We start from the raw sequence: 55260 nt of genomic DNA on the forward strand, positions 1-55260 counted from the left end.
GCGGGACCTGCCGGAGCGGTTCGGGCCGTGGGAGACCGTCTATAAACGGCATCGCCGCTGGTCAGCTGATGGAACGTGGGCGATGTTGCTGTCGAAGGTTCAGGCCGCTGAGGACCACGCGGGTCGGATCGACTGGGACGTGTCGGTGGACTCAACAGCGGTGCGGGCCCACCAGCACGCCGCCGGCGCCAGGAAAGCGCCGCGGCCGTGGTGACGGACGTCCGCGCCGGGATCGTCGGAGACGTGAGGGAGCACCGAGCACGCGCGGGAGCTGTACGACTTCCTCGTTGGCCTGTACGGCGCGAACAACGTGCTCCCCACACTCGCGGCCCCCTGAATCGCCACCAGCGCTTGGCGAACACGCAGCGCGCACACGCCCGAGGATCAAGGTGTTCGAGCGGTCCGGCCGGGAGCACGGCGCGCACCCATCGGCGGTGAAGCTCGGTCTGGCCGACACCTTCTGGCTGTACCTGGAGACCACAGCCACCTGGGTGCGGCGCAAGGGCAGGGCGCCAGGATCGGGGAACCATACAGCGAGGCGTCCCGGGCGACAGCGGTAAAGCTGATCCTCCTCCCGTCGAGTTCGAGAGCGGTGAGGGACGGTCAGGGTGCGTTGCCGTTCGTCGAGTCTGCTCCTGCGTCGTTCCCAATCGGTGCGCGCCGATTCGGTGGCAGACTCCTTAAGGAGAGAAGGAGTTGCCATGGGCTTTGGCTTCAGGGTCGGTGTGCCGGGAATGAGTGTGCGGGTCTCAACACGAGGTGTGCGTACGTCGGTCGGTCCCCGCGCGGCACGCATCAGCGTCGGCAGCGGCGGAGCCCGTATCTCGTCCGGCCTCGGCCCCTTCTACGCCTCGAGCTCGCTGCGCGGCGGAGGCAGCCGCCGCGGCACGAGTACCCGCCGCACAGCCTCGCGCCCCAGATCCGTGGCACCCTCGGCGGCCCAGCTCGACCGGGCACGTCGACAGGCGGAGCGCGCACAGCAAGATGCCCAGCGGGATGCAGCTATTGCCCAGTTGACAGAGCTTCGCCGACAGATGACCAGCGTGCATCTGCAGTCCTTCCCAATGGCACACCAGCCCGTCGTGCCTGGGCCTCCCCCGCTGGGCCTGCCCTGGGCCCAAGCCGAGGCTCAGGCATTCCATCTGCAAGGAGTGAGCCACTTCGCCCGCGCCGAACGCAGCGCGGCCAAGTCCCGTGCGGCCTTCGAGGCGCCCTCCTTCCTGTCCGCCGAGCAGGCACGCCTGCATGCCGCGCACGCATCACTGTGCGCCGAGGCGCAACACTGGTGGCAGGCGCTAACGGCGAACGACGAGGAGACCGTCTGCGAGGCGGTAAACACCGCATTCTCCGACAATCCGGCCGCTGGGTGCGCGGTCGGGGTCGACGGCTCGGTGCTGTCGGTCGTCATGCGCCAGCAGGATCTCGACGCGATGCCCACCCAGACCCCGGGCCTCACGCCCAGCGGGCGCCCCACCCTCAAGAACCTCACCAAACGAGACCGGACCCTGTGGTGGCTCACCTCCATGGGCTCCAACATCATCGCCACCCTCAAAGAAGGATTCGCCACCGCACCCGGCATCACTGCCATCGATCTCGCTGTTCTCACCCGCCTCCCTGACACCCAGCTCCTCGGCTTCGTGGCCTACGGGCGCTGGACCCGCCAAGCCATCGCGTCAACACCCTGGCACGAACCCGAGGACGCCCTGCGGTTCTTGGACATCGGGCAGGACGTGACGTGTTCGGTCACCACGACGGCCTCCGGGACGTTCTCCAGCACGATCAAGCCACTCGATATCAGCCGCACCGCCGGACTCCAGGACCTCCTCGATCACGCCCAAGAAGACCCAGACACACCGGAACCTTCCCTGGCCGACCTGGACATCAGCCTCGGCGCCAACAGCACGCCGAGTGGCCATATGCCGACCACTGGATCTGATCCGTATCGGATCCGCACCTTTGCCGAATGGCAAAGCGACACGGGGACTTCACCCACCTCACCCCGTCCACTGAGCCCGGCCCCGCAACCACACCGCGAGCCGCCCACGTCTCTCATCCCCGGCCAGACCCTGGTGCTGCCGGAAGAGGCCTGGCAAGGAATGCTCATCGCGTTCACCTTTGCCGGAGCGGACGCCGACCTGACCCTCTTCCTTACCGGCGCGGACGGCCGCGTGTCCGAAGACCAGGACTTCGTCTTCTACAACCAGCCCTCTACCGCCAACGGCGCGTCCCGCCTCCTGGGCAAGCAGCCTGAAGGCCCTCACATCACCGAGAAGGCTGCCGTACACCTCACCGCACTGCCCGAGCACATCCAACGCGTAGTCATCTCCATCAACATGGACGTGGATACCGGCCTGACCTGTGCCGCCCTCACCCACGCGGAGCTCTACATGGACTGTGCCACCGGCGCCGCCTGGACCTTCCAGCCCCCAGCAGATCCCAACATCCGCGCCATGGTCATCGCCGAGCTCTACCGCCACCACACAAACGGCCAACCCATCTGGAAACTACGGGCTATCGGGCAAGGCTGGGCCGACGGCCTCGACGGCCTCGCCCGCGCACACGGAGTCGACATCGAGTAACCAGCCCCGCGCAACCGTCGAGACGCCCGAAGCCGTCCTCCCCGAAGCCCAAGCGAAAGATCGACGACACCCGGTAGGTCCCAACCGCGCCAGCACTGCTGCAACACCAGACGCCCTCTCGCGAACCAGGCCGTAGGGCTTCCCCGTACCAGCCGTGCGGTTCACGGCCCGAGCCCTCACCCACGGTCGCCAAGACCAGCACCGTCAAGACGCCCGGCCCTCACCGTCCCCCAGGCCGCCGAGGCCAGCAACAGCCCTGGCAGCAGTGGCAGGCGCTCCATCCCCTCCCACCCGGGCAATGGCTACCAGGCGAGACAGTTCTGCCGGAACAGCCATCATGGAACCCTGACGACCACCATCAGCGATGCGCGGATCAAGTGCACCTGCAGCGCGAACGCGTGGCGCTGGACGTACTCCTGAAGGGGCACGGGCGAACGGACGGGGCTTCGGTGCGGACTGAATACCCCTGGCCTGCGATCACTTCCAGGTGCAGCCGACGTTTTGGTGATCGGTGTGATGCCGCATCCAGACCACGACATCGCAAACCCGCAGCACACTCACCGCCTCGGGTAGTCCGGCGGCCTGCCTCAGGGTCAGCAGCTCACGTTGGAGGGCGTAGTCGTCGGCGCGTAGGGCGCTGTGCATGGCGTGCCAGAAGGAGCGTGGCTGGCCAACGGCGCAGCGTACGACTCGGTCGTAGACGGGCAGTAGCCGGGGTCGCTTGCGAGCGAGGAGTTTACCGGCGGTGACCCATCCGATGCCTGGCTGGCCACGGAGTAGGCGCCATGATTTGTGCGCCGGTGAGTCGCGATCCAGGTCGGCATCCGTGGCGTCGGCCATGTCCAAGCCCCGGGGAATGGCACGAAGCAGGGTGGAAAGCTGTGTCCCGGCGTGGCCTTCCAAAAGTTCCAGTGCGGCAGCCGCCGGAACGGTGACTGACAGGGTCTGCACTGCGATGAGGTCCTCAGCAGTGACCGTGTCGGCGACTTCTGGGTGGTCACCCCCACCGCCCAGGGCCTCGAATCGGGCTCCTGTGAACGCAGCGGCCCCTGGAGATCGGTCCATGCCGAAGTAGCGGCGCAGGTCCGCGACGGAACCCGCGGCGGTGACAAGGGCATGGAGCCGTTCGGTAAAAGGATGGGGAGGATCAGGCAAGGACACCATGGGCTCCAGATCAGGCGGGTCGGCAGGCAGTACTCGGAGCCACTTCATCTCGTTTGCAACGCTCGCATTGGGTAAACGTCGCTTTTGGTCAGCGGCGAGGCGTCACCATGAGGGGATGACCGCGACGAACGGCACGCAGCGAGCACCAGCCATCAGCCTGTCCAAGGTGCAAGAACGTGCGCCCGACCTGGTCAGCCTGTACACGGCCGCGGGCGACAGCATCCGCGGGCATGAACTGGAGGGTGTGCGGGCCGCGGTGTACCTCGTGCTGGACCGGTCCGGGTCGATGCGGCCCTACTACCGGGACGGGACCATGCAGCATCTGGCCGAGCAGGTCCTGTCGCTGTCGGCTCATCTCGACGACGACGGGATCGTGCCGGTGGTGTTCTTCTCCACGGATGTCGACGGGTCCACTGACCTGACGCTAGGCGGGCACCGCGGCCGCATCAACAAGCTGCACGAGAACCTCGGTCATATGGGGCGCACCAACTACCACTGGGCCATGGACGAGGTCATCGACCACTACACGAAGTCCGGCAGCAGCTCCCCCGCCCTGGTCATCTTCCAGACTGACGGCGGGCCCACCAGTAAACTCGCCGCCGAACGCTACCTATGCAAGGCAGCACGCCTCCCTCTGTTCTGGCAGTTCGTTGGCTTCGGTGACCCTGACAGCAACGAGTTCACGTTCCTACGGAAGCTCGATACGCTTGCCGTGCCGGCCTGCCGCGTCGTCGACAACGCCAGCTTTTTCCACGCAGGCCGCGCCCCGAAGGCTACTGCCAACCACCGGCTCTTCGACCAGCTGCTCCACGAGTTTCCCGTCTGGCTGGCCGCCGCCCGCACCGCCCGCATCGTGCAGTGAAATCTCAGTACGGCGCCAGGCCCTACCGACTGGCCTCTGTTCACTGGCATACCGAAGAACCCGTTAACGTGATCGCCCGTTCGGCAAGAAACAGTTCGCCCCGTCGACGGTGCGCCACGCAAAAGCGGCTTACGGAAGCGGCTCGTGCTCCGAGAGCCCGAGGTCCGGGACCGTGCGGCGTTTATCGAGTTGCACGCCTCGCCGGAGGTGCACACATACCTCGGCGGCCCCCGGCCGCGTGACGAGCTTGAGCGCGAGATGCCCGAGGTGCCCGGGCGGCGGCCGTGGAGTTTCGTTGTTGATCTTAACGGGGCGATGATCGGCCAGATCCTGCTCAGGAGGGCAACGGAGCATCATCACCCGGCTACCGAGGGGAAGGTCGATCTCGGCTACCTGTTCCTACCGAGAGCGTGAGGATTCGGATACGCCGCCGAAGCGTGCGCAGCGGCACTCGGTTGGCTCGCCAGCGTCCTTCCCGGCGAGCCGGTGGTGCTCACCACCCAGACCGCCAACGTCGGCTCGATGCGTCTCGCAACGAAGCTGGGATTCACCGAGGTAGAGCGGTTCCAGGCCTGGGACGCCGAGCAGAGGCTCGGCACGTGGTCCCCGCCCACTCCATCCAGATGAGCTCGTACTCAACAGTGCAAATCCGCAACTCGATCGGCTCCCTCATCGTTGTGCCGCTCGGGTTTTCATTGTTGACCAAGCAATGAACCGACGGCCGCTGGACACCGGCCCCGCCATGTTCTTTTGTTGGTGGGGCTTCCCCGTGTCACGAATCAGACACTTAGCCTTCACGGCTCCCTCACAACGCCGCATCATGCACAGTCAGTGCAAAGCCACAGGGGGACCCATGAGTTACTCCACAATCCAGGCGGGCGACGCCGAATTCGAAGCCTGGTACGCCGCTCGGCAACGCAGGATCCGGTATGCCGCAACGTGCGGTGTCCTCGTTGCCGTGGCCACCGCTTCCTTCTTCATCGGCCGCTCGTCCGTAGACACCGCCACGCCGGCTCCCGGCATGACGCCTTGCGGGGTCACGGGGGCAATGTGCCCGGCGGAGCACGACGAGGAAACAGCACCCACCGCTGACCCGATGGGCGCAGGTCGACGAGCGGCGGAGCAGCGGCAACAGGCGATCGCCGCGTGCAAGGCAGAGGCCGCGGCGAACAACGGGGGGCAGCCACTGTCCGAGTCGCAGATCATGGCGTGCACAACGGCCCAGTGAGCATCATCTTCGAAGGTCTGAGCCTCAACACCGCGGGGGAACCACCATGCCGAATTACAACGAAGTACAGCAGGCCGTGCGAGTGGAGAAGTTCAAAATCTGGTTTGGCTGGATCGCAGGCAATGTGATCATGCTGGTCATCGCCGGGGCCACGCAGGACATAGGCGTCGTCAGCGTGATCACTCAAGTGCTCCTCGCCGTCGTGTTCCTAGGGCTGACGGTCGCCCTGTTCCGGATGACGGGCGCGCTGAACAGGCAGGCTGACGCCGCGCGGCGCGAGGTGCTCGGCGACGAGTAGCTGGCGGCCCCGTCGGGTGATCCGGCGGGGCCTTCGTCATGCGGTGGGCTCCCCGTCTGCGTCATCGGGGTAGCCACACAATCCCTCGTGTGCCGGATGGCGACGACGGTGCGGTCCGTGCGACAGACGATGACGCGGACATCCTGGTTCTTCGGGGTGGCGAGGCAGTGGGGTGTCGATTTGTCCCCTGGGTGGCTGGCGCGTGCGCTCGCCTCCTCGCCGCTCTGCCATGCCGCAGCGGGCCGTAAGCCGTCGTGGGACGGGAGGGCTGTGCCCGCTACGCCGATCACCTTGTCTTGTTCGCGGGGCAGGGCGGAGCCGGGGGTTAGGGCCGGTGGAAGACTGCGAGTTGGCCGTACTCGGTGGACGCGGCTTCGGCGAGTTCGGGGTGGGCGGGCAGGCGGGTGCGCAGGATGGCCAGAGTGTCGGGCCAGGCTGTCACGGGGTCTGCGGGGCCGAGCAGTACGCGGTCCCAGTCCTGCCGACTGGTTGTGCCGGTGCGGTCGATGACGAAAGCGAGGCAGTTCTCCGGGTCCTGGTCGAGGGTGCGGACCAGGGCGGCGACGGCCTCCTCGCGGTCGGGTTCGGGAATTTCTGTGAGCTGGAAGGTGAGCTTCTGGGTGGCGTCGTCGAGGCGTTCCACTGTTGTGGCGAGGTGTTGGTCGTAGCCCATCCAGCATGCGAACTCGACGGCGCGATACTGCTCGTCGGTAAGGACGGAGAGCAGGTTTTCTGCTCCCCCGATGAGTGGTTCCCGTTTCCCTTCGCGTGTCTCACAAAAGCCGAAGAGATCGTCCGAGAGCGGATGAACGGCCGAGAGTCCGCTGGCCTCCAGGCTGTTGAGCAGTGCCTGGCTTGTAGCAGTGGTCAGCGGTGGCTGGTACCAGGTGAAGAAGCCATCGGTCGTGGAGTTGTCTTGCGCGGTGGCTGCTGCGGAGGCGTTCTTGCCGAAGCGCTCATCGAAGATCGCCCGTGCCCGCTCGTGGGACACGTCGGGGCTGATGTAGTTCTGGTTCCGAACATAGGCGACGAACTCGTCAGGCAACGCGACATGGTGGCGACGTACGTAGTGGACGAGTTCGACGGGCCACATCCAGGTGCCGTCCGTGATCAGGGAGCCGGCTCCGGTGATCCACACGTCGTCCGCGATGACGTCGCGCTCCGCGCCCATGGCCGAGAAGATCTCGGTACTCGACTCCATGTAGCCGAGGATGCGGTCCTCGTCCCACTCACCGGTACTGCGGGCCGCGTCGCGTAGGGAGGGGGCGGGGTTCGTGCCCTCACCGTGGCCGTCGAGTTCCCGGTAGAAGCCAGCTTGCTTGATCATCATCACTCCAGTTGAACCCGACACCTAGTTGACCACGGGCAGGAAGACACGCCAGTAGCCGTTCCTGTCGATCGTAGGAGTCTGGTTGAGTCCCAGCGTGGATCCGGTACCCACCCTGTCCGTGGGCGCGTACACAGGCACGCCGAGTTCATTTGCCACGGTCTGGCCGAGCGGCATTTCCGGCGGTACGGCGTCGGCGCCGGAGTGGCACGACACGAGACGTACTGGCTCGCCGGGATGGTAGTTGGGGTTGTTGCGAATCGCGTCCACGACATGGTTGGGGTGGACTTCAAAGTCCGTCAGATCCTTGCCGTAGGTATTGACGCGGCCCGCAGCGAAGACACCCTTGTTCGTGCCGTGGACCACCACGTCGTGCACCCCGGGGAGCCGGCGGACGCGCTGGAGATTGTTCAGGGTGGACTTGTCGTACCCGACCGTCGTGGTGTTCTTGCTGTAGTAGACCGGGTCGCCTGAGGCGAGTTCGAAGTCGCCAGGCTTGGCCGGAGGAGCAGGAGTCTTCGAACCCTCGCTCCGTAGCAGGTTCCAGGTGCGGCTCTTGCCCATCTGATCGAGGGCTGCACCGTTCAAGCGCAGCGAACCGCCGAAGACCTCTTGGAAGCCGCCGGCCTCGGCGGTGACCCGTGCCGCACTGCCCGCCCCGCCGAACATGCCACCGAACAGCATTCCGTCCTTAGCCGCCTGGCTGGCCTCATCGAGGCTAAGGCCCTGGCTCTCGCCGGTCGCGATCGCGATGGGCTGGGCAACGGCGAGGTCCACAGTGACCGACTCGATGCCGCCGAGTGCGGCGGTGGCCAGGGTGGTGCCGGCGATGGTGGCGACCTCGGTGGAGACGGTGACGCCGATGGTCCCGGCGAGTTCCACCATGCTGGCGGTGGCCGCTGCCGCAGCGGCTTCGGAAATGCCGGCCGTGAAGATGGCGAGTGCCGTGCCCGCAATGATGGTGGCGCCGACGATCTCCAGCTCATGCTCAAGGTGCTTCGTCGCGGCGTGGACGGCGTCAGCGAACTTGTCGAGCGCCTTGGCCATGTCGCGGGAGCCGTCGATCATGTCCTGGAGCCAGCCGTGCTTCTGGTAGTAGTAGCGGCGCCAGAATGGGTCATCGAAGGCGGATATCGCCTCGCCCTTGTTGTGCTCGATGATCGTGCGGGCCGACTTGTTCGCGGCGGCGGTGACGTCCTCGAGGTCGTCGGCAAAGTCCCGCCACGCCTTGGCCGCATCCCGCAGGCCGTCCTCGTCGGCGTCCGGCCACCACATGCCAGTGACGTCCTGGACGATCTTCTTGGCCTTATCGGCGACGCTCACTTGCCATCGCCCGCGCTCTTGCCGTCCTTGACAGTAATCCTGCTGAACATGGCGCGGACCAGATCGTCATTGTCGATATGGCCATCCGCCATGTCCGTCATCGCGTCACGGATGCTGGCCAGCCCGTCGGCGAGGATCTGCGCGGACTGCTCCATCTGCTTGACGTGCGGCCCGTATGCCTTATGGAAGGCGGTGCCCTGATCATCACCACCCCAGGGTGAACCAGCCGCGGACAGTGCCGTCTTGAGCTTGGTCAGGGCCTTGGACAGATCCGTGCTGTGGGTGTGGAAATGCGGAGCCGTCGCCTTCAGATCGGCGAGCTTGATGTCGAGTATCTCGCCCTGGTCACCTGTACCGCTGCTCATGAACGCGCGCTCTCCCCCGTGGTCGGCTCGTCAGCCGTACGACCCTAACCAAGTTGCGTCATTAGCAACTGTTAGGACAGCAAAGGGAAAGTAAAGATCCATTGGATGCGTGGAGATTTGCTGCCTGATCGTCCCGCCCACCCCACCAGCAAGTTCCGCCGATGACGGCATTGGACCAGTTCCAGATGGCGCCGGACGATCACGATCCAACGGTGGTTGTGAACGAGAATGGAGAGAGTGGTTGGCGGCATCCTTCGCCCCGGCGGGGCGCAGAGTCCGTGCCGGTACCGGGCGAGTCGTGAGAGTCGTTTCGGCGGGTGGTGCCGGAGGCGCCATCGCTACCTCAGGATGGTGGACGACATCCCCGCGGGTGCGGGGAGCAGCCCTCAGACCCACTGTCACCCTGCCATCCCCCTCGGTGCGGGGAGCACTTGGTCTGCTTGTTGACGTAGGCCACGAGCCGGAGACCATCCTCACGAGTGCATGCGGGGAGCACCGACGCTGATAGCTCGACTCTCTGCCCAGGGGGGACCATCCCCGCGGGTGCAGGGAGCACAACGTGACACCCGCGGACGTGTTCGGCGTCGCGGGACCATCCCCGCGCGTGCGGGGAGCACCTCTTGGGTGCGTCGGTGTCGTCGCGGTTGAGGGGACCATCCCCGCTGGTGCGGGGAGCACTCTTCGCGACCTGCGGCCTTGCTGCGACGGCAGGCCGTTCTGAGACGGCTTCAACGAGTCCGACATAGCGCGCAAAAACCCTACCTGGCGAACTATCCCTTGCCGAAGCGGCGTCGTTTGGACGCGTTACCCCAGCATTCTTCGGCGCTGGCGTGCTCTGCTCCACTGGCCGTCCCCCGCTTCAGGGCACCAACCACGAAATCCTCTGTCGGATATCGCACCTTGCATAGCCTACCCACCGCATCTGACCTGCGGTGGGTAGGCAAGCTCTCGGCGATTGGTTCCAGGTTGGGCTGACCTGGTAGTTCAGCTAATGGTTGATCAGCAAGCAGGGTGCGGGCGAGCACCAGTTGTCTGCTCGGCCTAGGGCGAGTGGCCGCAGGGCAGAGCGGTCGGAGACCAGTCCTGCGATCGCGACGTGATGTGGTGCGGGGATGGTCCCCCGGAACAGGTACTCCGCGACTACGCCGGCTGGCGCTCCCCGCACCCGGGGGGATGGTCCCATCGGCCCGACGAACGCGCTCGTCCGGTGCTCCCCGCACTCGTAGGGGTGGCCCCGCGTACGTGAACGAATGCGTGGAACAGAAGGCTGCGACTCCGCACGTGAGTCGGCAGCTGCCTGGTGCCCCGCCATCTCCACGCCAACCATGGCTCCCCGACTCTTCCCGGAATCGGCCGATGGCCTGCTGCACGGCGAGCGGCGTGGCCATTGTCAGCCGCCCAGCCGTCGGCGACACCAAGCTTGGATCTCCATCCAGGCAGCGCGTGGTGCACCCGGCCTCCGTTCCTCTTCCCGCGGCGGCCCGTCTCATCGGGCCGCGAACGCGGAGGCCCCCGGCCGAAGCGCAACAAGACAGATCGCGGCTCCGACCCCGAACACGCGCCCGCCTCGTCCTGCCGTCTGCTCTTTCTCTCCTTCTTCCTCCTTCCCCATCTGTTGCCAGGCTGGAGTGTGCGTGAGAGGGGTTGTCGGCACGACCGGTACGCCCGTACCGGTGGGTCTGACCTGCCGTTTTCCTCTCTCAAGCGGTGGAGGGTGCACTAGGGGCTTTGAGGCCCCCTTTGTGGGTGACTTTGCTAGAGGCTTTGAGGGTTAGTTTGTCGGCGATGCCAGTGCTGGCGGCCGTGGTGAACAGACATTTGGCCTCCCTCGCACAAGCTCCGCGGCTCCATGGTGACCGGCTAGATCATGACCTACACCGGTTACTGATCGGTTGCCTGATCGCTCGACTTCCGGCCCACTGCACGGCCAAATCCCGGGCGGTGGGGTGGTTCATCTGGTGCAGGCCGTCACATGGCCAGCGATGAGGGAAGGTCCAGTGCCTGGTTCAGGGGCTGGGGACTGCCGCCGCGGGCTGCGTTCCACCACGTCTGACCCCATGGTCCACGCTCGTGCAGGCGCGTCAGGGTAGTGCCGATCACCGGGAACGGAGGCTTGAGGTTGTCGACCAGGTTCATCACGACCGCGGCCCGGTTGAGGACGGTGGATTCGCTGCGTCCACTCAGCACGAGGGCGACCGCCGGCTGCTGGCCCTCGGGCAGGTGCCAGCGAGAGCGCCACCACAGGCGCCCACGCTTGTCGCGGCGCTCGAAGTACTGCTGGTAGCGGCGGATCTTGGCCACGACGCGTTCGGGCGCCATCGTGGAGCGGTCGACTTCCACGAACATCAGGGGCCGCTGATGATGCGCATCGGCGGAAACGACCAAGTCGGCCTGCACCGAGCCGTATCCAGGCTCTGCGTCGGTGCCGGTGACCGGCAGGCCGACCTCGGTGCTCATCGCCTCCAGACTGCCGAGACCGTGCGGGCGGTTGTCCACCACGGCCTGATCGGCAGGACTGAGGCGGTCGTAGGCACTTTGCGTGGGGCGGGGCTGCAGCAGTCCCAGAGCGGCGGCGTTGACGTCCAGAGCATGCGAGGCGCCATGGGAGGCAGCGCCCCGCGCGATTGAACCCATCTCCGCCAGCGGCCGCTCCAGCGCGCGGGCGGCCGCCTCCAGTCCGCTGGGAGTCAGCCCGTACAGCTTGGTGCCGGCTCGGCTGCGGCCCTCGGAGACCACAAGGCCGTGATGCGCCAGGTCCAGGGCGGCATTGCGGTGCGCGGCCGTGCGACTGCCCCGATTACTTGAGGCCGGGTGCCGGTAGGTCAGGTGAGGGCGCGTGAGCTCCTGGATCTGCTCCGCCGTGGCCACCTTCAACACCCCCAGCACTTTGAGGATGTCCTCACGCAGCGGAGCCGTCGACCCATACGGCCACAACGCACTCTTCGCTGACATCAACACCACCTCCGGCAGTCCTATTTGATTGGTGGTCAGTGTGTCAGGGGTTACGAGCTCAGGTCGATCAGGCGGGCGGCTCCCCCTTCTCGCCTCAGCCCCTGTTCGGGGCCGCCACCCCTACAAAGCTGCGGCCGTGGACGAACTCCGCACCCGTGCCGTGCGTCTCGCCACGACCGATCCCGCCACAGTCGCGGCGAGTCCGTGGCTACCCGGCAGGAGCCGCGCCGGTGACCGCACCGATGTCGTCGATAGGCATCGGGCCGCGCTGGATCAATCTTCCGAATTGCCCTGCGCTTCGCTCACTGCTCACTCCGTCCGGGATCCTCATCCCGACTGGGGCTGTGGATCTTTGGTCCATGGGGCAGTTGACCCGGCAGGGCGCACCGAAGACGTACCAGACGAGAGCTCCGCGATCACAGCCCGTCACAGCCAGCCGGTAGGTACACCAGTACGCGTCTCGCTGCACCGCACCGCGGGACACTCTGCGCAGCGGTTGCGCAGTCGCCCATCGCCGCCTGCGCAACAGCTCGCGGATGATTGCGCAGCACGGCCCCGACCGTCCACTGCGCAGTACCGGCTGGGGACCTGCGCAGCAGTGGCCCCAGAGTGCGCAGTCAGGGCGCACAGCGACTGCGCAGCCGAGTTGCGCAGCACCGTGGGTGCTCTTTCGCGGCAACTGCGCACTCCCAGCACCGGTACGCGTTTGGTTTTCCAACGCGCACCGGCAGCCTCGGCCGATTCCTCGTCAGCCGGCTTCGAGGCGCCGCAGCGACTGACCGCGCGCGCTGCCGTCCGGCGACCGGTACGCGTTTTGCCGGGGCGGGAAAGCGCGTACCGAAACGCGTACCGGTCTGTAGAACTCCCAGGTCACAGCCCCATTAAGCGCACCTACGATCAGGAGCACGCAACGGTCGCTCAGGGGCTGGTACGCGTTTCGCCGTGCCGCTATCGGCTTCCGGTACGCGTTTTGGCGGGCGCCGCAAAGGACGTTCGGACCGCTCACAGTCGACCGGTACGCGCTGCGCAGTACCCGGTGCGCAACGCGCCCCAATCCGCAGTGCGCAGCGGGTCTCGGGGCCGGGCGGGCGTGCTGCGCAACTCCCGAGACTGTGCTGCGCAGTGAGCCCGAACACTTGCGCACTACACCCCGAGTGCGGGTTCCATAGCGCGCTGCGCAGCCGTGGGCCGTACTCCGGCACGGGTCACTGCGCACCGGGTCCTGAGGAGGCTGCGCACCACACTGCGCAGCTTTTCAAGACGAGGGTGCGTAGTCGGTCGTCGGACGCTGCGCAGTCCCGGAGTTGGACACGTTGGGTGATGGCTCGCCGGGCCTGTCGAGGACGGGTTCGCGTTGGGGCGGGCGTCACAAGAAGGGCGTACCGAAACGCGTACCGGTTTGCGTACCGGTCCAACGTGACCAACTCGCAACCGCCAGCCCCAGAAACCGGTACGCCAACCGGTACACCCTGCAGGGTTGGCTCATGGCATCAACCACTCCTCCTACTCCGGGAGTTCGCCGATGCCAGCACCCACCGTTGAGGCGCCGTCGACCGCGGCCGGTCTCGACCTCCACCGCACCCGCCGCACCGTCCGTCTCGGGCGAGCCGGTGTGTGGGCCTGCCTTATGACCGGCCCGGCAGCCTTCGCCCTGGCTCTCGTCCAGCCGGCCACCACCGTGGTCGCCCAGGACGCCCCCGCACCAGCTCGCACCAGCTCTGCCGCGGCAGCACCGGCCGACCCGTCCGGCTATGTCGCCGAGTTCGTCGACGCCTGGCTGCGCTCGGATAGCAACACACCTGACAGCGCCCCTGCGCTGCGCGCCGCGTCGTTCGCCCCCGACGTCGCGCTGCCCGAACCGGCCGCAGGGGTGAAGGCCCCGCAGAAGGTGACAGCGGTACGCAGCGTGCACCGCAACGGCAGCCAGTGGTCGGTGACCGTGGCTGCCCAGTACTCCGACACGGTCCGCTACTTCGCCGTGCCGGTCACCGCAACCACGTCCGGCGGCGCCATCGCTGTCACCGGCACCCCTGCTCTCGTGGCCGCTCCGGCCGTGGCCAAGGGTGCGCTCTCGACCTACCGGGTCGAGGTACCTGATGGGCCGCTGACCGACACCATCGGAGACTTCCTGAACGCCTACCTTGCGGGCAGCAGCAACGTCGACCGCTACCTCGCCCCGCAGACTTCCCTGGCTGCGGTCACTCCGGCAGGCGCCGATCAGGTCGACGTCGAGACGGTCACCGCACGGGAGGAGGCGGCGGCCGCCGAAGAGGTCGCCTCCGACAGCACCCGCGTGCACGTGACGGCAAGCGTGGTCGCACACACGAAGTCCGGGACATGGCCGCTGGGCTATGAGCTCACCCTGGCGGCGCGTGGCGGGCGCTGGGAGATCGCCGAGCTCACCTCGGGCGGGGGTGCGGCGAAGTGAGCACGCTGCACCCGATGGTGCTCGCCGGGCAGCTCAGTGACCTGGGCGACAGCTGGATCGGCATGTTCAAGGACTGGGCCACCAATGGCCTGGCCGTCATGCTGCTCATCATCGTCCTCTACGTACTGATCACCAGATTCAGTCTCAAGGCCGGGGTCGGCGCGCTGCTGTTGATGGTGCTCGCCCTGGGCATCTACCAGGCCCGGCAGGACCTGGCGGACAAGGTGGAGGACGAGGTCAAGAACCCGGCCAAGGGCGCAGCCCAGCTCCACGTGCCCTACCTGCCGGGGTCCGTGACCCCGCACGGGCCGAGTCGGGGGGCGTCGTGAGCACGGCCGAGCCTGCGCGTACGGCCCGGTTCTATACGAGTGCGCGGCGTCTGCCGTGGGTGATCGGGAAGTTCGCCGACTGGAAGATCCCCTTCGGACCGTTCAACGCGGTGCAGATCGGCGTGATGTCGATCGGCGGCCTGGTACTGGTGCGGACTGCCCCGTACTGGTGGTCGTTACTGGGCCCTGTGCCGGTCGTCCTGTGGGTGGCTGCGCTCTTCGTGTGCCGCCGTCACAAGGTCGCCGGCCGAACCCCTGTGGGTGCAGCCGTTGGCATGGGGGCCCGCCTGCTGCAGCCGACCGGCGGCCGGATCGGTGGCCGCGCCGCCCGCGACCGCCGTGCTCAGACACTCACCGGCACCTTCACCCTGCAGACCCTCACGCGGGACCAGGCCGTCACCGGAGAAGCTCGCGCCGTCGCTCCCAAGCGGCGTGGCGCTCGCCAAGCGACACGACCGCAGCCCGCAGCGCCTGCCGTCGTGCGCCGTCCCCTCTCCCCGGTCCAGGCCGCCCTCCTCACAGCGAAGGGACAGAACTGATGCGCGTTCCCATCCGTCACATTGCCGGGCATCTGCTGTGGTCGGCCGAGGGCCACACATGGGCGATGTACCGCCTGCACCCCAGCGCGGACGAACCCGGCCACTGCAGCGAGGCCGTCACCGGCGCCTACCTACCGGCTGTCGTCCGCGAGGAGCAGCTGCAGCGCATCACGCAGCTGGTGCGCTCCCTGTCAGGTGAGCCGCGGCTATTCGGGGTGTGCGCGCAGGTCGACCCGTCCGAAGTCGCGTGGCGCATGCTCGAAGGCCTCCACGACGACGAGACGGGTGAGTTGGTGCCGGAAGCGGGGCCGTGGGTCGAGCATGTCGAAGCCGCGCTCGACCTTCTGGACGGGCAGGAGATGCACCGCCGCACGCTGTGGCTGGCGGTGCCCCTCTCCACTGGAGCCAGGAACGGGCGGGGAATGCTCCCACGTGGCCTGGGAGTCGGTGCGTTCGGCGCACTGTCCGACTCTCTCGGTCTGAAGCCGACACCGGTCAGTGACACCGATCTCGCGCGGGCGCGTGAGAAGGCCGCGCAGATCGAGGCGCAGATGGCCGGAGCAGTCCCCTTCCGTCCGGCTCGTCCGGCCGAGATCGTTTGGCTCGTCCAGCACACGCTCCACCGCGGCATCAGTGAACCCCTCCTGTCCGAGGCCGCCTCCAGCGCGCTGTATGCGGGACGGGTGCGGCACGGCCTGCTCGTGTCCCCCAGTTACGCGGACCTCGGCCAGGTCCGCCTCGAGGAAGGCGGCTCACCGCGCGCCGCAGACGCGGACGGGGAAGATGGCGGCCGGCCCGCGCTGTTCGGGGGGTTCCTCAAGCGGGGCGGCACGTCGAGGGTGACGGGCCGACAGTGGTGGAAGGAGGCGACGTCGCCGATCCAGCGCCGGTGGCTGCAAGTCGAGACGCCGGAGGGAACCGGTTATCAGGCGCATCTGGTGCTGGCCGAATGCCCGCCCGCGTTGTCTGCGCAGGCTGCCGATCTTTTCGCGCAGCTCGACGTCCTGGACTTCCCGGTCGACTTCACCGTCGCTCTCACTTTGGTGGAGGCCGCCGAGGCGCGGCGCAAGATCCAGCGCAAGCGCACCGAGCTGGTCGACCAGGTCGACCAGTACGACGCTCGCCCCACCGGTCTGCCCTCCGACATTCCGGAGGCTGCCCGGGACCTTGGTGAGATGGACGCGCGCCTGGCGCGGACGTCGGCCGAGGTAGAGGTGCAGTCGGTCACGGTGTTGACGGTGTGGGCGCCGACTTCGACCCTGTGTGATGCCCGGGCGCGTGCGCTGGAGAAGCTGCTGGCCGGTGTCGACTACCGGGTCCTGCGGCCGGTCGGTCTGCAGAAGGAGCTGTTCACGCTCGGGCTGCCGGGCAGTGTCCGCCCCTTCGCCGTGCGGGAGTTCACCCAGCATCAGCTCGCGGAGGACTGGGCGATGTCCGGCGCTTTCGCCCGCAGTGAGGTCGGGGATCCGAACGGGATCCTGCTCGGCTTCGATCTGGACTGCGGCACCGCCCGCCCCGTGATGGTCAACGTGGCGGATGCGCCCAAGCAGGACGCGAGTGCCTCGCTCGCCGTCATCGGGGATCTCGGCGGCGGCAAGAGCGTGCTGCAGAAGAACGTGCAGGGCGCGGTCGTCGACCGTGGGGCTCGCGCCATCTGCATCGACCGGACCCCGTTGCGCGAGTGGGCCACGTTCGCCAAGGGCGCCGCCCCGGGCCGGTGCCAGGTCATCGACGCCGCGCAAGCCGAATTGTCCATCGACCCGCTGCGCCTGTTCCCCGGACCCGGGGGCCGCCAGTACGCGCTCAACTACCTCCTGCTCCAGCTCGGTATCGGCGCCATGACGGTGCAGGGTGAACTCCTGCACCACGCGGTCGAGCAAGCGGCAGGCCAGCCCGACGCCTCGATGGCCAAGGTCATCTCTGTTCTGGCCGAGACGGCCGCGGCCGGCACGGGCAAGCGCAGGGACGCGGCCACGTCGGTGGCGGGGATGCTGAACCTGGTTACGAGCAACCCGCTCGCTGCCATGATCTTTGACCCGACCCTGCCGATTGCCCGCCTGGACGGTTCGAGCATCGCCGATCTGATCGTGATCACGACGGCAGGGCTGACGCTGCCTCCGAAGCAGGCGTTCGAGAACCCGGAGATCCTCCACCAGCAGCCCCTTGAGGCCCTGATCGGCCGCGCGGCGCTGTATCTGATCGCGGCAATGGCACGCCAGGCCGCGTTCGCTGACCCGTCCCGGTTCTGCGCCGTGGTCACCGACGAGCTGTACTGGCTGACCAGCTCCGCCGAAGGCACCGCGCTCGTGCACGAGATCCTGCACGACGGCCGCAAGCACAACGCCGGACTGGTCGCCGGGTCGCACGACGACAAGGAACTCGGTCCCGACCGCGGGCTGTTCGCCTACAAGGTCCTGGCCCGTACGACGGACCGTGAGCGTGCCCGCCGCGGCCTGAACTTCATCGGGCTCGATGGCCGCAACGAGGAGCTGCTGCGGCTGGTGACCACCAACCTCTCCCCCGTCGGTGTCGCTGAACGCGCCGGCGAGATCCTCCTGACGGGGCCGCGGCAGAACACCGGCCGGATCAAGGTCCACATCCCCGACGTGGAGCGCATCGCCCGCCACATCACCACCACCCCCGGCAAGAGCCGCGCCACGGCCGCCGCCCCACGAGTGAGCAGGGAGGTGTCGGCGTGAGTAGCCGTCTGTGGGGACGTCGCCGCGCGCTCGCCGCCTGGACCTCGACCGGCACCGTGATCGTCGTACTCATTGCCGCGATCGCCTTCGTGATTGCCGCGCCCGATGTCCCTTCGGCCTGGTGGCCTCAGACCGGGGACGCGTTCGCTTCCTCGCCCAGCGCTCCGTCCGACGCGGCGACCACGCCGGTTCAAGGCGCTGCACACGGGCAGGGACCTTCCGCCACACCGTCGAATGAGTCCGAGGTGTGTGACGCGGTCGTGGGGCCGGCGCACAGCTACTGTCTGGGTGCCCCGGCCCCGCGGGCCTTCGGCGGCAGGCTCAAGCTGGCTGATTTGTGGCCGCTGGGCGCCCTGGGCGTTGGCGTCGCCGCCCTCCTGATTGTCAGCCGCCGTCGTCGGGGGTTGTGATGTGGCGCCTGGATCGCGGCACGCTGCGAGCGGCTGGCTTCGTCGCGCTGTTGGTGACGGTGTTCCTCACGGTGAACACGTCGGTCGCCTACGCCGCCACCAGCGCGAGTGCGCAGGGCGGGCTGCTTTCCCCGCTGGAGCTGGACACCTCCGAAGGTGTCTCTATCAAGGGCTACGAACTCGGGGCGCAGGGCGGCAGCGTGTTCTCTCTGACGTCCAACTGGCAGGCGATGATCCTCAGCGGTTTATTCACTGTGGTCCGGGTTTTGGTGGGGCTGGCATGCTGGGCCATCGAGGTCGCCTACCGCTTCCCATTGCTGAAGTTGCTGACGATGCCGGCGCAGCGTCTGTCGGAGATCTACACCGAGACGGTTGTCGATGATCTCGGCCTCAAGAGCATGCTGCTCACGTGGGCGTTCGTTTTCGGGCTCGTCCTGGTGGTGCTCGGCAAGCATGCCAAGGGGTTCGGTGAGATCGCCCTCACGCTGGTGATCGGCGCTCTGGCCGCCTCAGTGTTCATCACACCGACCTTCCTGCTCGGCAAAGAAGGTCCGATCCAGCAGGCCCAGTCGGCCGCAGCCGAGGTAGCTCAGAAGACTGTCAACGCGCACGCCTGGGGCGGCAAGATCTCCTCGGATGACCCGTGCGCGACCGTGTCCGGTCCTGCGTATCAGACGTGTTACGACACCCAGGATGCCAAGACGCCTGAGGCGCAGAAGATCGCGAAGCCGATTCAGGACGCGGTGACCAACTCTCTCGTGGTCAAGCCCTTCATGTTGCTGCAATACGGGCGGATTCTCGACCCGGCCCATCCGTCCGATCGCAAGGCGTACCAGGTGCACCTGAAGTGGGTGTCCGGCGGCTACGACACCAACGGCAGCCCAAAGAAGGAGGACAAGGACGATCCCTGCCGTCTGATCAAGGGCCCGGCCGGGCAGTACTGCGAGCGCGAGCCTGGCGACAAGGGTCCGGACACACTGCCGGAGCTGACACCGGGCGGAAAGCTCCTCGATGAGGTCGCTCCGGTCCTGTCCAAGGACGACCAGGAATTCGCCGCCTTCCTCAAAGACCTCAAGGCCGCCGGGCCCGTGGGCAAGGACTGCGCCGAGTACGCCGCCGAGCCCACCTGGTGGCGCGTCGCCGGCGTCGTCATGGTGTTTATCGCAGCCCTGCTGATCTGTGCGCTGCTCCTGTCGGCCGCCATGGTCCTCGTGGGAATCACGGCGGTATGCGCAGGTGCCGCCGCGAGTGGCGGGGTGTGCTTCGTGTGGGGCATGCTGCCGGGCCCGAGCAGGTCAGCAGTGTGGAAATGGCTGGCTCTGTTCGGGATTTCGATGGCCATGATCCTCGCCATCGCCACGTTCATCCCGGCCGTCGGGATCACCATCGACGTCATCCTGACCGACGGCCCGGACCTGCTGGCCGAGCGCCTCCTCCTCATTGATGTCGTGGCGCTCGTCGGCCTCGCCTTCCACCGCCGCCTCCTGATGGTGATCACCTCGTTCAGCCAGCGCCTCACGCTGCGCATGCGGTACGCGAAGATCGGCGGCAGCCACATGACCGGCGACTCCCAGCTGGGGGCCGCGCTCGCCATGAGTGGCGTAGGGGGCAGCTACTTCACTTCAGGGTCGCTGCGTGGTCACGGCAGGACAGGGCTCAGCACCGCTGGCCTCCTGCAGGGCGTGCTCGGTGGCGCAACCGACGGGGCCGGAATGCCCGGCGATCCGGCACGGCTGCTCGCCGACGCGAACGCGGAGGCCTCACGCGGCCTCGCCCCGATGGGTGCGGCAGTCCTGGGGGCCCGCCTTGCCGCGGGCGGTGCTTGGGCAGTCCTGGTGGGCAAAAATCCGGGCGCCGCCAAGCTCAACTCCCTTCGCAAGCCGACGGCCGACGCGGACAGCCAGGGCAGCGCCAACGGGCAGCCCTCCACGCCTTCCGGGCAGAGCTCCGCATCTTCGGGACGGCTCACAAGGGCAGCGGGCGGGCCGCGGGACCGCTACCGCGACGAGGACGGACAGATCATTGACCCGGACACCGGCGAGATCCTGCACGATCAGAAGACCGACCGCACTCTCTTGTCGACGCGCGCCCACAACCGCCTGGTGCGCCTGAGGGGTTACCGCATCGCCCACCACGGCGGTCGCCTGCTCTACGGGGCGACGATGGGCCTGCCCGTCACCGCCCGCACCGTCCAGGCCGGTGTCTCCCGTGCCACGGGCGACACCCGACAGCAGCTTCGAGTGTGGAGCAACACGCTGCGTCAGGACGGCCGCTCCTGGGGCAGCATGCTCCAGCAGCCCTCGGGGCAACCCTTGCCCAGCAGCGGCCGCATCACCGGCACCTCCAGCAGCACCACCGCACGCCCCGTACGGGCGACGGCCGCCGCGGCCGCACCCTCCGGGCGCACCGGGACATCCGGCTCGAGCGTCCCCAGCCCTGCCGCTGCCACCCCGTGGAGCACGCTGACTGCACCGTCCGGACCCGGAGCCGCCTCTGCGAGGCTGAACCCCGCTTCGGGGGGTGCCGGAACCGCAGCTACCAGCCCTGGGGCCGTCAGTCCCAGACCTCGCCCGAACACAACGCCCCCGGCGCAGCCCCAGCCTGGGCCACAGCCGCCTCCGGCGGGCAGTACAGGTCGCGTGTCTGGCTCGCCGCGGCGGCCCAGCGGTGGGCTCGGCTCCTCCGATGCCGCACGGCAAGCAGCGCAGGACATGTTCCGCCGCATCCAGGAGACCAACGCCCGCAGCCCGCGTCCCGCTGACGACACGGACCAAGACGGCGGTGACGACGAGTGAACAATCGCCGGCCGCAACGCCGCTCACACCGTCTCCTCAAGTGGGGCCTGGTCTTCGGCCTCCTTCTCGCCCTGACCGTAAGTTGCATGGCTCCCTTGTCCGACGCGGCCGACAGACTGGCCTTGCTGTCCCAGCAGGACAACGCCGACGTGGGCCTCGCCGAGGCCGGCAGCAGCGCGGACATCCCGCCACGGATGCTCGAGGCCTACAAGAACGCCGTGCAGATGATCGGTTCGAGGGTGCCGCATTGCCGGGGGATGCGCTGGCCGGTCCTGGCCGGGATCGCGAAGGTTGAGTCCAATCACGCCGCAGGACGCGCCATCGCTTCCGACGGCGACATCCGGCCCAAGATTCACGGGGTGCTCCTCAACGGCTCCGGCGCGGGCGGCAACACCAGCGTGTTCACCGACACCGATGGCGGCAAGTGGGACGGCACCGCGACGGGTGAGCGAGCTGTTGGACCCTTCCAGTTCATGCCCGCCACCTGGGAGTCAATCGGGCAGGACGGCAACAAGGACGGGGACCGGGACCCGCACAACGCGGATGACGCCGCGCTCGGCGCAGTCGTGTATCTGTGCGGGCGCGGCCGCGATCTGGGCAAGGCGGGCCAGCTACGGGCAGCGATCTTTCAGTACAACCACAGCAACGCCTACGTCGCCAACGTCATGAAGTGGATCGACCAGTACACGGCTGCCGCCCGTTCCGGCGGCAGTGCCGGCCTTATGGGAGTGAAGGGGAAGGCCCGCACGGTCCTCCAAGCCGCGCTCGCTCAGCGGGGGGTGCCGTACTCCTGGGGTGGCGGCACCGCGTCGGGACCTTCGACGGGGACGTGCTGCTCACCGAGCGGAAAGTCAGGCGCTTCGATCACCGGTTTCGACTGCTCGGGACTCACCACCTACGCGTTCGCCCGGGCCGGGATCAGCCTGCCGCGGACTGCCGCTGCCCAGGCCGGTCGTGGCCGGCGCATCCCCGCTTCCGCCGGTCAAGGTGCGCTCCAGCCGGGTGACTTGGTGTTCTTCGGGTACGCCCCGGGCCGGGATTCCACGATCTATCACGTCGGTATTTACGTCGGTGGCGGCCGGATGGTCAACGCTGCCCGGCCAGGCACTGCTGTGCGTTTCGACCCTGTGGATGCGATGCCCGGCTACGCGGGAGGTGCCAGGCTCCTGTGACCGCTCACGACGCTCCGAGTTCGCGCGGCCCCTGCCTGCTTCTTGCTTTGTCTGTGGCGCTGGGGGTGGCGGGCTGGCTGTTGCTGTCTTCTCCAGCTGCCACCCTCTCTGCTGTCCCGCCCCACGCCAGGGACGTGCCCAGTGCGGCCTCCCCGGCTCCGAGGAGCCCCGGTGCAGTGACCCGACCCTCCGCCGTCCAGCCTGGCGGCCGGCCCTCGGGCTCGGCTTCCGCGTCGGTTGCAGCGCCCAGCCCGGCGGCTGAGCTGCCGCCACGGGGCGAGGGGTTGGACGGTGACCGGGCTATCCAGCGCCTGCTGGAGCGCTCCTGGCCTGCCGACCTCCCTGGTGAGCAGGCTGCGACTCTTCTCGCCTTGGGAAGGAAGGTCCTGCTCGTCGACGCGACTGGCCTGGGCCGCGGCCAGTTCCCGACCGCCTTCCCCGAGGCCGCCGCCGGTGCGGGCCCCGTGGCTCCAGCGTTCACCCGGATCCGCATTCAGGCCGCCGTCGCCCGCCAAGACACTCGCTCGGGCCGGGCGGTGGTGCATTTGGTGTGGGCCGGGGCCGACCGCGGCGGCACCTACACGGACGGTCGCCTCACCGACATCCCCTTCCACCACGCTCGAGGAGACGGCACATGGACTCCCCTGCCGCCCACCACCCCGTCATGACACGCCTCGCTCTGCCCGACGCCGTCGACGTCGCCTTCATGCTCGGCCACGGCCTGCGGTGGGGGCTCGTGCACTGGTACGCGCCCCTCGCCCTGGTCCTGGCGGGGTGCGCCGTGCGGGAGGTGATCACGTACAAGGTGGCGGCGAAGGCCTCGCGCCAGCGGTGCGTGCTGCAGGTGGCACCCGCCCCGTATTTCGATCCGGATGAGGAACGCGTGCTGCGGCAGGGGTTGGCGGTGTTGAAGGTCGCGAACGCGCTGCCCTGGTGGGCACCCAAGCGCAGCCGCACGGTACGCATCCGGCTGCGCTCGGACGAACACCATCCCCTCTCCTACCAGTTGGAAGGGCCCGCGGGTGCGCAGAAGTTCCTGCGCACGAGTTCCTTCGGTGACGCGGTGACGATCACTGCCCTGGATCCGGTGGCCGACATCCCGGATGACAGGCGGAAGTTCGAGGTGCGCTCGGAGATGGTGCTGCGTGGCGATCCGGCCGCCTACCTGCGCAAGGTGCCCCTGGACCCTGACCCGCTGCAGCCCATCGTGGACGCCGTGTCCGCGCTGAAGACGGAGCTCGGAGATCTGGTGGAGATCTGTGTCGACCTGCAGCCCGCTCCACGGTGGGCGTTGCGCCTGCAGCGGCGGCAGTTGGTCCAGCGGGCTCGCGGCGAGGAGCAGAGGGAGGCCAGCGCCGTCTCACGGTGGTCGCGCCGAGAGGCCGCCGCGGCCGCCGATTCCCTGCGCGCTCTCGCCAGCGGCGACACCAAGACGGCCTCCATGGTGATGCCGCAGGTCCGGCGCATCGACCGGGACAAAGCTCTCGGCAAGCTCGCCAGCGACGCTCCCCTAGCCCGGGTGCAGATCCTGATCCGCTGCGCCTCCGACCACGAGAGCCGCGCCAGGGCTCTGGCGACCCAAGTCGGAGCAGGCTTCCAGGTGTTCACAAGTGAGGCGCGACTAGCGTCGCGCGGGATCCGCCTGCTGGGCTGGCACTGGGGCCCCGACCGGTGGCCGTTCAAAACGGGCTGGCAGCGCCGGTGGGACAGCGGACAGAACCGCCCGCCACGCGCAAACCTGGCCCGGCTGCCGGAACTCGCCGGGCTACTCAAGCCACCCACCGTGCATTGCCGTCTGCCACTGCTGCCCGCCCAACTGCCCACATTCGAGAGCGACAAGATGAGCGAACTGCTACTGCAAGGCGCGGTCGTAGAGGCCGACGGCACCCGCCGCCTGATCGCCACCTACGAACAGGAGACGCTGTTCGAAACCGGACTGGGCAAGGCCGGCGGCGGCAAGACAGAACGCGCGCTCGCACAGGCCATCATGGTCGCCCACGCGGGCGGTGGACTGCTGTATGTGGACCCGCACCGCGACTCCTGGGACCGCGCCGCCCCCTACCTCGCCCACCCCGACATCATGGACCGCATCCAGCTCATCGACCTCAACCCCGGCGGCGGCGACAATCCCGTGGGCAGCTGGAACCTGCTCGACATGAGTCACACCCGGCCTCGACACGACGTCGTCGCCTCCGTCGTCGACGGCCTCGCCGCCGGCATGAACTGGGACGACACCCAAACCCCTCGCGGCATCACCATCCTCACCTCCTGCGTCCAAGTCCTGACCGCCCTCAACAGCCGCGCCTGCCGCAACGCAAAACCGCAAGCTCAAGCCACCGTGTTCCACATCCGGGCCCTGCTCACCGACAAAGACTTCCGCACCCAGGCCCTTCGCACAGTGCTCGGCGACCTCGGCGAGGACACAGCCAGCTGGTGGACCACCGTGTTCCCCACCCTGTCCTTCGACGCATTCGGCATCATCCTCAACCCCCTCACCCGCCTGGCAGCAAACCCCGTCTACCACGCCTTCCTCGGTCAGCCCACCAGCCACTTCGACCTGCGCACCGCCATGGACCACAGGCGGATCGTGTGGATCTGCACAGCCGGCAACAGCCCCACCGACCGCCTCCTGTCCTCCCTGATCGCACACGAACTGCTACGCGCAGGCCGTTCCCGACGGGACACCCCGACCGGTGACCGCGTCCCGTTCCGCGCCTACCTCGACGAACTGATCACCATCGCCGGAAGCGCACCCGAGTCACTGGCCGCCATGTTCGAAGACCTCCGCAAATTCAAGGTCCGCATCCACGGCATGACCCAGGCCCTGGGACGCCTGCCGCAGGCCGTACGCGACGCGCTCCTGCAGAACTCCTCATCCCTGGCGACGACCACCGGCTCCCGCAAGGTCATCGCCTCAATCACCGCCGAGTGGGGCGACAAGCCCAGCCCCGAGCAGGTGATCGCGCTGCCCCGCTACCAGCACTACGCCTCGTTCACTGTCGACGGCCAGCGCATCGGGCCCCTGCGCCTGCATGGCATCCACCTCGATGACGACTTCAAAATGCTCGCCCGCCCCAAAGCCGTCCATGCCCTGGTCAACGCCGCTCAGAAAGGCGCCGGCAGCCGCCCACTGACCGAACGGACCGCTCGCGCCGCAGCCCAGACCGACCGAGTCCGCGCTCACCTCGGCGAGACCACGTCCTCATCCGGCACCGGGGCGACGCCGACCACAAGCGTCGTTGCCCTCACCAAATCGTTCAACTGAAGAACCAGACAGCCACACAAGCAGCTCCAGGGGTGGAACTGCGCGCAGTGCGGAGCCCGCCTGTACCGAGACTGTCAACTCGGTTCATTTTGCACCAAAGGCGCTCCGCTGCTCGCGGCCACGGAGCTCTGGGCTTGCGCACCGCTCTACCTGTGACCGTCACCGCCAGCGGTGGTAATTGAAAGTGGTACAGCAATTCCACGAAGGCGCTAAATCGCAGGGCAACTTGTCGACACGCCTTCGTCTTGTGACCGGGTAAGTCCCGAGTTGTGAACGGTAACTTCCTCATTTTGCTTGGGTTGTTGGATGGCATATGCGTAACCTTCTGACCACGCAAGCGCATCTGTGCAGCTCGTCCAGGGTGCCCGGGTGCGAACGAAGATGGCGCACGAGCCGTGCGCCTACTGCGTGCTCAAACGGGGAGGCAATATGAAACGCCAAGCAAACCAGAATGCGCATTCCGCTTTTCGCTTCCGGAACCAGGCCGTCTTGAGTTTCGCGCTGAGCGCCGTCCTCATGCTCTCCGGATGCGACTCATCTGCTGGCGGCGACAATCCATCTACTAAGTCCCCGGCGAGGCCTCCCACGCCCTCGGAGTCCTCGACCAAGGCCGATGCGGAGGCCGCGGAGAAGGCCTCCGTTCTCGACTCCTACCGGCGCATGTGGGCAGAGCAGATGAAGGCGTACCGCAAGGCGGATGCCAAGGGAACAGACCTCACGAAGTACGCCTCGCTCGACGCCTTGGGAAAGTTCCGGCTGGATCTTGCCCACATGAGGAAGTACAACACCGCCATCAGGGGCGAACTCGGCCACGAGGACACGAAGGTGTCCGCGCTCGACATGAACGCCAAGACCCCCAAGGCGACGGTGACCGACTGCGTGGATCTGTCCGACTGGCAGACCTACGACGTCAAGGCCAAGAAGGTCATCCCGCTCCCTAGCAACCAGCCAATGCGGTACATGGCCACGGCCAAGGCGGAGCGCTGGCACGGCCACTGGATGGTGACTGAATACACGCCGGACGGGGAGCGGAAGTGCTAAGTCGAGCAGCCGTGGCCGCGGCCATCCTGGTCGGCACACTCGCGTCGGGGGCGGACGCCGACGACGGTGGTCCAACCGTAGGAAACGACCAGGGCTGCCACGGTTCGATGGTTTCGGTCACCGTGTGCGCGCAAGCCGGTGGCCAGGCGCCCGGCCACAGCGGATCCCACGAGGCCAAGGGCGCGTCCAGCACTTCGGGCAGCGGGAAGTCAGCGGCCCCCAAGTGCACCTATACGAAGCTTGACCCACAGCCGCCGGCGAGCAACCTAGCGATGCAGGATGGCAAGCGCCAGGGCGGCAAGGGTGCGGTCTACCAGGTCCTGTGCATGGAAACGGGGCGTGTCGGGACGGTGTGGATTCCCGCCGGCCAACCTGCAGCGCCACAGATCGACCCCGAGGTTCTGGCCCACCGCGCGGTGGACTCCATGAAGCTGCTGGGCCCGGAGATCGCAAATCCCCGGGCGGCGGGGAAGTACGTGGTGGGCATGCCCACGTGGATGTGGGTCGACGAGTCACCGACCACCTTTGGACCGAACACGGCTACCGCCACTGCTGGCGGCGTCACCGTTACGGCGACGGCGAAGGTGTCGTCGATCCGCTGGAATATGGGTGACGGCACCGAGCCTGAGACCTGCGACGGACCGGGAACCAAGTACCAGGCGTCGATGGGCAAAGCGAAGTCCCCGGACTGCGGCCACGTCTACGAACAGGCGTCGTCGACCAGTAAGGGCGGCAAGTTCCACGGCACCGCGACAGCTACCTGGACCATCAACTGGCAGGTGATCGGCGCTCCCGCCAACGCCGGGCAGTTCACCGAAGTGCGAGCGACCCCGTTCTCGGTCGCTGTGCACGAGGTGCAAGTAGTCAACTGACATCGCGCGACGCTCATCACTACCCCCTGGAAAGGCACTTGACCGTCATGGAAACTCCTGCTGCGCCGACGGTTCCGCGCCCGCAGGCCCCCGCCCGCGCCGAGATCCCTATCACCACGAATCCGCCGGTCAGGAAGCAGCGCCGATGGTCAGCAGCTGCGCTGTGCATCGTCCTGGCCGTCGTGGCAGCGCTGGGGGCAGCAGCGGCCGTCAATTCGGCAAGCGACCGCACGCGAGTCCTGGCCGTCGCACGGGACGTGCCAGCCGGACGCGCCCTGGCGGAGGGCGACCTGGTGATCGCCGAAGTCTCCGCCGACTCGTCACTCACCCCTGTTCCGGCGGCCGAGAAGAGCACGATCCTGGGCAAGAGGGCGGCCGTCGACCTGCGTAAGGGAGGTCTCCTGCTGACCTCTCAACTGTCCGCCGGTTCCGGCCTTGGCGACGACCAGGAGCAGGTCGGTGTGCAGGTCAAGCGCGGCATGGCCCCGTCGGGGACGCTCGCCCCCGGTGACAAGGTCCACGCGGTGACCACCCCTGCCCAAGGCGGTGAGCCTTCGAAGAAGGGCACGCCGCCCGAGACCCTCGAGGCCACCGTCGTCTCCGTATCCAGCCCGGACGCCACCGGCACCGTCGTGGTCAACCTCGCCGTGAGTCCCGACGATGGCCCCGTGCTGGCCAGCCGAGCTGCCTTGGGCCGCATCGCGCTGGTCCGCGAACCCCGAGGTGAGTGACCATGCCCGTCATCTGCCTCGCCTCCGCCAAGTCCTGCGGAGTCACTACCACCGCGCTGGCGCTGACCTTTGCGTCCGCCCGCCCCTCCCTGCTTGCCGAATGCGACCCGGCAGGCGGCACGATCCGCGCCGGGCTCTTGCAGAGCCAGGTCAGCGCCGGATATGGGCTCTACCACTTGGCGGCGGCCGAGCGTGTGGGGCAGGTCGAACTGGCCAACGCGTTCACCTCACACCTGTGGCCCCTGGACGGCCCAAACGGCCACCGTAAGGTCCTTCCTGGGCTGACCGATCCCGCACAGGCCGCGGCACTGAGCCGGACCTGGCCCGCACTCTCCGACGTCCTGCACGTCATGTCCGAATCCGTCGGTCATGACGTCTTCGTCGATGTGGGGCGCTTGGCCCTGGAATCCGGGCACCTGCACCCCACTCTCACGCCCGCCCCGCTGCTACACAAGGCAGACCTTGTCCTGGTCGCGGTCCGCGGCACCGAGCAGGGTCTGACTCTTGCCCGCCACCTCATCCGGTCGCTGCGCACCGAACTTGAGGAACACGGTTCGGGGGCCGACGCCGTCGGGCTGCTCCTCATCGAGGAAGGCACCTTCCGCTCCCACCAGGTCGCCGAGGCTCTGGAGGCGCCCGTGCTGGCTGCGCTCCCCTGGGACCCGGACACCGCTGCCTATCTCAACGTCGGCGGGAAGGCGCCTCGCGGTTTCGATCGCACTCCGCTGTTGCGCTCGGCTCGTACCGCAGCAGAACAATTCGAGGCGATTGCGTCTCGCCGCCGTATCCAGCAGCAGTACCCCAGCCCGGCCGGAGCGCACCCGCAGCTCTCCGGCGTCCTGGACCAACTGGCAGCGCCCGGAGGTCCTCGTGGCTGACACCCACCAGCGTCCTGGAGTCAACGGACAGATCCCCGCCCCGCTCGCCAGAGTGGAGCTCGCCCACCTCATCAGCGGAAAGCTCGGGGAGCGGCGCAGCACCCCCGCGGCACCCGTGCCCACGGCCCCACCCGCTGTACCGGGCGGCACCAGCAGCCCGGCGGCCGTGCCGCGCCTGGCCGACCTGCCAGTGGAACTTCTACCGGTCAGTTGGGAGGTCATCGAGGCTCTTCAGGCCGACGTGTCCGCTGAGCTGAGCAAGCGGGACCCTGAACGCACCATGGCCGAGCCTGACCGGCGGGCCCTGGCACGCTCGCTCACCAACACCGCCGTCGCCGACTGGGCCACCAAGTACGCCCAGGGCAACACCCCTTTGACTCGCGATGAAGAAGGCCGCATCGCCACAGCGGTCTACGACGCCATGTTCCGCGGCGGACGGCTGCAGTCCCTCCTCGACGGGGAGGGTGTCGAGGACGTCATGGTCGACGGACTGACCGCGCACGTGGAGTATTACGACCGGCCGCGGCGCACCATCGACAAGGTCGCCGACTCCCACGACGAACTGATCACGTGGGTCAACAAGATGGCCCGCCAATCCGGCCAAGGTGAACGTGCCCTGACCCAGGCAACCCCTATGGTCGGCTTCCGCATGCCGGACGGCTCCCGCGTCACCGCCAGCCTCCTCACCAGCCGGCCTTCGGTGGTCATCCGCAAACACCGGATCCGCCAGCACGGCATCGCCGAGCTCGTGAAGTGGCAGTCGATCAACCCGCTCCTGGAAGCCTTCCTCGTCGCCTGTGTCCAGGCACGGAGGAACATCCTCGTCGTCGGTGACATGGGTGCAGGCAAAACCAGCCTGCTGCGCGCCCTGGGTCGCGAAATCCCGCCCGCTGAAAGGCTGGTGACCCTCGAATCCGACCGCGAGCTGTACCTGGACGAACCCGGTCCCAAGCCCGGACCGGTCACCTTCGCCTTCGAGGCCCGCCAGTCCAACGGCGAGCGCAGCGCCGGCGACCGTCTCGCCGGCGAGGTCACCATCGCCGACATGTTCGTCACCGCGCTGCGCTACAACGCCTCTCGCGTCGTCGTCGGGGAGGTTCGCTCCACCGAAATCGTGCCCATGCTGCAGGCCATGTCTGCCGGAGGATCGGGCTCGATGTGCACCATGCACGTTCGGCGCCCGCACGCGATCGTCTCGCGCCTGGTCCAGCTGTGCACGGAGGCCGGCATGGCCACCGAGGCCGCGCACCACCTCATCGCGTCCGCCATCGACGTGGTCGTCTACCTCACATACCTCGACGAGACAGGAATCGGCGGGCGCAAGCACCGCTTCGTCTCCCACGTCTACGAAATCCACGACGTCGTCGGGGAGGCCGGACGGCCAACCACCACTGAACTGTTCGCCCCCGCCGGCACGGATCCGCGCGGCGTCTTCCAGAACATGCCGTCTTTCATCAACGACCTCGAACTGACGGGCAGCTTCTACCGGCAGTGGCTCACCGACAACCCGCACGGAGCCTGGGGACCTCCGCTGCAGGCGGTAGGCCGACGATGATCCGTCTCGCGATGCCTTGCCATCACGCCCTCGAGACCGCCGCGGCAAACAGGCTCTGGAGGGACCAGTGACCACCTCTCAACTTTCCCTGGTTGCGGCCTGCTGCGCTGTCCTGACCGTCCTCGCCGCAATCGCCGCCGTACGCGAAATCCGAGGCCGCGTCCCCGACCCGGTCAAGCCGCCCTCTCGACTGGCGGCACGCATGCGCCGCGCCAAGGCCGAACTGCCCGAAACCTGGCAGCGCCGCTGGCGCCCCCTGGTCATCACGGCAGCCGTCGTGTCACTCCTGGTGTGGGCGTACACGGGCTGGCCCGTGCACGGACTGCTCGCCGGCGCCGCCATCCTGGGCCTGCCGTTTGTGCTGCACCCCGGCGGCGCCGCGCAGGCCCGCATCGAACGGCTGGAGGCGCTCGCCCAGTGGCTCAACCACTTGGCCGGGGTACACACGGCAGGCATCTCGCTGACCCAGACGGTCCGCGCCTCCGCCAAGAACGCCCCGGCACCGATCGCCCCCAACGTACAGCGCCTCGCCAACCGGCTACGTACCGGCATGGATGCCCGCCTCGCCTTCGCCATGTTCGCTGACGAGCTGGCCGACGGTGTCTCCGACCACGTTGTACTCCTCTTCCAGTCGCACGCCGTCTATAAGGGACCGGGCCTGGCAGACGCCCTCGAGGCACTGGCGGTCACCATTCACCAGCAGGCGGCGGACGCTCGAGATGTCGAAGCCGACCGGGCATCGGTCCGTAAGTCTTCCCGGCAGGTCTCTTTGGTCATCAGCGTGGTGGTCATCGGCTGCATGCTCAATCGGGCCTGGTCGGGCTGGTACGCCAGCCCCGTCGGACAGATCGCGCTCATTGTTCTGGGCGGTCTGTTCGCATGGACCCTGTCCTGGCTGCGCCGCATCGCCCGCACAAAGCCCGACCCGCGACTGCTCGACCCGCTGCCTGCCCACCTGACCGCCCTGGAAGGCGCCACGCGATGATCCCCATGGACGCGGTCCTGCCCGCAGCCGCGGCCGGTGTACTCATCAGCCTCGCGGTGCGCGCCGCCCTGCCGGCTAAGCCTGATCTGGCCAGTACCCTCGATCGGCTGGACGCCCGCCACTTCACCAGCCCCATGCCCGTCGCTGCCCCGCCCAGCGCGCGCGGCCTTCCAGAACGCGTCGGTGCGCGCCTGCTGGAGGAATTCGGCGTCGCTATCCGGCTGCCTGTCAGCGACCTGAACCTGCTGCGGATCACCCCGGCCGAGCACCTCGGCAAACGCGTGCTGTTCGCCCTGTACGGCCTGGTGCTGCCGCAGCTGGTACAGGCACTGTTGGCGCTCGCCGGCGTCTCCTTCCCTTATGCCATCCCGGCTGGCCTGTCACTCATGCTGGGAGCCCTGTTCTGGTTCGGGCCCGGACGCGATGTGAAGGCCGAGGCCGCCGCCGCGCGCCTGATCGTGCGGCATGCCGCAGCCAGCTACTTGGAACGCGTCGCCCTGGCCAGGGTCGCGAACTCGGGGGCCGGGCAGGCCTTGACCCAGACTGCCGAAGTCGGCGACGGCTGGATCTTCCAACGCATGCGGACCGTGTTCGACCACGCCGAGCTGGCCGGCATCGCTCCCTGGGACGCGCTCAAGCAGCTTGGTGAAGAACTCGACATCCCCGAACTCACCCGACCCGCCGACACTCTGGCACTCGCCGGCGATGGCGCTGCCGTTTACACGACCCTGCAGGCTCAAGCCCGCCAGCTACGCATCGCGCTCCTAGCCGACTCCAAAGCCCAGGCCAACGAGGCCAGCGCCGCCATGGTCCTGCCCGTCACTCTCGGCGTGATCCTCATGCTCGCCTTCGTGATGATCCCCATCGTCAACACGATCCTCGCCAGCTGACTGGCGACCTGACCAAGGAGATTGACCACCTCATGGACATCCAGACCGTCACGGCATGGATACGGGCTCGGGCCGAGCTGCTGCGCACCGCCCGAGACACGGGAGCCACCAGCACCGAACTCGCCGTCCTGGCTGGCGCCCTTCTCGTAGGAGCGGGCCTCCTTGTCGTCGCGATACGCGCCAAGCTCATGGAGAAGATCGGCATCATCAACGGCGGCTAGCACACCGGATCTGACAACCAACAGACACCGACCACGATCGGATGGGACACCGGTGGGAAGCCGAACTAGCCGCATGGGAATAGCCCAGGGCCGTAGCCGCTGGCGAGCCGATGACGGCGTGGGCAGCATGGAACTGGCTACCCTCGCTCTGGTCGTACTCATGCTCGCCTTTGCCACCATCCAGGTCGGCCTCTACTACCACGCCCGCAAGGTCGCCCAGTCCGCTGCCCGCCAAGGCGTGGACGCGGGACGGCAGTTCGGTGCCGGTCCAGGTGACGGCGCTGCACAGGCGCAGCAGTTCCTCACTCGTTATGGCAACTCCGTTCGCGGCGCGCGCATCTCCACCTCCGGCAGCAGTGCCCAGCAGATCCGGATCACTGTCACTGGGGACGTCGCCACTTTGGTCCCTGGTCTTGAGCTGCATGTCACGCAGCATGCGGATGGCCCCGTCGAGCGCTGGACCAATCCGTGATTCGCCGCCGGGAGTTGTTGCGCCGTCTGCTCGGTAGCGATGGGGGCAGCTATGCGCTGGAGACTGCCGTGCTGGCCCCGGTCCTCATCGTGATTCTCGGCCTGATGATCGCGTTCGGGCGGGTGACCGATGCTGAGGGTGACGTCGACTCCGCCGCACACGCTGCCGCCCGCGCTGCCTCTCTGGAACGCGACGCTGCGAGCGCCCAAAGTAGGGCGCAGGATGCGGTCATCCGGAGCTTGGACGGTGAGGGAATCACGTGCCGCACGTCCAGCGTGACGATCAGCACGGGCGGTTACGCCGTGGGTGTCGGGGAGGCAGCTACGGTCACCGCGACGATTTCCTGTACGGCGAACCTGTCGGATATTGCTGTGCCGGGTTTGCCCGGGTCCAAGACGTTGACTGCGTCCTGGACCAGCCCCATCGACACCTACCGGGGCAGAGCTCTTGGGTTCGCGGATTCTGAAGTGCCATGGAGTGCGAACCAGAGTGTGGGTGCTGAGGAGTGAGCGCGCGAGAGTGCTTGGGTTCACGCTCCGTTGATCGAGCGATTGCGAGCGCCTGCTCGGTAGGCTGCCCGTGCTGTGAGCCAGACGGTCTCGAACTCGTCGAGGGTGAGGTCGTGCGGCTTGTGTCCGTCCCACTCCTGGACGGGAGCCTCAGCCGTGGCGCCGAACATCGCCTCGTAGTGCGCAAGCGTTCCGGCTTGCTGAGCGGCTTGCCATTCGGCCAGGGAAGCCGCGGCGAGCGGCTTGTCGAGGGGACCTTGGAGTTCCACCTGGCGGGCGACCCAGCCGTCGGCGTCGACCTCGAAGTAGAACCAGGTGTCTTCCTCGGCCCAGTAGCTGCGGAACCAGTGCCTCATGGGCTCATTGTCCGCGACTCTGCCACCGGCGTCGTCTGTTCACAGGTCCTGCGTCCATACGCCGAGGGGGTGTTCGTCGGGGTGCAGGTCCAGTCGAGGTTGGTGGGTCAGGAGGTCTTGGCCACCGGGCTGCCAGGGGAAGGTTCCGTCGCTGTTGGGCCAGACGACCTGGAGGACTGGGAACGGCGGTTTGCGGTAGTAGCTGATCGCGGTTCCGAAGAAGGCCTTGTACCAGCGGTAGTCGACGGGTCTGAGGACAACGGGGACGCTTGCGACGTCGTGCCGTTCCTGGTCTGCCTCCAGAGGTTGTCCTTCAACGGCGTGCTGGCTGAGGTCGTTGAGGATGGTCTGCATCAGGCGGATGTCCAGGCCGAACATGGCGAGCTCGGGTATCCGGTGGCGGTGCCACAGGCCGACGGTGTAGGCCCAGCCGGGTCCCTGGTCGTCGGCGGGGATCATCGTGACCTGCCAGCCATGCTCATGGATGACGTCGACGGTCGATTGGGTACGGGGGTCCAGTTCGTTGATGTCCTGGCAGACGACGCAGTGGCAGGGGGCGTGACCGGTGGGCATAGCCGTGAGGCTACGGGAGCCGTTCGGCCTCAAGTTCGGCTGGATCGGTCAGGCAGACGGATTGGTGTCGGTGGAGCCGGGTTGGTCGACGACGTCGGTGTAGCAAAGGCTGCCGAGCCTACGGCTCTTTCCGGCCCGCCCATGAATCTCCGCTCCTGGCTCAAGCAGCTTCGCAGTGCGCTGGCCGAGGGGCGCAGACGTGATCGCGGTTCTATGTCGCTGTTCTTCGCCGTGACCACGGTGGCGCTCCTCATGGTGATGGGGCTCCTCGTGGATGGTGGCGGCGCCCTGAACGCTTCCAACCGGGCCACCGCGCTGGCGCAGGAAGCCGCCCGCACTGCAGGCCAGCAGCTCGACCCCGCCCAAGCCATCGAGGGCACCGCTATCACCATAGACCCCGACGCTGCTCAGGTCGCCGCCCAGGACTACCTTGCCGCGGCTGGCGTCCAGGGCGACGTGACGATTGACGGCACCGGACGGACCCTGACCGTCACGGTTCACGACAGCTATCACACGTACTTCGCGCAGCTGGTCGGCAAGGGAACCATCACCGTCACTGGCACGGCGACCGCGCATCTGCAGACCCAGGCTGGAGGCTGAGCCCGCATCATGGCCCACCGCACCCCCGCTCCCCTGCGCTCCCTCGGCATCCTCGCTCGCGCGCTGCTCGGCCTGATCGCGCTGGTGGGCCTGATGGCCGGTGTTCCCTACCTCCTCATCCGGGTGGGACAGCTGCCCACCAGTTTGTCGGGGGGTCTTGGTGCGCTGACGCAGCCCGACGACGGCACGCTCTTCTTTGCCGTGCTCACTGGCATCGGGTGGCTCGCGTGGGCGGCGTTCACCTTCTCTGTCCTTGTCGAGGTCGTCGCCCTCGCGCGGCGGCGTTCCGCTCCCCGCATCCGCGGCCTGGGCGGCCTGCAGTCCCTCGCCTCCCTCCTCGTCGGCGGGATCGTCCTGCTGGTCCCCACGGCCGCCTCGGCGGCCACCAGTGGACCCGCTGTCGCCGCCACCGTCGTGCACACCGGGGGAGAAGAGAGTGCCAGCGCCACGTCGAGCGCAAAGACGCTGGCACCGTCTGCTGGAACCAGTGGCCGGCAGCACACGGTGGCGACCTCCACCGAGCTGCCGTGGGATTTGGCCGAGGAGTATCTCGGTGACGGCAAGCGCTGGAGGGATATCGCCGCTCTCAACGACATCCCCCAGCTGACGGCCGGCGACCAGTACCTGCCTCGGGGCGTCACCATCGCCCTGCCCCCTGACCCACGTCCGCCGGGATCGCGTATGGGCGCCGAGGCACGCCAGGGTCCGGCGGCCCCACCGCAGCAGCCAGCCGGTGTGCAGCTCAACGAAGAGGAGGAATCGGAGGGGGATCTGCATGCGCAGAGCGCAGGCGCCGAGGGCACCACCCAGGTGCACGTCGTGGCCGCGGGCGATTCCCTGTCCGGGATCGCACAGCAGGAGACCGGCGACGGCGCCAACTGGCCTCAGCTGTATGAAGCCAGCCGCGGAGCGCAGCCGCATGGGCTGCCCCTCATCACTGACCCGGACCTGATCCGCCCGGGCCAGCGCGTCACTATCCCTGCCGTCACCACGCCGCCCGACGACCAGGATTCCGACTCGGGTCACCACGGCAAGGAGCGAAGCCAGGACTCTGACGCTGACAGGAAGCAGCCGGCGCATAGCGGAGGTGGATCAGAGCACGACGGGCGTGACTCTGCCGATGGGTCGGATCGCGGCGATGCCGGCGCGTCCGGCGTGACCAAGCCGCCGACGTCCCGGCCGTCTGCACAGCGCAGTGAGCCCCCGGCGTCTGCCTCGGCTCAGCCGAAGGAATCTGCCCGACCCTCGGTGCCTGTTACCTCGTCGCCGTCTGCGTCGGCATCCGATCAGGAACGTGCCCCCGCTGCACCGCAGGGTGCCAACGGCGCCCAGTCCTCTTCGGTCGTCTCGGCGCGGACGGCCGTGGGCGCCTGCGCGTTGCTGGCCTCCGCCCTGATCGGCACGCTCGCCTTCAGGCGGCTGCGGCAGCGGCGCTCTCGCAAGCCCGGACAGACTCTGCCCGAGATCGTACCGGCAGGCGCTGAGGCCGAGTTGGAACAGGCGGCCCACGACGGGGCCGACGGCGTCGAGCGTCTGCATGCCGCGCTGGCCGCGCTCGCCGTCCACTCTGAGGGTGCTCCCCCGCTGCTGCGGGCCGCACGCATCACTGCAGATGGCGTCCAGGTTCTGCCGGACGACGTTTCCTGCGCCCCGCATTCGCCGTTCACCGCCGTGCACGCCGGGTGGTGGCACCTGCCGGGCGACGTCGACCTTGCGGTGCCCGATGACGGCGCTGAACCGCCATATCCGGCGATGGTCACGCTCGGCGCCGACACCGCAAACAGCCTGGTGCTGGCGAACCTGCCCGCCTGGGAAGTCGTCCTCGTCGACGGCGACCCCGTTGCCCGCGCCGAGACGATCGCCTGCATGGCCGCGGAGCTCGCGCTTGGGGGCCATGCGGATCACGTCGAGGTCGTAGCATCCGGACTAGGTGCCATGGGCGCCGACCTTCAGGCGTTCGGCGTCCAGTACCTGCCTGACGTGCCGCAGGCCGCGGGGGCTTTCGCCTCGCGGATCCTGGAAGCCCATCAGGACCCCGACGATCGTGGGATCCCGTACGTCATGCTGTGCGGCGGTGACCTGGACGCAGATACCGCCTGGCAGATCGCTGAAACTCTCGACCGGTCCCGCGACTTGACCCCGTGCGTGCTCGTGCTGCCTGCCAGCGCCGCGTCCGTGTTCCCCGACGCGGAGATCCTTAACGCCTCGGCCGACACACCGCAGCACGTAAGCGCCCTCGGCACCGATGTCCTCCTGCAGCGCCTGGACGCAGCGTCCATCACTCAACTCGCCGCCGCCTACCGTCAAACCAGCCGCCCGGCAAAAGGCCCTGAGGGCGTGTGGGAGCACGTGCCACCGGAACCCATCGAGGTACCCGAATCGGCCCCCTTTGTCCATACGGTCCCTGGCCCGCGGCAAGACAGCGGTGACGGTCTCGAGCCGGTCTCCTCTGGCGACGCAGGAGACCAGCACCACCACGTCGCACCCCTTCTCGAAACCACCGACGCCGCACAGGCGCAGCCGGTCGCGTTCCAGGCCCTGCTGGATGCTGCGGGCGACCCGGGCCAGGCCTCATTCACAGTGGTCTCGCCCGCACCCGCTGTGGAGAACGAGGAGGCGGTCGAGCGGATCGGGCCACGGTTCCTCATCCCGCCCGTCCACTCTCTCCTCGCTGTCGACCGCACCCCGCCGATCCCCGAGACCAACGCCGACAAGGCCCTCATCGAGGCCGGGCCGGACGACACCACCCCTCGGCTACGAGTCCTGGGCACACTGGAAATGCACAATGCTGGAGAGCTGGAACCTCGCCTCATCGAGCTCGCCGCGCACCTGCTGCTCAAACCACACAGCAGTGCCGGAAGGCTGTGTGAGGATCTGGGCGACGGAGACCCCTGGTCGCCTAAAACGCTCGGCTCACGACTGCGTGACCTGCGTACCAGACTCGGCGCAGACGCCGACGGCGACCTGTATGTGCCGCAGCGCAAAGGCAAGTCATCCCCCTACGCGCTCTCGGACAAGGTCCGCTGCGACTGGAGCGAGTTCCAGCGGCTCGCACAACTGGGGGTCAGCCGTGGCGAGGACGGCCTGCACTACCTTGAGCGGGCCCTGGCAATGGTCGACGGTGTCCCGCTGGGCGAGCATGCAGCATCGTGGATGAGTGGACTGCGCACCGCTATGCAGGCGCGCATCGTCGACACCGCACACCACGTGGCCAGCTACCGCACACAGGACGGCCGGCATCAGGACTTCCCCAGCGCCCGGCAGGCCTGCACCATCGGCCTGAACGCCGACGGCCACTCCGAAACCCTCTACCGAGCCCTGATGCGCGCCGAGGCCGCAGCAGGCAACCGCACCGGCCTGCGCTCCGCCATCGCACGGTGGCAGGACGCGAACCGGCACCTGGCCCGAGACCAGATCGACGAGAAGACCCAGGCGCTCGTCGACAAGCTTCTCCCCGCCTCCTAGCCGCAGTTGAGAGGGGGTCAGGGAGGCAGCGAGGTAACCACTGCGAAGCTACGGGGCGGCTGAACGTTCTACGTGGTACCAAGCTTGGGCTTCAGACGGTCATCCGGACTGCGTTCAGGAAGTCTGACCATGAGGCAATCGCCGGCCGGGCAGGGCGTTACTCAGGCTGAGTTGCAAGGTGCGGCGGAGAGGGTGGGGAGACTGCATGATGGCCTTGTTTCGGGCGGCCAGCCGGGCGAGTTCGAGTGGGCTGGGCAGCCGGTCACTTTTCGTTCCGTTGTAGTTGGCGTGCGCCGGGGCGAGGTTCCACAGGGCATCCAGATCCGGTCCGTGCCAGGAGCCAACGCTCTCGAAGCGACGCATCAGGGAGAACGGGAAGACGTGGTCGACGGCGATGTCATCGCTCATGCCCAGGACGTCGTCGCAGATCAGGCAGCGGCCGTGCTGGAAGCCGACCGTGGCTTCAACAATGCCGGTTACCGAGCGGCGACGGCGTTTGTCTGTGAGCTGAAGCGTGTCCCAGTCGACGAGAACGCCCTCCTCGATCAGGCTACGGCCGATGCCTGCTGCGAAGGACGTCTCCACGATGTTCCAGCGAGCTCCCAACTCGGCTGCAAAAGCTGCGGCTTGCTCCGATTTCGCCAACTGGAGCAGGTCGGGGGTGAGGCGCACCGTACGGTGTCGCCCCGTTCCGGTCAGTTGATAGAAGGTGTGGGGCACCGCAGTGTCGCCGCGCAGGGTTGCGTCCAAGGAAGTGGTGTACGGGTTCGACCTGATCCGGGGGTTTGCTCCGGCATCGGGATGGTGCCCGCATAGATGAACGGCCACCGGCTGATCTTCGAAGTGTCGAAGCCTCGAAGGAGATCAGCACGATGACCGCACCGGACTGTGAGGATGTAGATGTCCCGGGCGGCGGTCTGACCCGGCACCCGACTGGCTACGTGCCTTGAGACTGATCCGTTGGCTGCCGTCCGGGGTGCAACACGCCTCCCAGCCAGCGGACGTGTCCCGATAGGGGCTTTCGCGACCGGCACTTCACAGTCCTGACCGTCTCTGGCCTGGTGGTTCTCCCGTTCCGGCGACACGAAGGCAGCGACTGTGCTCAGCATGACTCACCGAGATGCCGCCCCTCACGGCGCCCTCCCAGCCACCGAAGAGGTCCTGCTCGGTGTGGATACCCACAAAGACACCCACGTCGCTGCGGTTGTGACCGTGCTTGGGACCGCCCTGGACAGCCGAAGCTTCCCCGCGACTGCTGACGGCTACCGCCAGCTGCTGACCTGGGCACGCTCGTTCGGGGTGGTACGCCGCGCAGGAGTGGAATGCACCGGCTCCTACGGCGCGGCGCTCACGCGTTACCTCCAGGCCGAGAATGTCTCGGTTACGGAGGTGAACCAACCCGACAAGCAAGCCCGCCGACGTCATGGCAAATCGGACTCTGTCGACGCTCAGGCGGCAGCGCACGCCGTCTTGTCCGGCCGAGCTACTGCCACCGCGAAGGCCGGCCATGGTTCCGTGGAGATGCTGCGGCTGTTCAAGCTGGCCAAGGCATCTGCGATCAAGTCCCGTACTCAGGCGATCAATCAGCTCAAGTCTGTCCTGGTGGCGACGGATCCCGCCCTGCGCGAGAGCCTTTCGGGCTTGAGCATCGCTCGCCTGGTCCGCGCCTGCACACAGCTCGACCCCGGCACCATCTCCACGGCCTTCGATGCCGCCCGCCACACCCTCCGGCTCCTGGCTCGACGCGTCCAGACCCTGAGCGAAGAGATCGACGACCTCACCGCCCGCATGAAGCACGCCGTTCAGAGCACAGCGCATACGCTGCTCGACCAACATGGCGTCGGCCCCGATATCGCGGCATGTCTACTGATCGCTGCAGGTGACAACCCTGAGCGCCTACACAGCGAGGCTGCCTTCGCCGCTCTGGCAGGCGTCAGCCCAGTCGAGGCATCCTCCGGAAAGACCCAACGCCGCAGACTCAACCGCGGCGGCGACCGGCAGGCCAACGCAGCCTTGTATTTCATCGTGCTGAGCCGACTTCGCTGGGACCACCGCACGCAGGACTACATGCAACGACGCCTGGCCCAAGGCAAGACCCGCCGTGAAGTGATCCGCTGCCTCAAGCGCTACATCGCCCGAGAAATCTACCGACACCTTCAATCAACCATCACAGTCAACGCGGCCAGCGAAACAGCGGCTTGACGAACCATAGGGGCATCAATCCACAAGAACGGCTGAACAAGGAGATCCGCCGTCGCACCGACGTGGTCGGGATCTTTCCCGACCGCACGGCTCTGATCCGGCTGGTCGGCGCGGTGCTGGCCGAGCAGAACGACGAGTGGACCGAAGCCCGCCGCTACATGGGCCTCGACCTGCTGGCCAAGGTCCGCCTCCACCCGATCGAGTCAGAAAACGACGACACCGACCTGCCGACCGAACTCACCGCATAGCCTCAAAACGAGATCACCGAGTGGCCGTCAATACACCACTCCAGCGGACGTGACCCCTCATGGAGCGCTCGGCAGCGAGCCAAGAGATATCAGACTCCCCAATCTTCGCGAGAGTCGTCGCCGCGAGGTGATGGGTTCGGGCAGAGACTGCCCAGCAGTCAGCGCGGTCTTCGCCACGCCTCACCGCTCGGTCCTCAAGCTCCTGAGCAGTCTGGAGTAGCCCAGGAAGAGCCGCGATGACGCTGCCAAGACGCCCGCCCTGATAGTCGTTCCAGGCATGTTCAACTCGCACTGCTACGGGCGCGGGAGTTGGGAGCTGAGTCTCTACCTCCGAACCGAACAGCAGCCGCGAGAGCCGCCGCGGGCTCATAAGTGCGTCACGCACAGCCGGCACGTCGTCCTGGCGCTTGTCGTCTTCTACCAGCACGGTCTGACCGAGCAGGTCACCGAGAGGCACACGCAGGATGCGTGACAGCTCGGAGAGCATGTCGATACGCGGCGGCTTCCGTCGCCCCGTCTCAATCTTCGCAAGCCAGTCGGTACTCCGACCAACGAAACCGGCCAGTACCTCTTGCGTGTAGCCGCGACGCTTCCGATAGAACGCGATCCGTTCGCCGATGCTGAGGTGATCTCCGAGACCACGCATAGCGTTCTGCCTCTCGGTCGTAGGGGCCCATCTCACGGTACAGAGCCGGCGATAGGGCGGGTAGCTGGCCTTGACTGCTACCGGGTCAGAACCAGCGTGAGCGCCAAAACGCGGTTAGACCCGGACACTGTGTCCGGGTCTGACTCGCTCTTAGGGTGAACCCAGGTCGGGTGCCGCTGGCGCGTGGAGTGTGCGGGTCCGTCCCGCCCCTGGAACTGGCTTGCTATCGGGCGGCCCCTCCCGAGTGGCATCCGTCCGCAGGTCAGCGCGTCGTGGACGGGGAGACAAGGTGAGCAGGTCTGGGGAGGTCGAGATGTCGCTCGAATACGTCCCAGCGGCAGCGTCTGTCCGGCACATTGGTGGAGTGACGGACATGACAGCAATCCTCAGCGTTGCCAGCGGGCTGGGAGGCGCCTTAATCGGCGCAGTGGCTGGCGTGTATGGCCCCCGCAGTATCGACAGTAGGCGTCGCCAGCATGAGTGGGCGCTAGAGCGGCAGCGGTTGCAGGACGTTCAGACGGCCAGGGAAGCCGAGGCGCGTTTGGCCGAAAGGGCCAGGGAAACCGAGGCGCGTGTGCGTGTGCTGACAGCCATGAGGGAGGAGAAGGAGAAGGCTCTAGCGGCTATCGCGGAGGCAACGGTATGTGTCCAAGACTGGCACCGCCTCGTGGAGTGGACCCTGCAGGACGTTTCCGCTGGACGAGGTGTCGACGCCGCTAAGTTTGACGAAACCGCAGAGCGAACCCTGCAGGCTGTCGTCAGAGCCGTTTCAGTGCTGAGCAACAACGCATTCATGAGCGACCCCGTCGTGAGGGGTCGCCAGGCGCCTCGACCAGTAACTTTGACCATGCAGGAATTGACTGTGGAGCTGCGATCGCAGGTTGTGGCGCCCCGTGACGACTTCGACGGCTCCCGCATGTTTAGGTATGCGACTGAGATCCGCGAGGACCTGATGAAGCTTTTCATTTCTGAGCGTTCGATGCGAACTGATCAGCCGCCTTTCAGAGTGGGTGTGCACACTGCGGCGATTAGTGTCTCCCCGGACCGGGGCGAGCGCTGATGTTCGCCCCGGACCTGATCAACGGCTTCACCACAAAGATCAGACTCACCTAAATTAGCCCTAGACGGCCTGCGGAGCGCCAGCGATGGCGGTCTCAGTTGCGGTCTCAACAGCGCCTAGATCCAGGACTGTCCAGCCGCCCACTGCGGTGCAGTCCTCGGCATGAAGCCGAGCAGGACGTGAAGACCGAGGCCCGGGGCGGCGCCTGAGTTGACGACAGCTACGCCCCGTGTCCGGCCACGCCACGACCAGGCCACCGCCTCCGCCTGCCATCAGCGACGCCACCGCCTGCAGGAGGCTCCATGGCCAGAACGACAGCCGCCGCGTCAGACCCGCTCGAAAATTACTTCGGCTGCACTGGGAAGCACGTCTTGGCTGACGAATCGCCAGCCCTCCTGCTCGATTGCGGCAACGAGCCCTTTTAGGTGGCGGCGCCAGTCCCTTTTAGACGCCCTCAGGCCAAGAGGGGGACTAACTGTGACTCGAAAGGCCGGGAGGCCGTCCTTGTACGCTCTTCTGGCCTCTAGAACAATGCTGTCGTAGTTGGAACCACGCGGCACGCTTCCTCCAGACTGCGACGGCCAAGGTGCGGACAGCCGTGGCAGTGGCGCGCGTCTGGACGCCATATCGCGCAAGTGCCCGGCTCATCGGTCGAGTGTGGGCCCACTGCCTGAGACTGAGTAGGTCTGTTCCACAAGTGCCCCAGCACCCGCACTTCCGGAACGATCACTTCCTGGCTGCCGATTGCACGCTCCTTTCGGCGGGTCGACGAGAACCCGCACCGTGACGCCGGCCTCCTCGGCGGCGGCATGCAACACAGCCAGGGTGTCGGCGTGGGGCACGGCTCGTCGGCCGCGGTCGGCGGTGGCGAGCATGCAGTCGCGGCACAGGTCGAGCCATCGTCGGCCGTGGTCGGGGGTGGCGATGATGCGGGTGGAGCGGGCCGGGTCGCCACACGCCGCGCACGGGACCGGGCCGGGGGTGGGGCCGAGGCGGGCGGCGGCGTCCTCCTGGTTCGCCGGCCGTTGCGGCCCGGGCTTCAGGTCGGCTGGGTCGAGGGCGAGCCGTTGCAGCAGGTCAGTGGGGTCCACGGGTACCTCCTGCCCTGGCGATGGTGTGGCGACCGCCGCCGTAATATCAAACCTATGAACGATTACTCGACCTCGCGACTCGACATGCTGCGCTTCGCGCGCCGCATCGCGGTCCAGCAGGTCGAGCAGATCGACCGGTGGATCGCCACCGAAGAACGCCGCGAGGCCGAGCGGCGCCGCGGGGAGCAGACCCGGCCGCCCGCTCCGGACTGGCTCATCGAGATGGGGCTCGGCGGGCGCGACCCCGTGTACGTGCATGTGGGCGGCTGTCACATGGCGGGCAAGCGGTCCCGTGGCGTCGAGCGCGATCAGGCCCTCTGTGGTCTCACTGAGGGCGTGGCCGCTTGTCCGCACTGCCGGCCGGACACGGAGCTGGGCGTGCTCGACTAGGCGCTGCGCCTCGGCGACTTCTTCGTGGCCGCCTTCTTGCCGGCGGCCGTCTTCTTGGCTGCGGTCTTCTTGGCTGCGGTTTTCTTCTTCGGCATGTCGTGGACGGTCGCGTGCTCGCCCTCGCCGCGGCTCTCCTTGGCTTTCTGTACGGATTCCTGGAGTGCGGCCATGAGGTCGACGACGGCTCCGGCCGGGGCTTCCGGCTCGGCTGCGTGGGGCAGCTCCTTGCCGCCCTGCTTGGCGACGATCAGGTCGGAGATCGCATCCGTGTACCGGTCGACCGCCGCGTCTTCGGGGATGCCGTCGCTCGCCATGACGTCCATGAGCGCCAGGGCGCGCTCGATCTGGTCTTCGGGGACGTCGACCGCCGGCGGGGCGAGCGTCTCGGAGGAACGGATTTCGTCCGGCCACCGCATTGAATGCAGGACGATCGCGTTGCCTCGGATGCGGAGCAGGCCGAGGCGTTCCCGCCCGCGCCACGCGAACCGTGCGACGGCCGCCTTCGAGTTCCGCTCCAGGGCCTGACGCAGGAGCATGTAAGGCTTGGCAGCGACCTGGCCGTCGGGCTCAAGGTAGTAACCCTCGCCGATGCGGATGGGGTCGATTTCGCTGTACGGCACGAACGCCACGATCTCGATCGCCTTCGCCGTGGTCAGGGGCAGGCCGGCGAGGTCCTCGTCCGAGATGGCGACGATCGTGTCTTTGCTGACCTCGTAGCCTTTGCCGATCTCTTCGGCGCGGACCTCGGCCCCCTCGATCTCGCAGAACTTCCGCGTGCGGATCCGAGCCATGTCGTCCAGGTGGTACTGGTGGAAGCGGATCGAATGATCTTCGGTCGCAGCGGTGACCTTGATCGGGATCGTGACCAGGCCGAAGCTGATAGCTCCGCTCCAAACAGCATGGGGCATGAAGAACCTCCAGAGCAGCCCCCTAGAGATCCCACCCTACGAGCGGCATCAGCGACCAGCACCCGGGCGCGCCCTCGTCGAACGCACCGAGGTCCCGCAGACACGGCGGGCACTGCCGGGGAGTTGCCGGAGCCACATCAGCGAGCGTCCGACGCCGACGCGAAAGAACTTTCTCTACCTCATCAAGATCCCCGACCGCATCAAGCTAAGCCCCGTGGCGGGCTTGCGGATCCCTTCCAATCGACGGGGTCACACGCTGGCGCTCTCGATCCGTTGGTCGAACGTCGCGCTCACCACGACCTGATATGGCACGTCGTGGATCGCACCGTCGGGCAGCAACAGGCGGGCATGGCCGCGCTGCCAAACCTGCTTCCACGCGAGGATCACGCGCACCGAGGTGTATTCGGGAACCGTGACGGTGATCTCTTCCTCGAAGAGGTGCGTCACGCCGATGGCAAGCGAAAGGCTACGCTGGAGTTCCTGCTCGATGCTGGCCTTTGCGGAGAGCCAGAGCAGACTCGCTCCCGCCTCCCCAGTGACCGTGCGACGCTCGTCCTGAGCGACGGTGAGGGTGCGAGTCCACTCACGACTGGCCTTGAGAGTGCGGGTGACAGGGGCCGGGCTGGAGTGGTTGTCGATGGTTCTCACATCCTCGCCAAGCGCCTCGTCAAACCGTGTGGTCTGCTGCATCTCGAGGATCCGTGGCTCCGACGCCAACTGCTCGCTACGCTGCCGACTCAGGACATACCTGCTGGGTCCCAGCCGTTGCCGACTCCACCGTGTGTCCGCCGATTGGGGTGGGTCAACGGCGCATCCGAAGCTGATGCGCTCTCCTGCCGAGGCATGGAAGTCCACTATCGAGCTGGGGCCGATTGAGGATCCGAAAGCCTCGGCCAAGCCTGGCATGCGAAGTTGAACGCTATGAGTACCAGGCGTGACCGGGAAAACGACCTGCCCGCCTGGAGGGATCTTGCCCATCCGGACGCCATCGATCCACACATGGCAGATGGTTGTCTCCTCGGTCGTGCGGAATAGGCACACGCTCGTTGTCCCTGGAACCCTTGCTCCCTCGTAGTCCATCCGGACAGTATGACGAGCCGGGCCGCGCACGGCGCGCCTGCGGCAACGGCCTCCTCGTGGCTTTCAGCCTCGCCAACCTCTACGGTTTTTCATCGTGGGGGAGGTAGTCCCACTGGCAGCCGGTACGGGACTGGTAGAGCAGGGCGTTGACGATCTCCCGCATCTCGTAGGCGTCTTCGTGGCCGCTGACCGAGGGGCGCTGGTCTTTTGGCGAGTGGGGCTCTTGAAGCGGCTGAGTTCGGCGTTGATCTACAGCACGTACCCGATCAATCCGTCGCCCTGAATGCCCGTCATCAGGTCCCAGCTACCTGCAAGTCGGACAGCCTTTTGCAGTGCTGACGCGGCGGCCACGAAGTGAGGGCTTAGCTCACCGTAATGGGGTTTCCAAAGGTCATGCCTACTCATGTCGACGACGACGAAGACGTCCTCGCGGATGCCGTACCGCCGTGCGTCGCGGACGCGCTGGCGCTGTTCGATGCGTGCGGAGCAATAGACGCTCCCATCAGAGGTGACGGTCCACCGGCCAACCGGGTGCCTACCGGTGAACAGGGCGCCGTCGGCGGCGGCGGCCGTAATGCAGGGTTCATCGATGCGGGCATACCAACTGTCATGCTGAAGTGACCCTTTGAGGTACAAGGGGAACAGCGGGGCTGCGTAATCCCGTGCGTAGTCGAAGAACTCCCGGGCCCGCTCGCGCAGGAGTGCTGCCTGCGCCTCGTGGGCCCTTTGCCTCTGGGTGCGGTTGATGGCTGCGGCTTCGGCAGCCTGCTGCTGTCGGCGCGCGTGTGCAGCTGCAGCGTCCCCCAAATCGGACATATTCATCCTCCAGGGTATGGTCGACGACCCGTCTTCTCAGGGAACCAGGCGGGTATTCGCAAGTCCATCCTGTTCTGGAATGCCCTTAGGCTGCGCCTCAACCTGAACCCTCCTGGGTTCGGTGGAGTCTCCACCGAACCCAGAACGGTTCACGCGACGGTCTGGATGGTGATCCGGCCGGCGCGTCGTGCCCCATGCTGTGCGGGTGCGCTGAAGCAGGGGTGGCTGCACGACTGGGTCAGTCTCACTTCTAGTCTCGATTGCTGCCTAATCCGACGTGGTCTGCACCCGTCCACGAACGTCCGGCACGTCACTTGACCTGCTAAGCGATGCCTCTCTTGGACACCCCCGGACCCCGTGGAACAAGCCCGGACAGCTCGTAATGCGTAGGCGGCTAGTTCAGACCCTCGCACGTGGCTCCGGTGCCCCGCTGCTGACGCGCGTAAGCGACTGCGGCACCTTCCAGGCCATGGACACGGCCCTACTCAAGGTCAAGCCATCGGGCTTCGTACAGGGCTGCCCTCAGGGCTGCCTCAACCGAGCCGTGGACCGGGAACACCTTGGTGAGGCGGGGGGTACGGAAGATCTTCAGATAATGCTGCTGGTTGCAGACCAGGCGGAGCGAGCCTTCGTGGGCATGCACCATTTTCAGGCCGCCAAAAAGCACGCCAAGCCCGGTGGGGTCGAGATAGTCAACGTCCTCCATGTCGAGGACAATGTGGAAAATGCCGTCGTTCACCAGCTCGACCAGCTGCTCGCGCAGCTCGGGCGCGGTGTAAACGTCGATGTCGCCACCGACTGTGACGACCGCACAATCGCCAAGCGGACCGTCCATTCTGCGGATGGACAGGGACAAGTCCACATGGACCTCCACCAACTCGACTTGCCCGACAGGCATTCGGCTCGGAAGTGCTCGCCCGTCTACAACGGTACAGCGCCGCAGATGCTTCTCTGCGCTGTAAGCGGCCTCATCGGCAGCCTCCTCAGCCCTCTTGGGGCCTGCGCGGGCTGAAGCATCGAGGGTGCTGTGGGGTCCGCGAGGGGCGAGCGGGACAATGCACAGTGTTTCCGCTGGTTAGGGCTCCTAGGTCGCGCGGTCTGTAAATCTGCCGATGGCTGGGCGCCGGGGCTCCTCCAGCTGACTGTCAGCATGCCTGATGGACGGATCGTGATGTGTTCCGATCCGTCTGCTCAGCCCGTCTCTGAGCCGCCCAAGGCGGCTCGACAGCTACCAGCAGGGACCGTCAGCGACAGGCGCCCGATAGACGCTCCCAGGTCACCGCGTTCTATCTGCGACAGCGGAACCGTTTCTTCCTGATCTTTACGGGCGTACTTTGCTCGCATGCCTAGATTTGCTGACTTTGACGCTTCGTCACTGCGCCGCTCCAGCACGCAAGATCACTTTCCTTGGTCCAGCCGGACCCTCACGCTCATACGTGTCAGCGCGCACGGCGTCGTAACCCAGGCCACCAGCGACAGCGAGAAGCGTCGGCTCCTTGACGAAGCTACGAAGAAGGACATGATCCTCGCGGCATGGCCGGGCCAGTGGCGCCAAGACGTGTTCTGGGTCGACGACATCAAGGCTGCTCGCGCTGCCCTCTGAGGGAAGAGCGCAGAGTGTCTAATTGCGTGACAACCGCGACGCACAACCGCGAACAACCGTGGACATCAGCGCAGGTGAAAGGCTCAGCAGGCCAAGGAGAACGACCGTCCCCAATTGCTTCGGACGAAGAGGTCCTGGGCTCAAAGCTGCCGCTGAGGCTGCACGCTGGGAACCTTCAGCGTTGGCGCTGCTTGTCAGCCTCGGTCAGCACCGCTTCATGTAGCCGGCGCGCAGTGGCCGAGAGGAGACGGGCGAGTGCTTCTTTGTTCATCCCGTAGGTCTTGAGGGCGTGGCAGTTCGGACACAGAGCGATCATGTTCCAGGGGACGTCAGGGCCCCCCTTGGCTAGGTCCTTACTGACTACGGCTCGTCAGGGTGAGGCTGGTTCGTCGAGGGTCAGGCCGGTGCCGGCTATGAAGCCGTCGAGGGTGTCGGGCCGGTACTGGAGACGCTTGAGCCGGTTGCGTACGAGGGTTTCGAGCCGGTCGAGTGCGACCACGGCGAGGTTGGCCAGGCTGCGCTTGACGTGCGCCCACACCCACTCGACCGGGTTCAGGTCGGGTGAATAGGCGGGCAGCAGGAACACAGTCAGCCATTCACGCTCGGCGATCAGCTCACGCATGAGGCGGGAGACGTGGGTGTTCAGCCGGTCCCACACCAGCACGATGGGCGCCTTGACCAGGTGGTGGGTGCCGTCGATCAGCGCGATGAAGTCGCGCTCGCCCGTGCTGCGGCGCGCGTCTTTGCCCGCTCGGTGGGTGCGCAGGCGGTGGCACAGCCGGGTACGGGACCCGGGCCGCATGGCGACCATCCCGGCCACGGACAGGCGTCCCGAGCGTCGGCCGCTCACCGTGACCTGCGGAGTCACGCCGCGCCGGCCCCACGTGCGTCCTCGTGGCGGCTTCCGGGTGAAGCCTGCCTCGTCTTCGAAGCAGATGTAGCCCCCGCAGGCCGCCCGCGCTCTTTTACCTCCGTCCAGGTCGCCTCCTTCCACGCGGCAACGGCCTGCTCGTCACGCTCGGCGACCCGCCGCGCAGGGACCTGCGGGCTGAAGCCGAGCCGGTGCATCAGCCTGGTCGCACCCGAGACGCTGTAGGAGACGTGGAACTTCCTGCCGATCAGCGTGGCTACCCTCGCCGCGGTCCACACCTGATCCTCCGTCCAGCCGTGCGCGGCCGGACCCTGCTCCAGATACCTGGTGAGCTTCTCCAGGCAGCGCGGCGACAGACGACACCGGCTCCCGCCCGGTCCCCGCGAAAGCAACTCATCGGCTCCGCCCTGTCGCCACAACTGCTGCCATTGGTAAGCCGACTTCAGACTCACACGCATCTGCCGGGCCACCTCGGGCGGCTTGACCCGCTGAGCGAACAGCTCCGCCGCCTGCATCCGCACCACTTCCCGGCGCCGCCGTGCCGAAGGCGTCAGCCCGCCCCCATCCGCATATCTCACACACCACTGACTACCGACAACACCACACCCACATCAGCAAGTTCAGCGAAGATCACCCTAACGAGCCGAGATCAGTAACGTGGTCGACTTGCAGAGTGGGCAGGCCAGCCTTGGTCAACTCGGCAGGATGGCCGGCGCATTTGGGGTTCTCACACCGCTTCTGGCAGCGCCGGAGGACTGCTCCTCTCGCGCTGGGATCACGGACGTACTTGTCGGCCTTCGTGGGCTTCTTTATCTGGCTCCGACGCTTAGCGTTCGCCTCTGCCTTCTCTGCCAGACGCCGGTACGCGTCCTCGTCGCTCTCCGCAGTGTCGGGAGCCTCAGGCGCGAGTGCGACGTCGCTAGGGCGGTAGTCACCCGTGTCGTCGTGCAACTCGCCGGTATCGGCCTCCAACGCTTCAAGGACCTCAAGCGGCCAGGTCTTACGCTCCGGCGATGGGATCGGCGCCAGCACCCAGAGGAACTCGCGCCGCGGCAGCTTGTCAGCTCCGATGCCCCAACGGAGTCGACGCTGCACGATCACAGCCCAGGTTTCGAAGCTCCACCGCCCCTGGAACGGCTTGTGCCAGTAGCGCAGGGGACGTCCAACGGCTTGGTGCTCGGCCATGAGCTCGTTGCCATCGGTCAGCTGTTGGTCGCCAGAGAGGCCATAGCCGACGTAGGCGATCCATGTTGTATCCGGGATGCGTCCGTCGGCATAGGGGCCCTTGTCATCCGAGAAGGCACTCAGGATGCCGTCGGCGAGGCAGCCGATGCCTGCCATCTTCTGGCCGCCGTAGGACCGCCAGATCGCATCGCGGTCCTTGAAGGTTTCACCGAGCAGAGGTCGCAGAGCATCCGGCCACCTGCCGGCGAGTAGGTCATGAAGGGCGAAGTCTTCCAACAACCCTGCTGGAAGGAGGTGGAAGTAACGGATGATCAGTCCCGCTGCTGCTGCCGCAGCAGCCTCAGGCTGTGAACGGAGCAGGTTGTAGTCGTCCTCACGCAGTCCCGCGGAAGGGTCGACTGCGTTGAGGGATTCCAGGGTGGGGCGACGCCCTCGACTGGTCAGGGTAAGTGCTTCTGCCTGCTCAACGACCCAGAGGTCATCGTGCACGAGGACCCAGAACGGGTAGCGAGTTCCATCTACACCGTCTTCAACCTGGCCGTACTTTTCCATCAGGTGCGCGACTGCGTCGCGAGTTGCCGACCACGGCTGCAGGCGAGGCGCTCCGGCCACGGCCTGCGATTGCCCACAGGAGAAGGATGGGGCGGTGCAGGGCTGGGCCGGTCGCGCGACGGGCCGGCCGCACATCTCCCACTCGCCGATGGAAGGTCTTGGGGGGCTCCACGACGGTGAAGCCCTCCCGCCTCAGCCAAGCCACCGCGTGCTTGAGACCACCACTGAGCCCTGGAGATGAGGGCGTGAGCGCTACGCCGAAGTCATACAGGTGGCCGACTCCAGCTATGGCCTTCGAGTCGTACAGCTTGCCTTCGTGCTCAAGGAAGTAAGTCGCCGCGGCGTGGAAGCGGTACGTAGCCCGGAACGCTTCCGGGCCGAGCCGGTCGTGCTCCGCTATCGCCTGGAGGATGCCTGCACGAGTGATCTCCGAAGGTGCCGTTGGCGACACCGTAGATCAGGGCACTGACAGCGGAGATGGTGCTGTTGTGCGCCTGGGGGCAGTTGGTGGGCGGGAGTTCGCCAGCATTCGCCACCCTTAAACCGGCACTTTCGCCACTGGTGCGCCGGTTAACTTCATCGGGGTTCGATGCCTCTCTCCTCGATCGCCCGCCTGAACGGGGCGGGACCCAACTCTGTTGGGATCACTGAGAGATGGGAGATCGGATCCTCTCCATTGTTCCCGCCCATCGGCACATGCTGAACTGGTTCACGTATGGACGCCACAGGAAGGGCTGGCACATGACCGCGGTCCTCAGCACAGGGTGGGACAGCGTACGGCAGCGGGCCAGGCTGAGCGCCCAAGCGCCCGGGGCCACCGCCCCAGTGGAACGGTTGACCGCGCTCGAGCGGGCAGAGCTGCTCGGGCGGCTGCGCTGGGAAGTCGTTCAGGGCGGCTCTCTGTTCCTGACCTATCCCCAACTACTCGATGGCGCCGCCTTTGCCGTGCTCCGGCCCTCTGCGCTCCTCGACGAGTTGGCGATCCGGGCGATCGGTGGTGGTGCGGTACTGCCGATCCGGGTGAACTCCCGGAACGCCGACCTGGCCGGACAGCTGATCGCGATGCTCGCGACCGGCTTCCTCTTCTCTTCCCTCCCGATCCCCCACGAACAGTGCCTGCGGCTCCGGCGGGAGCTGGCCTTCCGCGCGGACGACCAGGCTGCGGTCGCAGCCCTCGCCGCAGAGGGTCCGGTCGGTATGGCGGACCAGTTGTTGGCGGCGACTAGTGTCCTCGACACTCCGCTTCGGCGGCGCACAGTCGCCCGGTGGGGTGACTGGCTGGAGGCCGCCGAGCGGGGCCTGTTGGAGGTCAGCCCCCTAGCACCGGCCGACTACGCAACCGCGTACGCCCTGCGTCCCCCACCGCGCCCGGAGGAATGTGCCAGCGACGTGGGTCGGGCGGTGCTCGCCGCCTGGACCAGCGGGGAGTTCGACGTGAACGGCCTGCCTAGCCGTAGCCGCCTGTACGACGGCCTTGAACCCCTGCTGCGCTCCGGTGACCCTGCGGCGCAAGCGGACGCACAGACACTACGCGAGTCCTTCGACGAGACGTACTACCGAGCCATCGCGGCGAGCGAAGGCTGCCTGCTAGGGCTGGCCTCGCCTCGACGCGGCATCCGGCGCCGCGAGGCAGCGACGCTCGTGGAGCAGACGCCGGTCGTGATCTATCCGACCCGGTTCGAACTGCGGCTAGGCCTGATGAACGGTGAGCAATGGCAGCGTTACACGGATGACGCAGCCGACGCCCTCACCAGTTGGTGGCACCAGCGTGACCTCGCTGCACTGCAGGAGGTGGGCGACCTGCTCGCGGAGCGTACGAAAGAGCCACCCGCCGGTGGCGCGGACGAGGTGTCGGTGACCCGACTCCAGCGGTTCACGCAGGGCGCACGCGGGGTCACCGCCCAGATGGTTGCGGGCGGCGGAGTGAGCCTGGCGACCAGTCTGCTCGGCGCGGGGGCGCCTGGAGCGTTCGCCGCGGGCGCAGGTGGAGCGCTCACGCCTGTTGTCGTTGCGGCCGTAGCAACCGGGGTGACCCGCCTGACCGACTTCCGAGGGCGCTACGACGTGATAGAGCTCCCTGGGGTGCTCGGGAGGGGGGCCTAATGGACACCGAGGCGCCACGCACGCACACCCATAAGGCCTACACCGATGCTGACGGCGGGCGATGGTGCGAGGTCTACCTCGATACCTACCGCTTGCCCTCCGGCGCCGAGACCATCCGGCACCGCGTCCGCGTTGGCGGTGGCCGCACAGGAGTCGTGGTGCTTGCCCGACGAGGTGACGACATTCTGTTGGTCCGCCAGTGGCGACCGACGATCGGTCGGTGGGCCTGGGAACTTCCGCGCGGCTTCGGCGAGACCGATCCTGTCTCGGACGCGCTGCGCGAACTGGTTGAGGAGGCGGGACTGGTCGGCTCCGCAGCGGCTGCAGTGGCGTACCTGGACGTCGACTCTGGCACGCTGGAGAACGAGGTTGCCGTCGTCGAGGTCTCGGTTCAGGGTGACGCCCCACTGCGCCCCGGCTCGGCCGGCGACGGCGAGATCGCCGCGGCGCGCTGGTGGAGTCCATACGAAATCGCAAAGGCGATTCGCGCGGGAGAGTTGCGGGACGGCTTCACGCTTGCCGCGCTCGGGGCATCCAGCGCGGCCCGTGGCTAGGCGAGGTGCTGCTTAACAGGCACGATTTCCCTCACACGTCCCCCGACAGCGCCTGGATCAATGAAACCCGCAGGCCGTAGGGGATAAATGGAGCCCGCTGTAAATCTGCCGACCGAGCCACCTCAGGCGGTCCCCGGCTACCGCGAGGAGTGGCGGCCGTAGCCCAATGAGCGAGCGTGCGTGGACCCCTGCCTCGCGGGTCGGAACGGGGGCTCCGCTGCGTCTACTTAAAATCCGCTCGTGGCACACACCTTCGATGAACTGGTCGAGAGACAGCAGGCTGCGAACGCTGCGCACCGCGAGGTCCTGCGCCTGCGTGACGAGTACGGGCCGCCAACCGCAGAGGGCTGGGCTGAAACGCAGACGGCGACGTATGAGACGGCGTGGCGCGCCTGGCGGGACCTGGCCCGGGACACGCAGGCCGCAGTCACGGAGTACGCGAAGGAGCAGGGTGTTCCTCGGCATGAAGCCGAGCAGGACGTGAAGACAAAGGCCCGGGGCGGCGCCTGAGTTGACGGCAGCTACGCCGGGCTGTCCGGCCATGCCTCCAGATCACGCCACGACTCGTCCGCAGCCTGCTCGGCCAGTGTGATCCGGGCACCCGGGATGCTGCCGTAGCTGCCGATCCATGACCGGAACTTGCGCTGCCCGGTCTCGCGGTTGGACCACGCGCCCTGCATGACAACGGCGCCCCCGGTCGTGATGGTGACGCGGTATCGGTCCAGGTCGGCCATGTCCTGCACTCTGTCACGCTCCTTGCAGCGGGTCGACGAGAACCCGCACCGTGACGCCGGCCGCCTCGGCAGCGGCACGCAATACAGCCAGGGTGTCGGCGAGCGGCACGGCCCGTCGGCCGCGGGCGGCGGTGGCGAGCATGCAGTCGCGGCACAGGTCGAGCCATCGGCGGCCGTGGTCGGGGGTGGCGATGATGCGGGTGGAGCGCGCCGGGTCGCCGCACGCCGCGCACGGGACGGGGCCGGGGGTGGGGCCGAGGCGGGCGGCGGCGTCCTCCTGGTTCGCCGGCCGTTGCGGCCCGGGCTTCAGGTCGGCTGGGTCGAGGGCGAGCCG

The 55260-nt window shown here is 67.3% G+C and carries 49 protein-coding genes and 6 pseudogenes; 34 read left to right on the plus strand and 21 right to left on the minus strand.

Annotated elements, in window-relative coordinates:
* Both ACFC96_RS44475 and ACFC96_RS44480 read left to right on the plus strand, forming a co-directional pair.
* A pseudogene (locus ACFC96_RS44475) lies at window positions 1-196 on the plus strand (transposase); the annotation flags it as partial.
* Between the two features lie 505 nt (window positions 197-701).
* Window positions 702-2579: a TerD family protein gene (locus ACFC96_RS44480; protein WP_376618346.1), complete on the plus strand. Its 1878-nt coding sequence runs from the start codon at window positions 702-704 to the stop codon at window positions 2577-2579.
* Window positions 2580-3056: 477 nt separating this feature from the next.
* On the opposite strand, the gene ACFC96_RS44485 is transcribed toward ACFC96_RS44480, so the two are convergent.
* A complete protein-coding gene (locus tag ACFC96_RS44485) occupies window positions 3057-3743 on the minus strand; it encodes a DUF6308 family protein (protein WP_376618348.1) in 687 nt (228 codons plus the stop codon).
* A 115-nt stretch (window positions 3744-3858) separates the two neighbouring features.
* On the opposite strand from ACFC96_RS44485, the gene ACFC96_RS44490 reads away from it, so the two are divergent.
* The 3 genes and pseudogenes from ACFC96_RS44490 to ACFC96_RS44500 all read left to right on the plus strand — a co-directional run bounded on the left by ACFC96_RS44490 (window position 3859) and on the right by ACFC96_RS44500 (window position 6131).
* Window positions 3859-4605, plus strand: a complete 747-nt coding sequence (locus tag ACFC96_RS44490) for a VWA domain-containing protein (RefSeq protein WP_376618350.1) — start codon at window positions 3859-3861, stop codon at window positions 4603-4605.
* A 144-nt stretch (window positions 4606-4749) separates the two neighbouring features.
* Window positions 4750-5232: pseudogene (locus tag ACFC96_RS44495) on the plus strand (GNAT family N-acetyltransferase).
* Between the two features lie 647 nt (window positions 5233-5879).
* Window positions 5880-6131, plus strand: coding sequence for a hypothetical protein (locus ACFC96_RS44500; protein ID WP_376265365.1), 252 nt, complete (start codon window positions 5880-5882; stop codon window positions 6129-6131).
* Between the two features lie 325 nt (window positions 6132-6456).
* On the opposite strand, the gene ACFC96_RS44505 is transcribed toward ACFC96_RS44500, so the two are convergent.
* The 4 genes from ACFC96_RS44505 to ACFC96_RS44520 all read right to left on the minus strand — a co-directional run bounded on the left by ACFC96_RS44505 (window position 6457) and on the right by ACFC96_RS44520 (window position 12098).
* Complete coding sequence (locus tag ACFC96_RS44505; RefSeq protein ID WP_376618352.1) at window positions 6457-7458, minus strand: hypothetical protein; 1002 nt, start codon at window positions 7456-7458, stop codon at window positions 6457-6459.
* 24 nt (window positions 7459-7482) lie between these two features.
* Window positions 7483-8781: a hypothetical protein gene (locus tag ACFC96_RS44510; protein ID WP_376618353.1), complete on the minus strand. Its 1299-nt coding sequence runs from the start codon at window positions 8779-8781 to the stop codon at window positions 7483-7485.
* A complete protein-coding gene (locus ACFC96_RS44515; protein ID WP_376265373.1) occupies window positions 8778-9146 on the minus strand; it encodes a WXG100 family type VII secretion target in 369 nt (122 codons plus the stop codon). Before ACFC96_RS44515 ends, ACFC96_RS44510 begins: the two co-directional genes overlap by 4 nt.
* A gap of 1968 nt (window positions 9147-11114) precedes the next feature.
* Complete coding sequence (locus ACFC96_RS44520) at window positions 11115-12098, minus strand: replication-relaxation family protein (RefSeq protein ID WP_376618355.1); 984 nt, start codon at window positions 12096-12098, stop codon at window positions 11115-11117.
* Window positions 12099-13620: 1522 nt separating this feature from the next.
* On the opposite strand from ACFC96_RS44520, the gene ACFC96_RS44525 reads away from it, so the two are divergent.
* The 19 genes from ACFC96_RS44525 (at window position 13621) to ACFC96_RS44615 (ending at window position 33889) form a co-directional block, all read left to right on the plus strand.
* On the plus strand, window positions 13621-14526 hold the full coding sequence (locus tag ACFC96_RS44525; protein ID WP_376618357.1) for a conjugal transfer protein: 906 nt from the start codon (window positions 13621-13623) through the stop codon (window positions 14524-14526).
* On the plus strand, window positions 14523-14855 hold the full coding sequence (locus tag ACFC96_RS44530; protein ID WP_376618359.1) for a hypothetical protein: 333 nt from the start codon (window positions 14523-14525) through the stop codon (window positions 14853-14855). The genes ACFC96_RS44525 and ACFC96_RS44530 overlap by 4 nt, the downstream gene beginning before the upstream one ends.
* The gene (locus ACFC96_RS44535; RefSeq protein WP_376618361.1) at window positions 14852-15394 is read left to right on the plus strand and encodes a hypothetical protein; all 543 of its coding nucleotides are present in this window, start codon (window positions 14852-14854) and stop codon (window positions 15392-15394) included. Before ACFC96_RS44530 ends, ACFC96_RS44535 begins: the two co-directional genes overlap by 4 nt.
* Window positions 15394-18093 carry an ATP-binding protein gene (locus ACFC96_RS44540; protein ID WP_376618363.1) on the plus strand — a complete coding sequence of 900 codons (2700 nt, stop codon included), beginning with the start codon at window positions 15394-15396 and terminating at the stop codon, window positions 18091-18093. The genes ACFC96_RS44535 and ACFC96_RS44540 overlap by 1 nt, the downstream gene beginning before the upstream one ends.
* The gene (locus tag ACFC96_RS44545; protein ID WP_376618365.1) at window positions 18090-18503 is read left to right on the plus strand and encodes a hypothetical protein; all 414 of its coding nucleotides are present in this window, start codon (window positions 18090-18092) and stop codon (window positions 18501-18503) included. Before ACFC96_RS44540 ends, ACFC96_RS44545 begins: the two co-directional genes overlap by 4 nt.
* Window positions 18431-21298: a hypothetical protein gene (locus tag ACFC96_RS44550; protein WP_376618367.1), complete on the plus strand. Its 2868-nt coding sequence runs from the start codon at window positions 18431-18433 to the stop codon at window positions 21296-21298. Before ACFC96_RS44545 ends, ACFC96_RS44550 begins: the two co-directional genes overlap by 73 nt.
* A complete protein-coding gene (locus ACFC96_RS44555) occupies window positions 21295-22470 on the plus strand; it encodes a C40 family peptidase (RefSeq protein ID WP_376618369.1) in 1176 nt (391 codons plus the stop codon). The genes ACFC96_RS44550 and ACFC96_RS44555 overlap by 4 nt, the downstream gene beginning before the upstream one ends.
* Window positions 22471-22841: 371 nt before the next feature.
* Window positions 22842-23138: a hypothetical protein gene (locus ACFC96_RS44560; RefSeq protein WP_376618371.1), complete on the plus strand. Its 297-nt coding sequence runs from the start codon at window positions 22842-22844 to the stop codon at window positions 23136-23138.
* Entirely contained in the window at window positions 23105-25735 is a 2631-nt protein-coding gene (locus ACFC96_RS44565; protein WP_376618373.1) for an ATP/GTP-binding protein, read from the plus strand. Before ACFC96_RS44560 ends, ACFC96_RS44565 begins: the two co-directional genes overlap by 34 nt.
* 429 nt (window positions 25736-26164) lie before the next feature.
* Window positions 26165-26776: a hypothetical protein gene (locus ACFC96_RS44570; protein WP_376618375.1), complete on the plus strand. Its 612-nt coding sequence runs from the start codon at window positions 26165-26167 to the stop codon at window positions 26774-26776.
* 11 nt (window positions 26777-26787) lie between these two features.
* A complete protein-coding gene (locus tag ACFC96_RS44575; RefSeq protein ID WP_376618377.1) occupies window positions 26788-27648 on the plus strand; it encodes an ATP/GTP-binding protein in 861 nt (286 codons plus the stop codon).
* Window positions 27649-27695: 47 nt separating this feature from the next.
* Window positions 27696-28379 (plus strand): SAF domain-containing protein, encoded by a 684-nt coding sequence (locus ACFC96_RS44580; RefSeq protein ID WP_376618379.1) that lies wholly within the window; start codon window positions 27696-27698, stop codon window positions 28377-28379.
* 2 nt (window positions 28380-28381) lie between these two features.
* The gene (locus ACFC96_RS44585; RefSeq protein ID WP_376618381.1) at window positions 28382-29257 is read left to right on the plus strand and encodes a hypothetical protein; all 876 of its coding nucleotides are present in this window, start codon (window positions 28382-28384) and stop codon (window positions 29255-29257) included.
* Window positions 29250-30812, plus strand: a complete 1563-nt coding sequence (locus ACFC96_RS44590) for a CpaF family protein (protein ID WP_376618382.1) — start codon at window positions 29250-29252, stop codon at window positions 30810-30812. Before ACFC96_RS44585 ends, ACFC96_RS44590 begins: the two co-directional genes overlap by 8 nt.
* A 67-nt stretch (window positions 30813-30879) precedes the next feature.
* Window positions 30880-31797: a type II secretion system F family protein gene (locus ACFC96_RS44595; RefSeq protein WP_376618384.1), complete on the plus strand. Its 918-nt coding sequence runs from the start codon at window positions 30880-30882 to the stop codon at window positions 31795-31797.
* Window positions 31794-32687: a type II secretion system F family protein gene (locus tag ACFC96_RS44600; protein WP_376618386.1), complete on the plus strand. Its 894-nt coding sequence runs from the start codon at window positions 31794-31796 to the stop codon at window positions 32685-32687. The genes ACFC96_RS44595 and ACFC96_RS44600 overlap by 4 nt, the downstream gene beginning before the upstream one ends.
* A 32-nt stretch (window positions 32688-32719) precedes the next feature.
* Window positions 32720-32908 carry an LPXTG cell wall anchor domain-containing protein gene (locus tag ACFC96_RS44605; RefSeq protein ID WP_376618388.1) on the plus strand — a complete coding sequence of 63 codons (189 nt, stop codon included), beginning with the start codon at window positions 32720-32722 and terminating at the stop codon, window positions 32906-32908.
* 127 nt (window positions 32909-33035) lie between these two features.
* On the plus strand, window positions 33036-33380 hold the full coding sequence (locus ACFC96_RS44610; RefSeq protein WP_375994786.1) for a TadE family protein: 345 nt from the start codon (window positions 33036-33038) through the stop codon (window positions 33378-33380).
* A complete protein-coding gene (locus ACFC96_RS44615; RefSeq protein WP_376618390.1) occupies window positions 33377-33889 on the plus strand; it encodes a TadE/TadG family type IV pilus assembly protein in 513 nt (170 codons plus the stop codon). Before ACFC96_RS44610 ends, ACFC96_RS44615 begins: the two co-directional genes overlap by 4 nt.
* 20 nt (window positions 33890-33909) lie before the next feature.
* Here the strand turns inward: ACFC96_RS44615 and ACFC96_RS44620 are convergent, their stop codons facing one another.
* On the minus strand, window positions 33910-34245 hold the full coding sequence (locus ACFC96_RS44620; RefSeq protein WP_376618392.1) for a hypothetical protein: 336 nt from the start codon (window positions 34243-34245) through the stop codon (window positions 33910-33912).
* A gap of 39 nt (window positions 34246-34284) precedes the next feature.
* The gene (locus tag ACFC96_RS44625; protein ID WP_376618394.1) at window positions 34285-34818 is read right to left on the minus strand and encodes a DUF4262 domain-containing protein; all 534 of its coding nucleotides are present in this window, start codon (window positions 34816-34818) and stop codon (window positions 34285-34287) included.
* Between the two features lie 81 nt (window positions 34819-34899).
* Here ACFC96_RS44625 and ACFC96_RS44630 point away from each other — a divergent pair, with 81 nt between their 5' ends.
* Together ACFC96_RS44630 and ACFC96_RS44635 are read left to right on the plus strand one after the other, a co-directional pair.
* Window positions 34900-35418 carry a TadE/TadG family type IV pilus assembly protein gene (locus tag ACFC96_RS44630; RefSeq protein WP_376618396.1) on the plus strand — a complete coding sequence of 173 codons (519 nt, stop codon included), beginning with the start codon at window positions 34900-34902 and terminating at the stop codon, window positions 35416-35418.
* A gap of 9 nt (window positions 35419-35427) precedes the next feature.
* Entirely contained in the window at window positions 35428-38883 is a 3456-nt protein-coding gene (locus ACFC96_RS44635) for a BTAD domain-containing putative transcriptional regulator (protein WP_376618398.1), read from the plus strand.
* Window positions 38884-38997: 114 nt separating this feature from the next.
* Here the strand turns inward: ACFC96_RS44635 and ACFC96_RS44640 are convergent, their stop codons facing one another.
* Window positions 38998-39633, minus strand: coding sequence for a hypothetical protein (locus tag ACFC96_RS44640; protein ID WP_376618400.1), 636 nt, complete (start codon window positions 39631-39633; stop codon window positions 38998-39000).
* A gap of 357 nt (window positions 39634-39990) precedes the next feature.
* Between ACFC96_RS44640 and ACFC96_RS44645 the strand changes: the two genes are divergently transcribed.
* A complete protein-coding gene (locus tag ACFC96_RS44645) occupies window positions 39991-41085 on the plus strand; it encodes an IS110 family transposase (protein WP_376618402.1) in 1095 nt (364 codons plus the stop codon).
* Between the two features lie 17 nt (window positions 41086-41102).
* A pseudogene (locus ACFC96_RS44650) lies at window positions 41103-41333 on the plus strand (transposase); the annotation flags it as partial.
* 13 nt (window positions 41334-41346) lie between these two features.
* Here ACFC96_RS44650 and ACFC96_RS44655 read toward each other — a convergent pair.
* Window positions 41347-41979: a helix-turn-helix domain-containing protein gene (locus ACFC96_RS44655; protein ID WP_376618403.1), complete on the minus strand. Its 633-nt coding sequence runs from the start codon at window positions 41977-41979 to the stop codon at window positions 41347-41349.
* Between the two features lie 373 nt (window positions 41980-42352).
* On the opposite strand from ACFC96_RS44655, the gene ACFC96_RS44660 reads away from it, so the two are divergent.
* A complete protein-coding gene (locus ACFC96_RS44660) occupies window positions 42353-43039 on the plus strand; it encodes a hypothetical protein (RefSeq protein ID WP_376618405.1) in 687 nt (228 codons plus the stop codon).
* Window positions 43040-43683: 644 nt separating this feature from the next.
* Here ACFC96_RS44660 and ACFC96_RS44665 read toward each other — a convergent pair.
* Window positions 43684-44130, minus strand: a complete 447-nt coding sequence (locus ACFC96_RS44665; RefSeq protein ID WP_376618407.1) for a hypothetical protein — start codon at window positions 44128-44130, stop codon at window positions 43684-43686.
* 54 nt (window positions 44131-44184) lie between these two features.
* On the opposite strand from ACFC96_RS44665, the gene ACFC96_RS44670 reads away from it, so the two are divergent.
* Window positions 44185-44520: a DUF6233 domain-containing protein gene (locus ACFC96_RS44670; RefSeq protein ID WP_376618409.1), complete on the plus strand. Its 336-nt coding sequence runs from the start codon at window positions 44185-44187 to the stop codon at window positions 44518-44520.
* Here the strand turns inward: ACFC96_RS44670 and ACFC96_RS44675 are convergent.
* The 5 genes and pseudogenes from ACFC96_RS44675 to ACFC96_RS44695 form a co-directional block, all read right to left on the minus strand.
* A complete protein-coding gene (locus tag ACFC96_RS44675; protein ID WP_376618411.1) occupies window positions 44517-45428 on the minus strand; it encodes a Ku protein in 912 nt (303 codons plus the stop codon). The genes ACFC96_RS44670 and ACFC96_RS44675 overlap by 4 nt on opposite strands.
* Window positions 45429-45677: 249 nt before the next feature.
* Window positions 45678-46118: a hypothetical protein gene (locus tag ACFC96_RS44680; protein WP_376618412.1), complete on the minus strand. Its 441-nt coding sequence runs from the start codon at window positions 46116-46118 to the stop codon at window positions 45678-45680.
* 481 nt (window positions 46119-46599) lie between these two features.
* A pseudogene (locus tag ACFC96_RS44685) lies at window positions 46600-46812 on the minus strand (transposase); the annotation flags it as partial.
* On the minus strand, window positions 46758-47324 hold the full coding sequence (locus ACFC96_RS44690) for a hypothetical protein (RefSeq protein ID WP_376618414.1): 567 nt from the start codon (window positions 47322-47324) through the stop codon (window positions 46758-46760). The gene ACFC96_RS44690 and the pseudogene ACFC96_RS44685, both read right to left, overlap by 55 nt.
* A gap of 481 nt (window positions 47325-47805) precedes the next feature.
* The gene (locus tag ACFC96_RS44695) at window positions 47806-48186 is read right to left on the minus strand and encodes an STAS domain-containing protein (protein ID WP_376618416.1); all 381 of its coding nucleotides are present in this window, start codon (window positions 48184-48186) and stop codon (window positions 47806-47808) included.
* A gap of 480 nt (window positions 48187-48666) precedes the next feature.
* Here ACFC96_RS44695 and ACFC96_RS44700 point away from each other — a divergent pair, with 480 nt between their 5' ends.
* Window positions 48667-48927: a hypothetical protein gene (locus ACFC96_RS44700; protein WP_376618418.1), complete on the plus strand. Its 261-nt coding sequence runs from the start codon at window positions 48667-48669 to the stop codon at window positions 48925-48927.
* A 175-nt stretch (window positions 48928-49102) separates the two neighbouring features.
* Here ACFC96_RS44700 and ACFC96_RS44705 read toward each other — a convergent pair.
* From ACFC96_RS44705 to ACFC96_RS44720, 4 genes and pseudogenes are all read right to left on the minus strand, one after another.
* A pseudogene (locus ACFC96_RS44705) lies at window positions 49103-49279 on the minus strand (HNH endonuclease signature motif containing protein); the annotation flags it as partial.
* An 18-nt stretch (window positions 49280-49297) separates the two neighbouring features.
* A complete protein-coding gene (locus ACFC96_RS44710) occupies window positions 49298-49906 on the minus strand; it encodes a transposase (protein ID WP_376618429.1) in 609 nt (202 codons plus the stop codon).
* Window positions 49792-50352, minus strand: coding sequence for a winged helix-turn-helix domain-containing protein (locus ACFC96_RS44715; RefSeq protein ID WP_376618431.1), 561 nt, complete (start codon window positions 50350-50352; stop codon window positions 49792-49794). The genes ACFC96_RS44710 and ACFC96_RS44715 overlap by 115 nt, the downstream gene beginning before the upstream one ends.
* Before the next feature lie 79 nt (window positions 50353-50431).
* Window positions 50432-51986 (minus strand): annotated as a pseudogene (locus tag ACFC96_RS44720) (HNH endonuclease); the annotation flags it as partial.
* Between the two features lie 383 nt (window positions 51987-52369).
* Between ACFC96_RS44720 and ACFC96_RS44725 the strand changes: the two are divergent.
* The 3 genes from ACFC96_RS44725 (at window position 52370) to ACFC96_RS44735 (ending at window position 54702) form a co-directional block, all read left to right on the plus strand.
* Complete coding sequence (locus tag ACFC96_RS44725; RefSeq protein WP_376618420.1) at window positions 52370-53638, plus strand: hypothetical protein; 1269 nt, start codon at window positions 52370-52372, stop codon at window positions 53636-53638.
* A complete protein-coding gene (locus ACFC96_RS44730) occupies window positions 53638-54192 on the plus strand; it encodes an NUDIX hydrolase (RefSeq protein ID WP_376618422.1) in 555 nt (184 codons plus the stop codon). The genes ACFC96_RS44725 and ACFC96_RS44730 overlap by 1 nt, the downstream gene beginning before the upstream one ends.
* A 240-nt stretch (window positions 54193-54432) precedes the next feature.
* Window positions 54433-54702, plus strand: coding sequence for a hypothetical protein (locus ACFC96_RS44735; RefSeq protein WP_376618423.1), 270 nt, complete (start codon window positions 54433-54435; stop codon window positions 54700-54702).
* Window positions 54703-54713: 11 nt separating this feature from the next.
* On the opposite strand, the gene ACFC96_RS44740 is transcribed toward ACFC96_RS44735, so the two are convergent.
* Both ACFC96_RS44740 and ACFC96_RS44745 read right to left on the minus strand, forming a co-directional pair.
* Window positions 54714-54926, minus strand: coding sequence for a hypothetical protein (locus ACFC96_RS44740; RefSeq protein WP_376618425.1), 213 nt, complete (start codon window positions 54924-54926; stop codon window positions 54714-54716).
* A gap of 13 nt (window positions 54927-54939) precedes the next feature.
* Window positions 54940-55260 (minus strand): hypothetical protein (locus ACFC96_RS44745; RefSeq protein ID WP_376618427.1); only part of this gene is annotated, 321 nt, incomplete at its 5' end.

It is taken from the genome of Streptomyces sp. NPDC055955, from assembly GCF_042270245.1.
In the GTDB taxonomy this organism is placed as follows: Bacteria; Actinomycetota; Actinomycetes; order Streptomycetales; family Streptomycetaceae; genus Streptomyces.

What these genes read in the sequence shown, in the direction of transcription:
- ACFC96_RS44645 (WP_376618402.1), top strand. Translation starts at nt 39,991, where the DNA reads ATGACTCACCGAGATGCCGCCCCTCACGGCGCCCTCCCAGCCACCGAA.
- ACFC96_RS44570 (WP_376618375.1), top strand. Translation starts at nt 26,165, where the DNA reads ATGAAACGCCAAGCAAACCAGAATGCGCATTCCGCTTTTCGCTTCCGG.
- ACFC96_RS44680 (WP_376618412.1), bottom strand. Translation starts at nt 46,118, where the DNA reads ATGCAGCAGACCACACGGTTTGACGAGGCGCTTGGCGAGGATGTGAGA.
- ACFC96_RS44490 (WP_376618350.1), top strand. Translation starts at nt 3,859, where the DNA reads ATGACCGCGACGAACGGCACGCAGCGAGCACCAGCCATCAGCCTGTCC.
- ACFC96_RS44620 (WP_376618392.1), bottom strand. Translation starts at nt 34,245, where the DNA reads ATGAGGCACTGGTTCCGCAGCTACTGGGCCGAGGAAGACACCTGGTTC.
- ACFC96_RS44520 (WP_376618355.1), bottom strand. Translation starts at nt 12,098, where the DNA reads ATGTCAGCGAAGAGTGCGTTGTGGCCGTATGGGTCGACGGCTCCGCTG.
- ACFC96_RS44625 (WP_376618394.1), bottom strand. Translation starts at nt 34,818, where the DNA reads ATGCCCACCGGTCACGCCCCCTGCCACTGCGTCGTCTGCCAGGACATC.
- ACFC96_RS44690 (WP_376618414.1), bottom strand. Translation starts at nt 47,324, where the DNA reads ATGTCCGATTTGGGGGACGCTGCAGCTGCACACGCGCGCCGACAGCAG.
- ACFC96_RS44610 (WP_375994786.1), top strand. Translation starts at nt 33,036, where the DNA reads ATGGAACTGGCTACCCTCGCTCTGGTCGTACTCATGCTCGCCTTTGCC.
- ACFC96_RS44580 (WP_376618379.1), top strand. Translation starts at nt 27,696, where the DNA reads ATGGAAACTCCTGCTGCGCCGACGGTTCCGCGCCCGCAGGCCCCCGCC.
- ACFC96_RS44515 (WP_376265373.1), bottom strand. Translation starts at nt 9,146, where the DNA reads ATGAGCAGCGGTACAGGTGACCAGGGCGAGATACTCGACATCAAGCTC.
- ACFC96_RS44700 (WP_376618418.1), top strand. Translation starts at nt 48,667, where the DNA reads ATGCCTAGATTTGCTGACTTTGACGCTTCGTCACTGCGCCGCTCCAGC.
- ACFC96_RS44480 (WP_376618346.1), top strand. Translation starts at nt 702, where the DNA reads ATGGGCTTTGGCTTCAGGGTCGGTGTGCCGGGAATGAGTGTGCGGGTC.
- ACFC96_RS44605 (WP_376618388.1), top strand. Translation starts at nt 32,720, where the DNA reads ATGGACATCCAGACCGTCACGGCATGGATACGGGCTCGGGCCGAGCTG.
- ACFC96_RS44600 (WP_376618386.1), top strand. Translation starts at nt 31,794, where the DNA reads ATGATCCCCATGGACGCGGTCCTGCCCGCAGCCGCGGCCGGTGTACTC.
- ACFC96_RS44740 (WP_376618425.1), bottom strand. Translation starts at nt 54,926, where the DNA reads ATGGCCGACCTGGACCGATACCGCGTCACCATCACGACCGGGGGCGCC.
- ACFC96_RS44565 (WP_376618373.1), top strand. Translation starts at nt 23,105, where the DNA reads ATGGACTCCCCTGCCGCCCACCACCCCGTCATGACACGCCTCGCTCTG.
- ACFC96_RS44675 (WP_376618411.1), bottom strand. Translation starts at nt 45,428, where the DNA reads ATGCCCCATGCTGTTTGGAGCGGAGCTATCAGCTTCGGCCTGGTCACG.
- ACFC96_RS44670 (WP_376618409.1), top strand. Translation starts at nt 44,185, where the DNA reads ATGAACGATTACTCGACCTCGCGACTCGACATGCTGCGCTTCGCGCGC.
- ACFC96_RS44485 (WP_376618348.1), bottom strand. Translation starts at nt 3,743, where the DNA reads ATGGTGTCCTTGCCTGATCCTCCCCATCCTTTTACCGAACGGCTCCAT.
- ACFC96_RS44585 (WP_376618381.1), top strand. Translation starts at nt 28,382, where the DNA reads ATGCCCGTCATCTGCCTCGCCTCCGCCAAGTCCTGCGGAGTCACTACC.
- ACFC96_RS44500 (WP_376265365.1), top strand. Translation starts at nt 5,880, where the DNA reads ATGCCGAATTACAACGAAGTACAGCAGGCCGTGCGAGTGGAGAAGTTC.
- ACFC96_RS44525 (WP_376618357.1), top strand. Translation starts at nt 13,621, where the DNA reads ATGCCAGCACCCACCGTTGAGGCGCCGTCGACCGCGGCCGGTCTCGAC.
- ACFC96_RS44655 (WP_376618403.1), bottom strand. Translation starts at nt 41,979, where the DNA reads ATGCGTGGTCTCGGAGATCACCTCAGCATCGGCGAACGGATCGCGTTC.
- ACFC96_RS44660 (WP_376618405.1), top strand. Translation starts at nt 42,353, where the DNA reads ATGACAGCAATCCTCAGCGTTGCCAGCGGGCTGGGAGGCGCCTTAATC.
- ACFC96_RS44635 (WP_376618398.1), top strand. Translation starts at nt 35,428, where the DNA reads ATGGCCCACCGCACCCCCGCTCCCCTGCGCTCCCTCGGCATCCTCGCT.
- ACFC96_RS44505 (WP_376618352.1), bottom strand. Translation starts at nt 7,458, where the DNA reads ATGATCAAGCAAGCTGGCTTCTACCGGGAACTCGACGGCCACGGTGAG.
- ACFC96_RS44730 (WP_376618422.1), top strand. Translation starts at nt 53,638, where the DNA reads ATGGACACCGAGGCGCCACGCACGCACACCCATAAGGCCTACACCGAT.
- ACFC96_RS44540 (WP_376618363.1), top strand. Translation starts at nt 15,394, where the DNA reads ATGCGCGTTCCCATCCGTCACATTGCCGGGCATCTGCTGTGGTCGGCC.